The organism is [Haemophilus] ducreyi (assembly GCF_900109315.1).
In the GTDB taxonomy this organism is placed as follows: Bacteria; Pseudomonadota; Gammaproteobacteria; order Enterobacterales; family Pasteurellaceae; genus Haemophilus_B; species Haemophilus_B ducreyi.
Window position 1 is genome coordinate 1 of sequence record NZ_FOJC01000010.1, and the last position, 57,671, is coordinate 57,671.

The 57,671-nt window shown below is 39.1% G+C and carries 50 protein-coding genes, 4 tRNA genes and 9 pseudogenes (1 of these 63 running past the window's edge); 37 read left to right on the forward strand and 26 right to left on the reverse strand.

Translation table 11 applies throughout. From position 1 onward, the window contains the following. The 13 genes and pseudogenes from BMX01_RS07020 to ansB form a co-directional block, all read left to right on the forward strand. Positions 1–705, forward strand: a 705-nt coding sequence (locus BMX01_RS07020) for a phage tail tube protein (protein WP_074648007.1), incomplete at its 5' end; no start/stop codon positions are given. A 47-nt stretch (positions 706–752) separates the two neighbouring features. Beyond that, positions 753–1,157, forward strand: coding sequence for a DUF6631 family protein (locus tag BMX01_RS07025; protein WP_064082117.1), 405 nt, complete (start codon positions 753–755; stop codon positions 1,155–1,157). Positions 1,158–1,180: 23 nt separating this feature from the next. Continuing rightward, the gene (locus BMX01_RS07030) at positions 1,181–1,366 is read left to right on the forward strand and encodes a hypothetical protein (RefSeq protein WP_126497614.1); all 186 of its coding nucleotides are present in this window, start codon (positions 1,181–1,183) and stop codon (positions 1,364–1,366) included. 115 nt (positions 1,367–1,481) lie between these two features. Beyond that, complete coding sequence (locus BMX01_RS07035; protein WP_234946419.1) at positions 1,482–4,709, forward strand: tape measure protein; 3,228 nt, start codon at positions 1,482–1,484, stop codon at positions 4,707–4,709. After that, complete coding sequence (locus BMX01_RS07040; protein ID WP_064083346.1) at positions 4,709–5,707, forward strand: hypothetical protein; 999 nt, start codon at positions 4,709–4,711, stop codon at positions 5,705–5,707. Before BMX01_RS07035 ends, BMX01_RS07040 begins: the two co-directional genes overlap by 1 nt. Before the next feature lie 2 nt (positions 5,708–5,709). After that, positions 5,710–6,676, forward strand: a pseudogene (locus BMX01_RS07045) (hypothetical protein). Further along, complete coding sequence (locus BMX01_RS07050; RefSeq protein WP_064082114.1) at positions 6,676–8,358, forward strand: hypothetical protein; 1,683 nt, start codon at positions 6,676–6,678, stop codon at positions 8,356–8,358. Before BMX01_RS07045 ends, BMX01_RS07050 begins: the two are co-directional and overlap by 1 nt. Positions 8,359–8,402: 44 nt before the next feature. Then, positions 8,403–9,211: pseudogene (locus BMX01_RS07055) on the forward strand (phage BR0599 family protein). A 17-nt stretch (positions 9,212–9,228) separates the two neighbouring features. After that, positions 9,229–9,480 (forward strand): hypothetical protein, encoded by a 252-nt coding sequence (locus BMX01_RS07060; protein WP_064082113.1) that lies wholly within the window; start codon positions 9,229–9,231, stop codon positions 9,478–9,480. A gap of 4 nt (positions 9,481–9,484) precedes the next feature. Beyond that, positions 9,485–9,688 (forward strand): hypothetical protein, encoded by a 204-nt coding sequence (locus BMX01_RS07065; protein ID WP_064082112.1) that lies wholly within the window; start codon positions 9,485–9,487, stop codon positions 9,686–9,688. After that, a pseudogene (locus BMX01_RS07070) lies at positions 9,688–12,470 on the forward strand (phage tail protein). The gene BMX01_RS07065 and the pseudogene BMX01_RS07070 overlap by 1 nt, the downstream one beginning before the upstream one ends. 182 nt (positions 12,471–12,652) lie before the next feature. After that, positions 12,653–13,500, forward strand: a pseudogene (locus BMX01_RS07075) (DNA adenine methylase). A 199-nt stretch (positions 13,501–13,699) separates the two neighbouring features. After that, positions 13,700–14,749, forward strand: a complete 1,050-nt coding sequence (gene ansB / locus BMX01_RS07080; RefSeq protein ID WP_064082551.1) for an L-asparaginase 2 — start codon at positions 13,700–13,702, stop codon at positions 14,747–14,749. 86 nt (positions 14,750–14,835) lie between these two features. Here the strand turns inward: ansB and BMX01_RS07085 are convergent, their stop codons facing one another. From BMX01_RS07085 to ybaK, 7 genes and pseudogenes are all read right to left on the reverse strand, one after another. After that, on the reverse strand, positions 14,836–16,458 hold the full coding sequence (locus BMX01_RS07085) for a phosphoethanolamine transferase (protein ID WP_074648010.1): 1,623 nt from the start codon (positions 16,456–16,458) through the stop codon (positions 14,836–14,838). Positions 16,459–16,524: 66 nt separating this feature from the next. Then, entirely contained in the window at positions 16,525–17,034 is a 510-nt protein-coding gene (gene luxS, locus BMX01_RS07090) for an S-ribosylhomocysteine lyase (protein ID WP_064083421.1), read from the reverse strand. Between the two features lie 29 nt (positions 17,035–17,063). After that, positions 17,064–19,718 carry a PqiB family protein gene (locus tag BMX01_RS07095; RefSeq protein WP_064082548.1) on the reverse strand — a complete coding sequence of 885 codons (2,655 nt, stop codon included), beginning with the start codon at positions 19,716–19,718 and terminating at the stop codon, positions 17,064–17,066. 211 nt (positions 19,719–19,929) lie between these two features. Then, a complete protein-coding gene (gene fur / locus BMX01_RS07100) occupies positions 19,930–20,379 on the reverse strand; it encodes a ferric iron uptake transcriptional regulator (RefSeq protein WP_064082547.1) in 450 nt (149 codons plus the stop codon). A 29-nt stretch (positions 20,380–20,408) separates the two neighbouring features. Further along, a complete protein-coding gene (fldA, locus tag BMX01_RS07105; RefSeq protein ID WP_064083420.1) occupies positions 20,409–20,933 on the reverse strand; it encodes a flavodoxin FldA in 525 nt (174 codons plus the stop codon). 10 nt (positions 20,934–20,943) lie between these two features. Continuing rightward, positions 20,944–21,240 (reverse strand): LexA regulated protein, encoded by a 297-nt coding sequence (ybfE, locus tag BMX01_RS07110; protein WP_010944389.1) that lies wholly within the window; start codon positions 21,238–21,240, stop codon positions 20,944–20,946. Between the two features lie 225 nt (positions 21,241–21,465). Continuing rightward, a pseudogene (ybaK, locus tag BMX01_RS07115) lies at positions 21,466–21,940 on the reverse strand (Cys-tRNA(Pro) deacylase). Positions 21,941–22,021: 81 nt separating this feature from the next. Between ybaK and BMX01_RS07120 the strand changes: the two are divergent. Together BMX01_RS07120 and BMX01_RS07125 are read left to right on the forward strand one after the other, a co-directional pair. Continuing rightward, positions 22,022–23,008, forward strand: coding sequence for an oxidoreductase (locus BMX01_RS07120; protein ID WP_064082545.1), 987 nt, complete (start codon positions 22,022–22,024; stop codon positions 23,006–23,008). Positions 23,009–23,038: 30 nt separating this feature from the next. Then, entirely contained in the window at positions 23,039–24,229 is a 1,191-nt protein-coding gene (locus BMX01_RS07125) for a BaiN/RdsA family NAD(P)/FAD-dependent oxidoreductase (protein WP_064083419.1), read from the forward strand. Between the two features lie 70 nt (positions 24,230–24,299). Here the strand turns inward: BMX01_RS07125 and infA are convergent, their stop codons facing one another. Further along, positions 24,300–24,518 carry a translation initiation factor IF-1 gene (infA, locus tag BMX01_RS07130; RefSeq protein ID WP_005705342.1) on the reverse strand — a complete coding sequence of 73 codons (219 nt, stop codon included), beginning with the start codon at positions 24,516–24,518 and terminating at the stop codon, positions 24,300–24,302. Positions 24,519–24,604: 86 nt separating this feature from the next. Continuing rightward, on the reverse strand, positions 24,605–25,267 hold the full coding sequence (locus tag BMX01_RS07135) for a YtjB family periplasmic protein (protein ID WP_064082543.1): 663 nt from the start codon (positions 25,265–25,267) through the stop codon (positions 24,605–24,607). A gap of 273 nt (positions 25,268–25,540) precedes the next feature. Between BMX01_RS07135 and BMX01_RS07140 the strand changes: the two genes are divergently transcribed. From BMX01_RS07140 to BMX01_RS07150, 3 genes and pseudogenes are all read left to right on the forward strand, one after another. Further along, positions 25,541–26,032: a YajQ family cyclic di-GMP-binding protein gene (locus tag BMX01_RS07140; RefSeq protein WP_064082542.1), complete on the forward strand. Its 492-nt coding sequence runs from the start codon at positions 25,541–25,543 to the stop codon at positions 26,030–26,032. 376 nt (positions 26,033–26,408) lie between these two features. Further along, positions 26,409–27,995 (forward strand): carbon starvation CstA family protein, encoded by a 1,587-nt coding sequence (locus tag BMX01_RS07145; RefSeq protein ID WP_064082541.1) that lies wholly within the window; start codon positions 26,409–26,411, stop codon positions 27,993–27,995. 61 nt (positions 27,996–28,056) lie between these two features. Then, positions 28,057–28,751: pseudogene (locus tag BMX01_RS07150) on the forward strand (TatD family hydrolase). A 64-nt stretch (positions 28,752–28,815) separates the two neighbouring features. Here the strand turns inward: BMX01_RS07150 and gorA are convergent. The 7 genes from gorA to nrfA all read right to left on the reverse strand — a co-directional run bounded on the left by gorA (position 28,816) and on the right by nrfA (position 37,055). Further along, the gene (gene gorA / locus BMX01_RS07155) at positions 28,816–30,186 is read right to left on the reverse strand and encodes a glutathione-disulfide reductase (RefSeq protein WP_064082540.1); all 1,371 of its coding nucleotides are present in this window, start codon (positions 30,184–30,186) and stop codon (positions 28,816–28,818) included. A 168-nt stretch (positions 30,187–30,354) separates the two neighbouring features. Continuing rightward, positions 30,355–31,224 carry a protease HtpX gene (gene htpX / locus BMX01_RS07160; RefSeq protein ID WP_064082539.1) on the reverse strand — a complete coding sequence of 290 codons (870 nt, stop codon included), beginning with the start codon at positions 31,222–31,224 and terminating at the stop codon, positions 30,355–30,357. A gap of 216 nt (positions 31,225–31,440) precedes the next feature. Next, positions 31,441–33,021, reverse strand: coding sequence for a peptide chain release factor 3 (gene prfC, locus BMX01_RS07165; RefSeq protein WP_064082538.1), 1,581 nt, complete (start codon positions 33,019–33,021; stop codon positions 31,441–31,443). Between the two features lie 218 nt (positions 33,022–33,239). Beyond that, on the reverse strand, positions 33,240–34,205 hold the full coding sequence (gene nrfD, locus BMX01_RS07170; RefSeq protein ID WP_064082537.1) for a cytochrome c nitrite reductase subunit NrfD: 966 nt from the start codon (positions 34,203–34,205) through the stop codon (positions 33,240–33,242). After that, positions 34,205–34,882: a cytochrome c nitrite reductase Fe-S protein gene (nrfC, locus tag BMX01_RS07175; RefSeq protein ID WP_064082536.1), complete on the reverse strand. Its 678-nt coding sequence runs from the start codon at positions 34,880–34,882 to the stop codon at positions 34,205–34,207. The genes nrfD and nrfC overlap by 1 nt, the downstream gene beginning before the upstream one ends. Beyond that, on the reverse strand, positions 34,882–35,526 hold the full coding sequence (nrfB, locus tag BMX01_RS07180) for a cytochrome c nitrite reductase pentaheme subunit (protein ID WP_064082535.1): 645 nt from the start codon (positions 35,524–35,526) through the stop codon (positions 34,882–34,884). Before nrfB ends, nrfC begins: the two co-directional genes overlap by 1 nt. A gap of 20 nt (positions 35,527–35,546) precedes the next feature. After that, on the reverse strand, positions 35,547–37,055 hold the full coding sequence (nrfA, locus tag BMX01_RS07185; RefSeq protein ID WP_074648012.1) for an ammonia-forming nitrite reductase cytochrome c552 subunit: 1,509 nt from the start codon (positions 37,053–37,055) through the stop codon (positions 35,547–35,549). Between the two features lie 383 nt (positions 37,056–37,438). Here nrfA and BMX01_RS07190 point away from each other — a divergent pair. The 3 genes and pseudogenes from BMX01_RS07190 (at position 37,439) to rraB (ending at position 38,937) form a co-directional block, all read left to right on the forward strand. After that, a pseudogene (locus BMX01_RS07190) lies at positions 37,439–37,811 on the forward strand (DUF805 domain-containing protein). 60 nt (positions 37,812–37,871) lie between these two features. Continuing rightward, complete coding sequence (yihA, locus tag BMX01_RS07195; RefSeq protein WP_064082533.1) at positions 37,872–38,504, forward strand: ribosome biogenesis GTP-binding protein YihA/YsxC; 633 nt, start codon at positions 37,872–37,874, stop codon at positions 38,502–38,504. Position 38,505: 1 nt separating this feature from the next. Then, positions 38,506–38,937 (forward strand): annotated as a pseudogene (gene rraB, locus BMX01_RS07200) (ribonuclease E inhibitor RraB). A 114-nt stretch (positions 38,938–39,051) separates the two neighbouring features. Here the strand turns inward: rraB and tusA are convergent. Beyond that, positions 39,052–39,291, reverse strand: coding sequence for a sulfurtransferase TusA (gene tusA, locus BMX01_RS07205; RefSeq protein ID WP_010944368.1), 240 nt, complete (start codon positions 39,289–39,291; stop codon positions 39,052–39,054). A 180-nt stretch (positions 39,292–39,471) separates the two neighbouring features. Here tusA and BMX01_RS07210 point away from each other — a divergent pair, with 180 nt between their 5' ends. Then, positions 39,472–39,942 carry an FxsA family protein gene (locus tag BMX01_RS07210; protein WP_064083418.1) on the forward strand — a complete coding sequence of 157 codons (471 nt, stop codon included), beginning with the start codon at positions 39,472–39,474 and terminating at the stop codon, positions 39,940–39,942. Between the two features lie 3 nt (positions 39,943–39,945). Then, complete coding sequence (locus BMX01_RS07215) at positions 39,946–40,635, forward strand: pseudouridine synthase (protein ID WP_064082531.1); 690 nt, start codon at positions 39,946–39,948, stop codon at positions 40,633–40,635. Between the two features lie 84 nt (positions 40,636–40,719). On the opposite strand, the gene kdsB is transcribed toward BMX01_RS07215, so the two are convergent. The 4 genes and pseudogenes from kdsB to BMX01_RS07235 form a co-directional block, all read right to left on the reverse strand. Continuing rightward, positions 40,720–41,481 carry a 3-deoxy-manno-octulosonate cytidylyltransferase gene (gene kdsB, locus BMX01_RS07220; protein ID WP_064082530.1) on the reverse strand — a complete coding sequence of 254 codons (762 nt, stop codon included), beginning with the start codon at positions 41,479–41,481 and terminating at the stop codon, positions 40,720–40,722. 16 nt (positions 41,482–41,497) lie between these two features. Beyond that, positions 41,498–42,451: a thioredoxin-disulfide reductase gene (gene trxB, locus BMX01_RS07225; RefSeq protein WP_064082529.1), complete on the reverse strand. Its 954-nt coding sequence runs from the start codon at positions 42,449–42,451 to the stop codon at positions 41,498–41,500. A 99-nt stretch (positions 42,452–42,550) separates the two neighbouring features. Further along, positions 42,551–43,396, reverse strand: coding sequence for a co-chaperone YbbN (locus tag BMX01_RS07230; RefSeq protein WP_064082528.1), 846 nt, complete (start codon positions 43,394–43,396; stop codon positions 42,551–42,553). Between the two features lie 15 nt (positions 43,397–43,411). After that, positions 43,412–43,733, reverse strand: a pseudogene (locus BMX01_RS07235) (rhodanese-like domain-containing protein). A 195-nt stretch (positions 43,734–43,928) separates the two neighbouring features. Here BMX01_RS07235 and exbB point away from each other — a divergent pair. The 8 genes from exbB to sodA all read left to right on the forward strand — a co-directional run bounded on the left by exbB (position 43,929) and on the right by sodA (position 48,469). After that, positions 43,929–44,381: a TonB-system energizer ExbB gene (gene exbB / locus BMX01_RS07240; protein WP_010944359.1), complete on the forward strand. Its 453-nt coding sequence runs from the start codon at positions 43,929–43,931 to the stop codon at positions 44,379–44,381. A 44-nt stretch (positions 44,382–44,425) separates the two neighbouring features. Further along, positions 44,426–44,815, forward strand: coding sequence for a TonB system transport protein ExbD (gene exbD, locus BMX01_RS07245; protein ID WP_064082527.1), 390 nt, complete (start codon positions 44,426–44,428; stop codon positions 44,813–44,815). A 9-nt stretch (positions 44,816–44,824) separates the two neighbouring features. Beyond that, complete coding sequence (locus BMX01_RS07250; RefSeq protein WP_064082526.1) at positions 44,825–45,664, forward strand: energy transducer TonB family protein; 840 nt, start codon at positions 44,825–44,827, stop codon at positions 45,662–45,664. 152 nt (positions 45,665–45,816) lie between these two features. Beyond that, on the forward strand, positions 45,817–46,146 hold the full coding sequence (locus BMX01_RS07255; RefSeq protein ID WP_064082525.1) for a YbaB/EbfC family nucleoid-associated protein: 330 nt from the start codon (positions 45,817–45,819) through the stop codon (positions 46,144–46,146). 60 nt (positions 46,147–46,206) lie between these two features. Beyond that, positions 46,207–46,812 carry a recombination mediator RecR gene (recR, locus tag BMX01_RS07260; RefSeq protein WP_010944355.1) on the forward strand — a complete coding sequence of 202 codons (606 nt, stop codon included), beginning with the start codon at positions 46,207–46,209 and terminating at the stop codon, positions 46,810–46,812. 71 nt (positions 46,813–46,883) lie between these two features. Continuing rightward, a complete protein-coding gene (gene grxD / locus BMX01_RS07265) occupies positions 46,884–47,207 on the forward strand; it encodes a Grx4 family monothiol glutaredoxin (protein ID WP_064082524.1) in 324 nt (107 codons plus the stop codon). A 127-nt stretch (positions 47,208–47,334) separates the two neighbouring features. Next, positions 47,335–47,688: a RidA family protein gene (locus BMX01_RS07270; RefSeq protein WP_064082523.1), complete on the forward strand. Its 354-nt coding sequence runs from the start codon at positions 47,335–47,337 to the stop codon at positions 47,686–47,688. Positions 47,689–47,827: 139 nt separating this feature from the next. Beyond that, complete coding sequence (gene sodA, locus BMX01_RS07275; RefSeq protein WP_010944351.1) at positions 47,828–48,469, forward strand: superoxide dismutase [Mn]; 642 nt, start codon at positions 47,828–47,830, stop codon at positions 48,467–48,469. Between the two features lie 133 nt (positions 48,470–48,602). Here the strand turns inward: sodA and BMX01_RS07280 are convergent. After that, positions 48,603–48,678: transfer RNA gene (locus BMX01_RS07280), tRNA-Ala, on the reverse strand. 44 nt (positions 48,679–48,722) lie between these two features. After that, entirely contained in the window at positions 48,723–50,162 is a 1,440-nt protein-coding gene (gene gltX, locus BMX01_RS07285; RefSeq protein ID WP_064082522.1) for a glutamate--tRNA ligase, read from the reverse strand. Between the two features lie 180 nt (positions 50,163–50,342). Between gltX and BMX01_RS07290 the strand changes: the two genes are divergently transcribed. The 6 genes from BMX01_RS07290 to BMX01_RS07315 all read left to right on the forward strand — a co-directional run bounded on the left by BMX01_RS07290 (position 50,343) and on the right by BMX01_RS07315 (position 55,090). Beyond that, positions 50,343–50,418: transfer RNA gene (locus BMX01_RS07290), tRNA-Val, on the forward strand. Positions 50,419–50,474: 56 nt separating this feature from the next. Next, a tRNA-Val gene (locus BMX01_RS07295) sits at positions 50,475–50,550 on the forward strand. A 53-nt stretch (positions 50,551–50,603) separates the two neighbouring features. After that, positions 50,604–50,679, forward strand: a tRNA-Val gene (locus BMX01_RS07300). Between the two features lie 256 nt (positions 50,680–50,935). Then, positions 50,936–52,117: a dual-specificity RNA methyltransferase RlmN gene (gene rlmN / locus BMX01_RS07305; RefSeq protein WP_064082521.1), complete on the forward strand. Its 1,182-nt coding sequence runs from the start codon at positions 50,936–50,938 to the stop codon at positions 52,115–52,117. 38 nt (positions 52,118–52,155) lie between these two features. Beyond that, the gene (gene pilW / locus BMX01_RS07310) at positions 52,156–52,701 is read left to right on the forward strand and encodes a type IV pilus biogenesis/stability protein PilW (protein WP_064082520.1); all 546 of its coding nucleotides are present in this window, start codon (positions 52,156–52,158) and stop codon (positions 52,699–52,701) included. Between the two features lie 70 nt (positions 52,702–52,771). Beyond that, entirely contained in the window at positions 52,772–55,090 is a 2,319-nt protein-coding gene (locus BMX01_RS07315; RefSeq protein ID WP_074648014.1) for a Tex family protein, read from the forward strand. A gap of 56 nt (positions 55,091–55,146) precedes the next feature. Here BMX01_RS07315 and BMX01_RS07320 read toward each other — a convergent pair whose 3' ends face one another. The 3 genes in view from BMX01_RS07320 to BMX01_RS07330 are tightly spaced (at most 11 nt apart) and all read right to left on the reverse strand, a layout consistent with a single transcriptional unit that may run on beyond the window. Then, the gene (locus BMX01_RS07320; RefSeq protein WP_010944346.1) at positions 55,147–56,151 is read right to left on the reverse strand and encodes a peptide ABC transporter ATP-binding protein; all 1,005 of its coding nucleotides are present in this window, start codon (positions 56,149–56,151) and stop codon (positions 55,147–55,149) included. Then, on the reverse strand, positions 56,129–57,133 hold the full coding sequence (dppD, locus tag BMX01_RS07325) for a dipeptide ABC transporter ATP-binding protein (RefSeq protein ID WP_074648016.1): 1,005 nt from the start codon (positions 57,131–57,133) through the stop codon (positions 56,129–56,131). The genes BMX01_RS07320 and dppD overlap by 23 nt, the downstream gene beginning before the upstream one ends. 11 nt (positions 57,134–57,144) lie before the next feature. Beyond that, positions 57,145–57,671: the 3' portion of an ABC transporter permease subunit gene (locus BMX01_RS07330; RefSeq protein ID WP_064082517.1), read on the reverse strand. 361 nt of this gene lie beyond the right edge of the window; only the last 527 of its 888 coding nucleotides appear in the window; its start codon lies beyond the right edge, outside the window — the gene reads right to left on this strand; it ends in the stop codon at positions 57,145–57,147.

A 57,671-nucleotide genomic window follows, 5' to 3' on the forward strand; every position in this document is an offset into this window, starting at 1 on the left:
TATCTTGCAGAACGTTTACCAAACGGGCAAGCTGGCGCATTTCGCTGGGTCGGTGATGTATCAGAGTTAAATGTCTCACTGACCGTCGAGGATTTTACCCATAAAGAATCATACTCGGGCAATCGCCAAGAAGTGCGCAAAATTATCACCGGCAAATCCGGCGAAGTTTCCGTTAAATTCCACGAGATGAGCAAAGAGAATTTGAGCTTAATGCTCTTAGGCGAAGCCAGCACAATCAAAGCGGGTAATGTGGCAAAAGAAGCATTGCCTGACGATATTAAAGTTGGTGATCGTATTGCGTGGGCACATCAAAATGTGAGCGATGTAAAAATTGCTGAATTAAAAGAAAACACGGATTTTGTTGTTGATGCGATTTTCGGGACGATTGAGTTTTTAAAAGAACAAAAAAGCAAGAAATTAACCGTTGCCTATAACTACGGTGATGTTGATGTGATTGCACTTTTAACCACCAATCCGAAAGACTTATTCCTGCGTTTCGAGGGAATCAACCTTGCTGAAGAGAATGAATGGAGCTTAGTTGAGTTGTACAAAATCAACTTCAACCCAACGGAAGCATTAAATTTAATCAACAACGAAAATGCGCTTGATGCGTTAAGTGCGAAAGCCAAAGTGTTAGCCGATACGACTAAAACGGGCGATAGCACGCTTGGTCGATTCGGGCGCGTTGTTAAAATTAAAAAATAACGCTTTTTCTGCCCCTAGTATTTAGGGGCTTTCTCTAGGTTTCAGTCATGCAAAAAGAAAAAGATGAATTAAATGTACTCTTCCCGCACCAAAAATTGACTATTGCCGGTGAAGAAATCGAAGTTAAAGAATACTCTTTAATCCAACAGTTACAACACCGAGCCTTGTTTATGCCGTTTGTGACGGATTTGCGCACTACGCTTTCACAAGCTGACACGCAATTCGGACTTGACCCATTGATGAGTTTGCTCGCAGAACATTATCAAGATGTTTTAACCATGGTGAGCTTATCTATCAATAAGCCGCTGGAATGGGTGCAAAACTTAACCGGCGAGAATGCGGAAACGGTATTGATGATGTGGTGGACGGTCAATAGTGATTTTTTTACCCGTCAGGCGCTGCAACCGATGTTAGAAAAAGCGGTACTGCAACAAGCGCAGAAGCAGAAATAAACTGGGCAGAGCTTATTGAACAATTGATTGCAAGCGGACATGATTTTAACCAAATTCAGTATTACACGGCACGCCAGATAACGCTGTTTTATCAGCAATCGATTTTGCGTGAGCGACGTTTAAGAGCTGCGCGCACGGTAGATGTAGCTTATGGGGTAAATGGTGGTAAAGAGGTGACCGGTTATCTAAACGATTTAACCTCGACATAGTGCGAGGTTAAATTTTAGGAGCAAATATTAAGCTTAATAAGAATGCAAAAGGCGATCTAAAAATTGCAATGATAAAAGCAATCAACGGATAAGTCAATGTGCCTAATCCGAGTGCTTGCCCGATGGTCGCTTGCCCGAAAAGCACGCACAACAAGCCGATAAGGCAGCATCAAAGCTTGGCAAAACCCGTGCTGGTGTTGAATCTATCAGTAAGCAATTAGCCGAATTAAAAAAACAAGCCATTGGCTTAACTTTGGGTAATGTGGCGATTGGCAATTTAGTGCAAACCAGTGACGAATTTAAAAGCCTTGAAGCACGCATTAAATTAGTTTCTCGCTCAAATCTTGAAGCTAAAGGCACTTTTCATGGCTTGATGACTGTAGCACAAGAAACGGGGACAGCATTTTCTGCTACGGCGGAGCTTTACACGCGCGTTTTTCGTTCATTAGGCGACTCGGCAAACTCGGCAGAAATCTTGCGCTTTACGAAAACCGTTTCACAGGCGATGACAGTCAGCGGTGCTGGTGCACAAGAAGCGCAAGCAGCAATCATTCAGTTATCACAAGGTATGGCAGCCGGTGCATTACGTGGCGAAGAATTTAACTCGGTGTCTGAACAAGCCCCGATTATTTTAGAACTCTTGCAAAAATCCCTCGGCAAAACCCGAGGCGAGTTGCGCAAAATGGCGGAAGAAGGTCAATTAACCACGCAAGTGATTATGACTGCCGTGGCTGAAGGTGCAGACAGTATTCAAAAACAATATGAGCAAATGCCATTGACGATTGGCAAAGCGGTCACGCAACTCTCTAACGCTTGGCTTGAATTTGTCGGCAATACCGATAAAACGCTGAGCGCATCTACCCTTGTTTCGACGGCGATTTCGACGTTGGCAAATCATCTCGAGGGTTTAGCCGGCATTGCCATTTTAGTCGGCACGGCATACACCGCGCGCTATTTATCAGCCATGTACACTAGCATTAGCTTAAAAAGTAAAGCAGTGATCGCGGAAAGTGCGCACATGGCAGCGATTAACGCTAGTGCAACGGCTTCTGTTCGTCAAGCACAAGCGACTGTAGTTTTAATGCAAGCGGTCAATGGCGAGACGGTATCGGTCGGGCGCGCAACAAAAGCCTATGGTGCGCTTGCTGTTGCCAAAGCCCGAGCTGCTGCCGTCAATGTAGGCTCGGGATTATTTGCGGCAATCGGCGGACCAGTTGGGCTGGCGATTACGGCTATTGCAGGGCTGAGTGCAGCGTATCTGTATTTAAAAAGCCAAGAGGAAGAAGTTGAACGTCAATTTGCCCAATCTCTCACTACGCTTGATGCCAATATTGAGAAAACTAACGCCTTAGTCGAAGCACGTACCAAATTGGGCGAAATGGGCGGTTTTAGTGATCGCCTTGAACAGCTCAAAGTTAATACGGCGTCATTAGATGAAGCGAAACAAAAACTTGAAGCACTCATTGCCGAGCGCGATAAATTGCTAAATCAAAGCCGTACTAGCGTCATGGGCGGATTAATTAATGCCGATGAAGTAAATGCGCTTAATGCGCAAATTGATGAGCTACAGCAAAAAATTGACTCAATGAGTACGGCTAGCAGCGAATTAGCCAATATTACGCAAACGCAATTAGCAGTGGCTTGGGACGCAGCCATCGAAGCCGGCGGTACATTAGCAGAAAAATTAACGGAAATTGGCGACCCGCAACATCCTGAAGCAGTGAAATTGCTCACAGAAGCAATCAAAGCAAGTGAAACCGAAGCCCTTGCGATGAAAACGGAAGTGGAAGAACTCACTCAAAAGCTCAAAAAAGATTTGAGCCAAGCCTCCACGACGGCAATCGAACGCTTAGAAGCGATGCGTACAAAATTTGAAGGCATTGCCGCACAAGCAGGGATGTCGGGCAATGCAGTGCAAGGTTTTATCAACAAAATCAATGAAGCCATTGGCTTGCAAACTCAACTTGAGCAAAAGCAAGCAGAGAAAAAAGGCGGCGATGAGCTAGAAAAACTGCGTACCCGCGCACGTCAATCGGGAATGAGTGAGCTTGAAAAGAACCTTGATAATGCACGTAACAATAGCAATTGGACGGATGAGCAGAAAAAAGAGGCAGAAGCACTCTATCAAACGATTGAAGCAAATCAGAAAAAACTGCGTGAACAGGCGGAAGCGGACAGAAAAGCAAAAGTGGAAGTGAATAAAGCGCAACGTAAAGCGGAAAGTGATGCGAAAAAAGCGGCACAAGATACAAAACGTACGGCAGAAGAAGCCACAAATAAGCTACGCGAACTCAATAGTGATTACTTGCGCTTAACCGGACAAACGGCAAAAGCGGATCTGCTTGATGTACAAAGTAAATACAACCAGTTACTCGCTTTATTTAGCAAAGCCAATAACCAAGACGGCATTAATTTGGTTAAGCAAATGTTACCGCTGGAAGAAGCCAAGGTTCAGTTAAATGGCATTGAGGCAGAAATTAACAAAGTGATGCAGGCACAAAGTGCCAAAGAACAGCAGATTCAAGCGCAAGTACAAACCGGGCTTATTTCACACTTTGAAGGACAGCAACGCTTAAAAGATATGTATGCGCAAACGGTAGCAGAAATTGAAAAACAATTACCGCTCCTGGAAAGATTAGCACAAATGCCCGGTGCGCAAGGCGAAGCAGCCGGCGCAATGCTTGAACAAATGAAAGTAAAAATTCAAGAGCTTAAACAGACAGGAAACGAACTTGAAAATGCGTTTAAACAGGGTTTAACACAAGGTATCCAAAGCGCATTGATGGGACTTGCTGAAGGCACAATGAGCTTGGGTGATGCGGTAAAACAATTAGCCCTGACCGTGATAAACAGCATGGCGCAGATTGCCGCACAACAACTGGCAATGCAAGCGACCAGTGCCATTAGTGGCTTTTTCGGCGGTGCGGGTGCAGCCGTGACGGCAGCCACCGGTGGTTTTATTTCCGGACCGGGAACAGGCACTTCGGACTCCATCCCGGCACGGTTATCCAATGGTGAGTTTGTGGTGCGTGCGGCAAGTGTGCAGAAATATGGCGTGGGCTTTTTACATGCAATTAATCGTGGTCATTTACGTAAATATGCCACCGGTGGATTGATCTCTGCACCATCAATGCCGTCATACAACGAGCTAACATTGACCCAAGAAATGCAAAACGGCACGGCAGGACAACAGGCGGTAGCAAGCCCTGTAACTATCCAACAAACGTTAGCGGTGGATAGTGCGGAATTATTCACGGCAGGCATTAATACGGTCGCGGGTGAACGTGCGGTAATGACCGTGATTAGGGCGAATAAACAGACATTAAAACAGGAGTTAGGCTAATGGCATACACAACAGGCACAGCAGAAAACGAGCGTGATTTATTAGACAAAATCAATAAGTTTCTAACACAAGATGAAACACTCAAGCGCGACGGACAAGCGTGGACAGTATTACTTGACCGTAAATTGACCGAAACCGCAACACAAAAAGAAATCCGTCAAATTGCGTGGAAATCAACCGGTACCGGCGTTGAACAAGATATTTATCTTGTGGCTTCAACCGATAACTTAATTTCAGCTGATACTTACAATCTTAACTTTTGGGGCGGCACGTTTTTCAATGAAAAAGCGGTTACGCCAGCTGAAATTGACAAAGGCTTAATTAATGCCTCCCCTGGCGTTGTTTTGTTTGCGGATAACCGTCCAATCGAATATCACATTGTCGCAAGTGGACGTTGTTGCAAAATTATCACACGCATTTCGCAAGTGTGTTCAAGTGCTTATCTCGGTTTTATTTTACCGACCGTGCCGCCGACAGAATACCCCTATCCGCTTTGTGTTGCCGGTAGCGCACCGATTGTGGATGAAAACAACCGTGCGGTACGAGTACGCTACTCACAAACAGGTGAATTGCATTCATCAATCATAGACGCTAAATATGGTAATTGTTGGCTTTTTACACCTGACCAAAGCTGGCGTGACTTTTACGGCAGCAGTTACAAAAACTTGCGTACCGATTCACGCAGACAATCGCTATTCCCGTTGTGTAATTATGAGCTTTTCAGTTCATATCAACAGCCACGCAGTATTGATTCAATGGGCGAAAGCCAAGGCGGTGCTTATCCATTGATACCTGTTGAATTTATCAGTCTCAAGGATTCTAGCCAAGGACGTAACCGTTGGGGCACATTTGATGGCGTGTATTGGATTCCGGGTATTCAGCGAGCAGCAGGCGATCAAGTCACTATTACTGAAGGACGAAAAGGGCTGGTGTTTAACGGTGGCTATCGTGTAGCAACCAAGGATTATTTTGTGATTGAGACAACAACGGAGTATTAAGCATGGCATATCAAACGGGTAACGCAAAAGACGTTAAGGAACTACTTAAAAAATTAAGTGAGTTTGCTCAAGGCTTAAAGTGGGTAGTAGATAAGTCGGAAGATAATTTGCTGTGCTTACACAACGAGCAAGGCTACTGGTCGCTTATGTTTAAGCCTGAAGTTAATCAGTTGTTTACTTATGTGAATACCGGCTTCGATACCAGTAAAAAAGGCCATGAACAGCCCGGTTCATCAAGAGCGCACGCTTATCGTGAAATCGACACGGCAACCTCTCAGTTAGAAAAAGGCAATTATGCGTCTTATGACTTTTTCGGCACGGCGCAATATTTACACGTTGTCGTGCAAATTGAAGCGGAAAAATTTCGGCATTTTGGCATTGGCACGTTAAACAAAGAAGGCACTTATACCGGCGGTCAATATACCTATGGCACTTATATCACAAAGAACTACGCGCATTATCAAAATAGCGACCACGCTTACGGCTTTTCTAACGGGGCGCGTGGCAATCAAGCGGTTGTCCGTGCCGACGGTATCAGTGGCGATAAACGGACACCTTGGTATTTCGCTCCCGTAAATGTTTCAGATTATAAAGATTTGAGTAATGCGGATAAAGGCAAATACCTGCTTACACTCGGCAGAGCGGCGATGACAACAGACGAAAATACTTATCATCCTGATGCCTTACTTGTCTATTACAGTCAATCTAAGTTCGGGCAATCGTTAATACCGTGTCCACACAGCTTAATTGCACATGGTATTGATGGTATTTTTCGCCGTTTAGGTATTCTTGCAGATCGCTATGAATGCACAATGGTTGTGTCTCTCGCCCCGTCAAATTCTGACCATCAATAGCGAGAAATGGATGATTATTCCGAGTGCGCAATATGACGTGCGTAATGAAAGTTATATTGAAAAAGGGAAAAACAACTCAGGGATTCAAGGCGTGGCTTATCGGATGGTTGAATAATGGCAAATATCAATGGCTATATTGTAACAAGTGGTAAAAGCCTCGCGTCTAAAGATACCGCCTATTTAGACCGCTTGCCGATTTATCGTGGCAAAGCACGTATTGCTGCAAGCCTTATGCCGACAATGTCAGGCAAACTCCGGCAAGGCAAGTTATTAGATTTAGCTCAGTCGTTACAGGCTTATATTGCGCCGAACTACTACAGCGATTTATACAGCCGTGTGCTTGTGATTCCGCATACAGTTAATCTAGGCTCAATTTCAACTGAACAAGTGTTTGATGTGCACTTGTGGAATGCGAACCGACACACGGTCAATTTAACCAAGGTAGATATACAAGATGGCGAAGGCATTACGCTAACCGGCAATCAAACACCACTCACGCTACGCGCACTGGCACTTAAGAAGTGGACGGTTAAAGTCAGTATGAACGGTCCGGCGGAAATTGATTGCACAGTAACTTTTACGATTGCGGGCAAAAATCCGGTTACGTTGCGCATTATTGGCTCGCGCTCTACCGACTGGGAATTTTTCCCCGATTGGTCTGAAGACGTGACTGAAAAACTAGAGTTTTTAACGACCGTGCATCAATCAATTACCGGAGCGGAACAGCGTATTGCAAAACGTTTATCACCCCGTCGAACCTTTGAATTTAAAGTCTCTACCGTTGGAACAGAACGTCAGCGTTTAGAAAATATGCTCTATGCTTACGGCGCAAGAGTGTGGGCGTTGCCGATTTTCACGCATCGAGTTTATTTGGCTAAGCCAACCAAACAAGGCGATAGAACCCTTTCACTCGCCACAACAGGCTTTGACTTTTATGTCGGAGGACGTGCGGTTTTGATGAACGGGAACAAACGTGAAATGGTGGATATTACTGGCATTGAGCCTGATAAGCTTGAAATAAAGCGCCCGTTATTGCATCGCTTTGATACTCACACACAGATCTATCCGTTGCGCTCCGCCGTGCTGACCGATATGCCACAACTTACTCGTTTAAGTGATGGCGTGGCAACCGCACAAATTCGCCTGCAAATTCACGAGCACAATGGCTATGCTGCCGATATTCGTCACTTGCCGACTTATCGTGGGCATCCCGTGTTAGAGCCAACCAGCGAATGGTCAGAAGATATTACCGCACAATACTTGCGTTTGATTAAACAACTGGATAACGACACCGCCTTACCACATTACTTAGATACGGCGAAAAATGCGTTTCAGCTCACAAACCATCGTTTCTTGTTAAATGGGATTGACGCACAACACCAACTGCGCCAACTGTTTTACTACTTACGTGGCAGACAAAAAGCGATTTGGGTAGCAAGTTCGACATCAGATTTAACACTAGCAAACGATATTGTCGGCAAAAATCTCGATATTGAGCTGGTTTATTACACGACTTGCTTATTGAAACAGGCGGGACGGCAAGACATTCGCATTGAGTGTACCGACGGCAGCGTGCATTACCGCCGGATTTTAGCCGCAACGGTAAGCAACAACCAAACCGAACGGCTTGCACTGGATGGTGAAGTGTTAAATTTAAAGCGTGAACAAGTGGCTAAGATTTCTTTTCTGACACTCTCACGCTTAGAGAGCGACACGATTGACTGGAAGCACCACACTGATACGGTGGCAAGTGTGATGGTTAGCTTCCGAGGCTTACATGATGAACTCGAAGTTTAATGATTTAAACGACATTTAAACGATATTTAAAAAGGATTTAAAACGTGAATTATTTAGATAAAACCCATTCTGTTGCCGATGGTCAGCCCGTTACGCTTTATCAATTTACCCGCGGCGATGATGAAAAGATTTGGCGTTTTTGTGATGCTGACCAAGACATTGTCGTAAACAATGAAAAATGGCTGGCAACCGCAATCAGTGATAGCGGTCGTCGCACGGGCGAGAATATCAATATTGTGCTACCGAGCAATAACCCTGTGGCATTGCTGTATCGTGGTATGCCACCGAGCCAAACCGTTAAGGTGATGATTATGCGCTTGCATTATCAAGAACAAGAATTACGGGTAGTTTGGATTGGTACGATTATTGAAGCAAAACGCCCTGATGTACATAAGACGGAATTAGTTTCTGCGGGGCTATCTTCCACAATGCAAAGTGCGGGCTTGCGCTTAACTTGGGGACGTAACTTCCCTTATACGCTCTACGATTACGATTGCAGAGTTAATCCGAAAAATTTTGCGGTTGCAGGTTTGGTGATTAAAGCGTTAAACGGGACAACACTCACCGTAGATGTGCCTGAAAATTTACCTGAAGGCTGGTTTAACACCAGCTTTATTGAGTGGACGGATAGTGACGGCGTGCGCGAAGTACGGGCGGTAACGGTACATAAAAATAACCAAATTACCCTAATGGGTGGTACACAAAAGCTGTCTGTTGGCACAACGATTAAGGTGTACCCCGGCTGTGACGGACGGGCAACTACTTGCCTAAAAAATTTAACAATATGCTGAATTTCGGTGGTATTCCGCACATGCCGAATAAATCGCCTTATGATGGGTCACGGGTATTTTAATTTAAAAGGAGAACGTTATGTTTGCAGCCATTGGTTGGGCGGTCGTTAAATATGTTGCAGTGCTTGCGGTCAGTTATTTATTAAATCAAGCGCTTGCGCCAAAACAACGTAGCGGACAAGGACCGGAAGCGGTTTCAAGCGACGAATGGAATTTCCCGCAAGCGAATGAAGGGACACCACAATGTGTGTTTTTCGGCGATTGCTGGACAGAAGATTGGCAAGTATTAGCGCACGGTAACTATCGTACCACTGAAATTAAAAAAGGATAAGTAAATGGTCATCACGATACAAGATATGCGCCGTGTGCATTTTTGCGCGGCAGGTGTACAAGCGTTCTTTGAGCGCGAGGGGTGGGATTTCAACGACTTTTTGCAAAATGGAATTGATTCTGAAAAATTCTTAGCCACCGGTAGCGTGTTTGCACGCAAATGCGTGACTGCCGCAAAACAAGCACAACAAACGAAAGGGGAAAAATAATGGGTGGCAAACGCAAAGGCGGTGCGGTAACGGTCGGTTATCGTTACTACTGGGATATTCATTCGGGGCTGGGACGCGGACCGGTAGATGAGATTGTGGAGTTACGCATTGATGATAAATCGGCGTATGTCGGTAAGCCAGGAGAGCTAACGCATTCACAAGCGACTTATATTGACAAGCCAAACTTGTTCGGGGGTGAAAACACTGGTGGCGAAGGCGGTATTCAAGGGCGGTTAGAGATTCTCATGGGTGAGCCTGACCAAAAACCAACGCAAATGCTAGTTAATCTGTTAAAGGGCAATCAAAACCCTGCTCCTGCCCAACCGAATAACTCCCGCTTACGTAAGGCAGGACAACGCAAAAAACAGCAAGCTCAGCAAGACTTTTTCTCTGCTGGCAATGTGACTGAAAGCAATCTTGCAAAAGATGATTTGATTCCCGGCTTCCGCAGTATTGTTTCCACGGTGTTTAGCGGGCTGATTAGTTGTTATAACGCGTACCCGAAAAAACATAGTTACCGTGTGCGACGGGCATTAAAAGGCTGGTTTAACGGTACGGTGTGGTATCCGGAAAAATGCAAAATTATGTTACGCAACGACACGTTAAAAATGTCAGGACTGACAAAAGAGCAAGAAGAAAATGCGCGTCAAATTCATGCTATGAACCCTGCGCATATCCTTGTTGAGTGTGCCACCAATAAAAGCTGGGGTGGCAAAAAGGACTTAAGTGATCTTGATTTAGACAGCTACAAAAAAGCTGCAGACACGCTCTATGAAGAAGGCTTCGGATTGTGCTTACGCTACAATCGCCAAGGCTCGATTAAAGAGTTTATGCAACAGGTTATCGACCATATTGGCGCGGTGCAATACGACAACGTGGAAACAGGTAAGCAAGCCATTCGTTTATTGCGTAACGATTATAACCCCGACGATTTGTCCACATTTCACTATGATAATGGGATTTTGATGGTGCAAGATGATGACAGCTCGGCAACCGATACAACAGCCAATCAAATTATCGTGAAATGGCGCGACCCGGTGACAAACCGTGAAGACCAAGCCATTGCGAATAATATTGCGTCTGTGCAAATGCACGGTGTTATCGCAAAAACCGTTGAATATAAAGGCGTGCCGACTTTTGATTTAGCCGCTCACCTTGCACAACGTGATTTAGAGATGGTCGCCAGCAGTTTAACATGAAGATTGTGTTTGATATGCGTGCCAGCGAATTGAAACACGGCGATGTGTTTAAAGTACATTTACCGGAACGTGGAATTGAAAGTGCGGTTTTTCGTGTCGGTGCTATTGAAAATGGTAATGAAAGCGAGCTTATAGTGACTTGTATGCAAGATGTGTTCGGTTTACCGGCTGCAAATTACTCAACACAAAAAAGCGAGTCGCTTTATGTGCCGCCGGATTACACCGCCAAGCCGATTAATGAGGCGCGATTACTTGAGGTACCGTATCACGTGTTACCACTGGTGTTAAGTGAAGCGGAGTTTGCATTTGTTAAACCGACCGATTGTTTTGTGTGGAGCTTGGCAACTCAACCGAGCGCACTGTCGGTCGGTTATGAGATGTTAGTTGATGCGGGTGCCGGTTATACGCAAACGACGACCGGCTCATTTACACCGTATATCAAACTCGAAGAGCCTGCGACAGCGTACCAAACCACGTTTAAATTTAAGTTAGAGGGCGATTACGCAGCGTTACAGTACGCCGAAGCGGTTATGATTGACGATGAGATCATCAGAATTGATGCTGTGGATTTTAAAACTGGCACAATGACCGTAGGGCGCGGTTGTGCGGACACGATACCACAGGCGCATAAAGCTAACACTATTGTATGGTGCTATCTGCTTGCCGCCGGCACGGATGAAACAAAGTATACGGTAAACGAAATGCTCAAAGCCAAGTTATTAACCCGTACACAGATTGAAACGCTCTCTGAAGATGCAGCTAGTGTATTAACACTAACCACACAGCAACGACAAGCGCGCCCTTACCCACCGGCAAATGTAAAAATAGACGGTGCATTTGTCGATAAGATTGCAGACAGTTCAGCGTTTACGCTTACATGGGCGCATCGAGATAGAGATATTCAAGCAGACCAACTTATTGCGCATACGGATGACAGTACTGCACTTGGGAAAGGTGTTAGCTATAAAATTGATTTAATGGATGGCGATAACATAGTGCGGTCAATTACAACGAATGGGACAGAATTTGTTTATCCGGATGAAGGCAAAACAGAAGGAGAACAATTTAGCAAACTGGCGTTCTACGCAGTAAAAGATAAGCTGACAAGCCTGTATCGCTATGAGTTTACCGTGCAAGGTGCAATGCAATTATTAAGTGATTGGGATTATCAACGCGCATTTACACAAGGTAATGATTACTTCAATCGTTATGATGATAACGATATGCCGGAAGGTAAATACATCATGCTCTCTTCAAATGCAAGCGAGAATGTGATTTACCAATCTTATTCGATTGAAGCCAATAAATATAAACGCTTTGCGCTCTCATACAAAGTCGGTACATATAATCAGCGTAACGGGCTTTGTACTGTTACTGTACAACTTTATAAAGGTACTGAGTTACTTAAAGAATATGTTTCAGAGCAGTTTGACAACTGGCAAAAAAATGATTGGCATAGCCAACAGGTTGCTGAAGTTTTACCGGAAGAAGCGACTGAAATTAGATTTAAGATTAATGTGGTTGGCTCAATATCAAACAACGCGATTGCATTTAAAGATATTGTTTTACGAGTAGGAGGTTAATAGCAAGAAGTAACTTATTAGGAACAAAAGCACGGGTAGTCAGTATGCTTGGCAGAGCGTACTGACCTCATCACCCACAGACCTAACCTGTGAGCAATAACTATTGCTAGACCCGTGGTCTTAGCCAAGACAAACGTAAGTTTAGCATAATTTTTTCACTATATGAAAAGGTCTTACAAAATATGAAAAAAGATGTAACCATTTATAAAAACGCACCATTACCATTTATTGGACAAAAACGTCAATTCTTGACACATTATACGGAGATTCTCAATCAATATATTCCAGGTGATGTCAAGGTTGGACAATTATTGATGCATTTGGTGGTTCAGGATTACTTAGTCATGTAGCTAAACGTATAAAACCAGCTGCTCGAGTAATTTATAACGACTTTGATAACTATGCAGAACGCTTACTTCATATCAATGAAATAAACCAATTACGACAAAAAATTATTGATACTATAGGAGACACTATACCCAAAAATAAAAGACTTACATCAGATGTAAAATTAAACGTCATTAATGTAATCCAATCCTTTCAAGGATATAAAGATTTAAACTGCTTAGCGAGTTGGTTATTATTTAGTGGAAATCAAGTAGGTTCATTAGAAGATCTATTCAATAAGGATTTTTGGAATTGTGTTCGTCAGTCTAATTATCCTAATGCAGAGGGCTATTTAGACGGAATTGAAGTTATTCGAGAATCATTTCATCAACTATTACCTAAATTCAGAGATGAACCAAATACTCTCTTTGTTCTTGATCCTCCATACCTGTGTACTAGACAAGAGAGCTACAGACAAGCAAGCTATTTTGATTTGATTGACTTTTTACGATTGATTCATTTAACTCGACCGCCTTATATCTTTTTTAGTTCGAGTAAATCTGAGTTTGTCCGATTTATTGATGCCATGATAGAAGATAAATGGGATAACTGGCAGGCGTTTGAAAATTACGGCAAAGTTTCTATTAATACCTCGGCAAGTTATTCGGGTAAATATGAAGATAATATGGTGTTTAAGTTTTAAATGTAACGTCATTACACTATGAGTAAAAAAAGCGAGAAATACTTATCTCGCTTTTTTTGTTGCAGTTATGTTGAGCGGCTTTAAACCGCTCAACAAACGGCAAAATTTTGTTAATAAGATCAAAGAATTAATATAATATATTTTTCATCTTACGGATTAGTCCGCATAATTAACTACCCTTTTTACTGCAGGAGATTATATGAAATTGACTAAATTAGCGCTTTCCACTTTATTTGCATTAGGATTATCTACCGCCTATGCCAACAAGCTCCCGAATATCACGATCCTAGCCACCGGTGGCACGATTGCTGGTAGCGGTGAAAGTGCCGTCAGCTCTGCTTATCAAGCAGGACAACTGAATATTGACACGCTGATTGAAGCGGTTCCAGAAATGAAAAAATTAGCAAATATCAAAGGCGAACAAGTGGTTAAAATTGGCTCACAAGATATGAATGATCAAGTTTGGTTAACATTAGCCAACACGATCAACCAACAATGTGCCTCTACTGATGGCTTTGTGATCACACACGGCACAGATACGATGGAAGAAACCGCTTATTTCCTAGATATGACCGCTAAGTGCGAAAAACCGATTGTCTTAGTTGGCGCTATGCGCCCTGCAACCGAAAAAAGTGCTGATGGCCCACTTAATTTATATAACGCCATCGTAGTAGCACGAGAAGCTAAATCCGCCAAACGTGGCGTTTTAGTTGCAATGAATGATCAAGTACTTGGCGCACGAGATGTCACTAAAACAAGCACAACGGCTGTCCAAACCTTTCATTCACCAAACTTTGGCGCTTTAGGTTATATTCATAATAGTAAAGTCGATTATGAACGTAATCCTGAAAGCAAACATACAACCAACACACCATTTGATGTAACCAAATTAACTGATTTGCCTAAAGTCGGCATTATTTACGCCTATGCAAATATGCCAACTGAGCCATTAAAAGCATTATTAGACGCTGATTATCAAGGTATTGTGGTTGCGGGAGTTGGCAATGGTAATATGAATGCCGTAAACTTAGCACTACTCGAAACAGCAGCTAAAAAAGGCGTTGCCGTTATTCGCTCATCGCGTGTTCCAACCGGTTATACCACGCGCGATGCTGAAATTGATGATTCAAAATATGGCTTTGCTGCATCTGGTACACTTAATCCACAAAAAGCCCGCGTATTGTTACAATTAGCATTAACGAAAACAAAAGATATCCATACTATCCAACAATATTTTGAAGAATTTTAACCGCTGTCTAACCAAAAACCCCATCATAAATTATGATGGGGTTTATTTTCTGCTTGCATTAACACATAGTTATTAATGCTTTTTAATTAATTGCTGATTGTTGTGTTAAATTCAGGAATAACATCCTCTTTTAACTGTTCAAATTCAACATTTTCTTTAAAGTTAAACACTTTAATATGTTCATCATCTTTATTAGAAAAGAAATCATAATTTTGATCTAATTCTGCACTACGAATACCCAACCATTGACTAAAGCCATACATAAAATTAAAAGCACTACGTTTAGTATTGACCATTAGTCTTTCTGTATCATCACTGGAAATTTTAACAAAAGGTACTGCATAATTTGATTTAAACTCTTCGCCATAATCTAACGTTAATTTTTGTTTATCTGTCTTATCAATATGATGTAATCCATGATCAGAAAAATAAATGAGAGAATAACTTTGTCCGGTCGATTTTAATGCATCTACTACATTTTCAATCAACTTATCCGTTTTCAAAATACTATTAACATAACAACACATATCTTCATTCATAAAAGTTAACTGTTTCTCTTTTGCAGTAATCCGATCACAAAAAGGTGCATGGCTACCCATTAAATGAAGAACAAATAATCGCCCTCGTTTTTCTACTAATTTATTTAGCGCTAAACGCTGTTTTAACTGTTCAACCAATTTAAAATCATCTTCATTATTAGTATTAAAACCACCTACTTTAGTAAAATAAGAAAAATCAGAAGTTCGCCCCATACGACTAGCAATCGTATCATATTTACCAATGCTTCCTTGATTTGAAAACCAATTCGTTTCAAAATTTGCGCCTTTAGCAAGTGTAATAATATTATAAGCGTAATCCCTTTTACCGGTTTGTTTTAAATATAACGATTTTAATAATGAATGATATGTCGCCGGCGCACTAGCAATATAACCCGCATTAATATAACCGTTGGTCCTATCTAAAAATGGTGTCGTTGGTAATGTAAAACCATAAGTTGCTAAATAATCTCGTCTAGCACTTTCACCAATAATTAATACATAATTATCATAACGCGGTTCTACTTGAGTAATTTGCCACGGGCTAGGTTTGGTTGAAACAACCAGTAACTCCTGCTTCTCCTGATAATAATGAGTTATACTGTCATAAATATTGGCATAAAATGAAACAATATTGACCGGACTATTCGCCAACGTCCAATCTCGATCCTCTTCTGCAACGTATGAACCTAAATAAAATCTAGTAGGTTCAAAAAGAAGTGTAAAAATAAAAGTCGCAGAAAGAACAATATAAAGCTGCCGCTTACGCTTATCATATGGGCTAGGTTTATTATATTTCTTTAAACGAATCAAAATTACCGCAAATAAAATATAACATATAGGAAATAATAAATGCTCCAATCTAATTCTTTCTAGAAAACCCAACAATTCAGAAATATTCGTTTCTAGAAACGCAGCCACAATTCCAGAATTTAATGAACCATAGCGTAGATAAATAGGATAATATAACGAAAGCGTAATACTAAGAAAAATAATTACCCAGGTAAAAAGCCGTTGATTAAAAGCATAAATTAAATATAAAAGGATAAATACGCTTATAACAGAGTATTCTGTACTTTTCTCTGGTGATATCATTACAGACAAAAAAGAAAATAATAATAACCAAATATAAAATAAACGATAATGTAAATAAGCAAATAATTTTTTGATCATAATAATCTATAAAATAAGGTCAGCAGAAATAAAATAGACCCCTTGTTAAAACAAGCGGCCTAAAAATTATCGATTTAACCATTCTTCATCTAAGGTTAAATCTTCATTCAAATTGATACTAATACCTTTAGCCAATACATCACGTGCAATTTGATGAGCATCTTCTAGAGAATGTTCTGAAAATGTACCGCATTGATAAATATTCAGCTCAGGAATTTGTGTAACATCAGATACTTTGGTTAATATATCATGCATAGCATTTTTCCATGCATTTGCGACCGCTTGTGCGCTTGGCTCACCAATAAGCGACATATAAAACCCTGTTCGGCAACCCATCGGTGAAATATCAATAATTTCCACCTTATCGCTATTTAAATGATCACGCATAAACCCCGCATAAAGGTGTTCTAACGTATGAATACCTTTAGACGACATAATCTCCATATTAGGGCGACAAAAACGTAAATCAAACACAGTAATTAAATCGCCTTTCGGCGTAGTGATGGTTTTAGCAACTCTTACTGCTGGTGCATTCATACGAGTGTGATCAACTTTAAAACTATCTAATAAAGGCATATTTTACTCCAAATTATGCATAATCAAGACTATTCTGCGATTGCTTGATCCCAACTTAATGCTTTGGCTGGAATCTTGCGTTGTAATAAAAAACGGCGGTTTGGTTTGGCTTGTGGCTCAACGACTCTAGTCGATGGCGTTAAAAATTCAATACCGCCTTTCAACAATTGTGCCATTGTACCTGAATTCAGGCTAACGCCTTGTAAAGAAATATCCATCGTATAACCAGAAGCAGCCCAAAATTGCGTATTATTACGAATTAAATGCTGATATTGCTTTTCAATCGCTAAATGAATTTGGATACGGTCAGCTAACTCACTTAATTGTAACCGTTGCACAATCCCAACTTGTAAACCGCGATATAACACAGGCGCATTCACTTCAATTCCTCGTGCATCACTGGTCTCAACAATGATAGGGAAATTATTCGCATACGTGGTTTTATTTGTATCGGTATCAATCAAATTAAATTCTGTAGCTAATCCGCCATTTCCTGCTTCAACATCAATATAATTTTGTAATACTGCATCAATGTTTTTTACACCACTGGGCGTCACTTCAGGCGAAATAGCAGTAAAACGACTACCCTCTTTGGCAATAATGGAATAATACGGCGCTTCAATATAAGCGGTTAATTTTATCTGTTTTTTAGCATTTTGTAATGCTAGCGTTTCAATTTGACCAATGGTTAATCCGATATATTTAATGGCCATACCTTTGAATAATTTGCTTGCATCTTTGGCAATCAAACTGATACGCGTCTTATTAGCGGTCGCTTTTATACGATTTGCATATAAAGTTCGATCCATTTTATCACCGCCATTATCAATGCTAATAGCACCTCTTAATGTTCTCATTAATGGCGCTGATTGAATATTTAATCCTTTCGCAGATAATTCAGCCGCTATTGCGGATTCAACCCAAAAACGACTTTTGTTGCCGATGAGCTGACGATAAGCCGGTTCAATATATACTTCCACGTCAAATTTCTGTGATTGTGGTTTAACGTTTAATACTTCACCAATTTGATAATTACGATAAAGCACTACAGCGCCTTTATCAATGCCTTCTAATTCACTTGCTGAGAGTGTTAAAGTAGGCTGTTTTATATCGCTTAAAATCCCCGCTTGTGCATTATCAATATCTTTATAAAGTGGATATTGTTTTTTGGCAATCCCTTGCACTTTACCCTCTAATAAACGAATACCGCCTTGCAACCAATGGCTTGGTGAGCCGGCTTTGACACGTAAACCATCTAAACCAACCGCTACATCTAAATGTGCAATCGCCATAAATTTACTATTCTCACCCACTAAGTAGCGATAAGCAGGAAAAATAATGCCTTGCAAGGTAACACCATCAACGCTTAATGTTCGCTTAAGTAATTCACCAATTTTGACGTCGTTATAATAGATCCCTTGACCTTCTTCCACGCCGTAAGCTTTAGGTGCAAAAAAAGTCAGTGCCAACATATCTGGCCTAGAGAGTAAGTAATCACTTTCTTTCTCAACCGTAAATGTTCTCTTAGCTAAACCATTGCCGGCTTTCACTTCAAAATAAACGCCACGTAATAATTGACCTATGTTAGTCAACTGTTCCGCATTTAAATTAAACTTGGGTTCCTTAAGTAAAATTGTCGATTGTTCACGAAATAAATGTGTATAATTAGGATCAACCAACAACCTACCACGTAACATTGCATTTTCTTCTACTCGCTCAATCTCTTTATTATCAATTGGCATAGCTTCAATGAAAGATAAAACACCTACTTGTGTATTTTGATAAAACACCGGGGTTTCATTTACTTTTAAACTAGTAATAGCAGGCACAGTAATATTAACGTCCACACCGCGTTGGGCTGATTTTAAATCCGCGTAGAGATCAAACCTACTGGCTTGTTCAGCAAGCGTAGAATCTTCAGGTGAATCAAAAGACACCGCGCCTTGAATCACAGAGGCTAAACTATCCACATTGACTGCCAGCCCCGAAAAACTGATATTCGCATTAAGCCCACTAATATTCCAAAAACGGCTATTTTGCTTAACTAAATGCGCATATTTTTTATTAATGACAACATCAATTTCAACTTTTTGCTTATCTTCTGTAAAACGATAATTTGCAATATTTCCTACTGGCACTTTACGAAAGTAAACACTTGCACCAATGGTAATTGAACCTAAATCACTTGCAATTAAATGTACTAATAAATCGCCATCAGTTACCGTAGCCGCAGGCTGTTCATCTTGCGCAATAAAATGATTTGTAATCGCGCCATTACCCGGCGCTAGTGTAATATAATTGCCTGACACTAAGGCGTCTAAACCAGAAACACCGGCGATGGAAGCGCTCGGTTTTACTAACCAAAAGGTGGTACCTTCACGCAGTACTGATTTTGCTTCTGAATTAATTTGTGCCTGCACTTCCACTTTTTTTAGATCATCAACAAAATAGACCTTCTTCACTTGCCCAATTTGTAAACCTTGATAACGAACAATCGTCTTGCCAGCAACAATACCATCGCCAGCATTAAAGCGAATTTTAATCGTCTCACCTTGTTCTTTCAGAATTTGGAAAAAAAGTAACGCTCCGATAATGAAAGCAACAATCGGTAATAACCAAAAAGGTGAAATTTTACGTGGTTGTCTAATCATAGCGGCCACTGATTTTGGAATATTTTCTGTCATAATGTTAGCAATTATCTCATTTCATAAAGGCTGATTTAATAAAATTCTCTGAATAAGCGGTCAATTTTTATAAACAAATAATAAATATCCGCTCAATTTAACTCTTGATTTTTCATTGCTTTAAATAACATAAAACCGAAGGTTTAAGCAACCTTCGGTATTTCTACAAATAGCTAAATAAATGACGCCCTTGTCATCTAGCATAATTAATTTAATCTTTTTTATCTTTTGAATCACAGTGAGAAATATCATTACATTTTGCATATAAATATAAACTATGAGTAGCTAATTTCATTCCGTGCTGTTCGCTAATCTCGCGCTGACGACGTTCAATATCAGGATCTTTAAATTCAAACACTTTGCCACAATCCATACAAATAATATGATCATGTTCGTGATCCACATTCAATTCAAATACGGCTTTGTTTGAATCAAAGTTATGGCGAAGTAAAATGCCCACTTCTTCAAATTGATTTAAGACACGGTAAACCGTTGCTAAACCGATATCAGAAGACTGCTCTAATAACAGTTTATAAATATCTTCCGCAGAAAAGTGTTGCATTTCTTCGCGGTATTGTTGCATTAATGCAAGGATAGTTAAACGAGGCTCAGTGACTTTCAAGCCTACACTTTTAAGCAGTTTTGTATTTTCTTCAGACATAACTGTCACCTTTTGCTGAATTTTATTAATTATGCTAGTTGATCTAAGCACATTTCTTCAAAGATTTGCTTAGACCAACGGCTGACACGCTCGCTTGTTAACTCTGGTTGACGGTCTTCGTCAACACATAAACCAACAAAGGTATGTTCATCAACAAGCGCTTGAGAAACCTCAAAGTTATAGCCCTCTGTTGACCAATGACCTACAATTACACCACCATTCTGCTCGACTACATCACGAATCGTTCCCATTGCATCACAGAAATATTCGGCGTAGTCTTCCTGGTCTCCACAACCAAAAATACCCACGACTTTACCACCGAAGTCAATTTGTTTTAAGGTCGGCATAAAGTCATCCCAATCTGCTTGAGATTCACCATAATACCAAGTTGGAATACCTAATAGTAAGAAATCATACCCTTCAATATCTTCTTTAGAACTCTTAGCGATATCACGAACATCAATCAGATTCGCACCGATTTCTTTTTGGATCATTTTTGAAATATTTTCAGTGTTCCCAGTATCACTACCGTAGAATAAACCTACTACTGCCATGTTAATTTACCTATTTGCGCTCTGAATCAATAGTATTGCTATTGATATAATTATTTAAAATCATTTCGATTAACTGCCCTCGTGTCATTCCGAGTTGGGAAGCCTCTTTTTCCAAAGATAACACCAGATCTGAATGCAGTTTTAATTCAACGCGTTTAAGCCCTGACGACCGATCTCGTTTTAGCTGATTACGTTTATTAATTCTGACTTGTTGTTCTCGGCTAAGAGGATTAGTGCGTGGTCGCCCAACTTTTGGCATGCTTGCGAACAAATCTAAAGTTATACAATCTGCGTCTTGTTTTGCCATTTGTTTCACATGATGGGCTTTGCCTATCGTCCTAATAGAAAAAGCTAATTGAGAATGAGAAGCTACTACTTTCTAATAAAGTCAAACTATATCACACTAATTCAGTCTTGAAAATTCTACTCGTTAAATTTCCAACTGATTTTGTAAACTTTTATTCCGTCAATTTACATCTATATCTTTGATTTGCATAAATTGCACCATAACATAAAATTTAGCCCGCTTACACTATTCCTTAATATCAGCAAATGCGGCTTGTAAAACTGTTGCTAGATCTTGGGGCGCAATTTCCACGTCTAAGCCGCGTTTGCCCCCTGACACAAATATCGTAGCAAAATCTTTGGCTGACTGATCGATTATTGTCATTAATTTATTTTTCTGACCAAAGCGGGCTGATGCCTCCTAATAAATAACCGGTCACTTTTTGGGCTATATCTTTATCCGCCATTGTTACTTTTTTGACCGCTAATGCCTGTGCTGCACGTTTCAAATTCAAATTATTTGCCACTGGCACAACCATTACTGCTAGTTTTTTCTGATCGCCATTTTCAGCGACTAACAATGTTTTAAAGACTTGTGCAGCCGATAAATCTAATTTTTCGACCGCTTCTTGTCCAAAATTATGATTTTGCGGATCGTGTGGATAAGGATGAAGTTGATAAGCAATTTTTTGTTTGTTAAGCAGATTGATTGCTGGAGTCATTGTTTTTTTCCTATAAGTTATGATTAAAAATCAGTTACAATTACTCTCTTCTATGCATGCATATAAAAAGGAGTAAACATAATGTCAGAGATCCATTTAGCCATTGCAACAGATTTTAGCTTAGCTTCAAAGTTACTTGAAGCATTAGAAAAGAGTGATTTGCCTTTAAAACATATTTCTGCTGTAGAAATTGAACCCTTTGGCGAAGAACAATCGCTTTATAGCGGAAGCAAAGCAATTGAACAAATTCCGTTAGCCGAAGTGAATTGGGCTAAATTTAGCCATGTATTTTTTGCAGGAAATATGTCACAAGCAGAAGTGCTTGCAGAAGCAGTAAAAGCGGACTGTATTGTACTTGATTTATACGGCATTACTGCTTTAATCGATAATATTCCGGTTATTGTGCCAAGTGTTAATGATGAGGCGATGACTCAATTACGTGAACATAATATTGTTGCCTTAGCCAACCCGCAAATTTCACAATTAGCATTGGCATTAAAACCGTTACTCAATCAACCTATTAGCCATGTTTTAGTCAGTTCATTACTCCCTGCCGCTTATTTTGGCGATGAAAAAGTTAAACAATTAGCCGGTCAAACTGCCCGCTTATTAAATGGCATTCCATTTGATGAAAATGCAGAACGGATTGCCTTTGATGCCGTGCCCGCAAATATTCAAGCAGAGGAGAAAAAATTACCTTTCTCACGTGTTTTTGAATTACAACTTGCCAAAATATTGCCTAATTTGAGCGCTTGTACAACATTCCACGCCATTCAAATACCCATATTTTATGGGGTAGCACAAATGGTTACCGTGCATTCTGAATATCCATTAGCAATCGAAGCGATCAGCGATCAGTGGCAACAACAAGCTTGGTTAAACTTCCACGAACAACAGGTGATCACACCGGTTAAAAACGGTGAAAATGAAGAAGAAAATAACTTACAAATCAGCCAGTTACTCTCTAAATCAGACCACACGGCACAATTCTGGTCCGTCGCCGATGAACAAAAATTTAGCTTAGCATTCCTTACGGCGCAATTATTTAGATTAGTGCTAGATTATTGATCGCTTTATTATATAAGGTATCTATTTTTAATGAAAACGTTTGATGTTGTAATTATTGGTGCAGGAGCTTCTGGCTTATTTTGTGCGTCACAATTAAGCCAAGCAGGTAAACGTGTGGCAATACTTGATGCTGGCAAAAAAATAGGTCGTAAAATTTTGATGTCTGGCGGTGGATATTGTAATTTTACCAACCTTGAAGTAACGGCAAACCACTACATCAGTCAGAATCCGCATTTTGTCAAATCAGCATTAGCGCGTTATACCAATTGGGATTTTATTAGCTTAGTGGCAACATATGGCATTAACTATCACGAAAAAGAATGCGGTCAGCTATTTTGCGATGATGGCTCCCAACAAATTGTCGATTTATTAGCTACAGAATGTGCTAAAGGCCAAACGACCATTTTGCTCAAACAAGCTGTATTGAATGTGACGAAAGAAGCAGAAAATTTCACTATTTCGACCGCTTCTGATACCTTTCAAGCACCACATTTAGTCATAGCTACAGGTGGCTTATCAATGCCCGCCTTGGGTGCAACGCCTTTTGGTTACAAAATTGCAGAACAATTTGCCATTCCTATTATTGCGCCACGCGCGAGTTTAGTGCCGTTAACCTGGAAAGAAAGCGATCAGCATTTTGCGGTATTATCAGGTATTTCTTTACCGGTTAGCGTGACTAATCGAGGAAAAACATTTAGCAACCAAATGTTATTTACTCATCGAGGTTTATCTGGGCCCGCTATTTTGCAGATCTCAAACTATTGGGATCTAGGTGAAATGATTACAATTAATTTATTGCCGGCAGATAACATTCAGACTATTTTAACCACACTACGCCAATCTTCGCCAAAATTGCAGTTAAAAACCGTTTTATCACGCTATTTACCGAAAAAATTAGTCGATCTCTGGTTTGAACAACAAATAATGAAAGATAAAGTGATTGCACAATTGAATAAAACAGAATTAGCATTTCTCTTTCAATTTATTCATCAGTGGCAATTTTTACCGAATGGCACTGAGGGCTATCGCACCGCAGAAGTGACGATGGGAGGGGTAGACACCGCCTTTATTTCTTCAAAAACAATGCAAGCAAATAAAGTAAAAGGCCTATATTTTATCGGTGAAGTATTAGACGTAACCGGTTGGTTAGGTGGCTATAATTTCCAATGGGCGTGGTCATCTGCTTTTGCTTGCGCAGAAGGCATTTTAAGTGAATATTAGGCAACACGATAAAATGAAAAAAGGCTGTTGTAATGACTACAACTGCTTTTTCTCATTTACGTTTTAAAAATTAACGAGCACGGAAAATGATACGTGCTTTACTTAAATCGTATGGCGTCATCTCAACGGTTACTTTATCGCCCGTTAAAATACGTATATAGTTTTTACGCATTTTACCAGAAATATGCGCTGTCACTATGTGGCCATTCTCCAACTCAACACGGAACATCGTGTTTGGTAATGTTTCTAAAATTGTACCTTGCATTTCAATGCAATCTTCTTTAGCCATTGATTCCTCTTTAAATTAGGGTTTAATATAAACAAAAAAACGGCAGTCATTATACTCTGATAAGCTTAAATTACAATCATTTCTAATTACTTACGATTGAAACGGCGCCGTTGTGAATGAAAACGTTGAGCTTGTTTTTTGGTTGAAAAAGTCGGCAGTTTAACAATTGAATGAAGTGAGTGCGCTCTTGGGCGTAAGAAATAATGAATACTACTCGCAAATAAAGCGCCCGCTACTAATAAAATAATCAGTTGTGCATACAGTTGATGAAACAATTGTTCAATTTTACTTTGCGTGGTCTGACCGTATTGTGAATCAAACATAACACGCAAAAAACCTATTAGATTTTGCTGAGTAAGAATAGGCTCAACAATTTGCTGAGTTAGCGGTTGACTCCCTTCTTCTAACAATATTTTTTTAAACTGTAACGCATTGTGGCTTTGAGCAATTAAACTGCCATTCGCTGCATATAAGTTCGCATCAATCACAAATTCTTCTTTAGCAAAGGCATCTAATGCTTCAATTAATTCATCATTATTGACATTTTTAACTAACATTAATGAAAATAACTTGGCTTGCTGGCGCACCAATAAATGCGACAAGTTAGATACTTGATTAACACTCGCAAGTTGTGATCCTAATTTAAATTGATTCACACCATTTAAGATAACACTCACAATCATTACACAAACGACAATGATGCCAGCCAACAACGTTGTTTTAATTACTTTTTCACGGGTTAAATACATCGGTTAATTGATCGGGAAGAATTGATAATAGATAATTAAACGAGCATTATCTATGCTCTATCTACAATTGTCCATTAAAAAGAGCACATTATGCACGGTGAAAATGACTTAATGATGTGAAAAACTACCGCTTTTGGCGGGGGATTACTCACTAAACCAATAGTTCAAGCACAAGCTAAAATTGTGGTAAACTTGGACGAATTAACTGCATTATGATGTATTTTAGTTAATGCAAATGATTTGTTTAATAATAAAGCATAAGGAAATTAAAAAATGCCATCTTTTGATATTGTCTCAGAAATCACCTTGCACGAAGTTAGCAATGCGGTCGAAAATGCCAATCGAGTATTAACAACGCGTTATGACTTTCGTGGTGTAGAAGCCATCATTGAACTCAATGAAAAAAACGAAAGCATCAAATTAACCACTGAATCAGAATTTCAATTAGAACAATTAATTGAAATGTTAATCAGCGCTTGTGTCAAACGAGGTATTGAACATAGCTCATTAGATATTCCAACCGATGCAGAACATCACGGTAAACTTTATTCAAAAGAAATTAAGTTAAAGCAAGGTATTGAAACCGAAATTGCCAAAAAAATCACTAAGTTAATCAAAGATGCAAAAATCAAGGTACAGGCTCAAATCCAAGGCGATCAAGTACGTGTTACCGGTAAATCACGTGATGATTTACAAGCAACTATTCAGCTAATTAAAACCGCTGAACTGGGTCAGCCGTTTCAATTCAATAACTTTAGGGATTAGCTGTAATCTGTAGCCATAAACTTCAGCTTAATCCTAAATCTGATCATCTCTAGCTAATCTCTGCGTGAGATGATTTTTTATTCACTCTTTTCTGAATAATAATGCGGATTATCAGACCGCTTGAAAGGTTATTTTACCCCACATTCTTCGCATAAGTAACGAATATCAATCTCTATCGGAACCGCTATTTACTTAATATCACAAAGAGCAAAAGCAAAATTTTGAAGTCATTCACATTTCTTAAATAAATACCTATCAATGTGCATAAACTTAATTTACTTTATTGAACTATGTTACTAGAATGGCAATGCACTCTGGTGCTTTTATTTGAAGTTTTTACCTATTTATTTTTATTTTTTTATAAGGTTTTATCATTATGTTATGGTTTTTCTTTTGTGTAGCAATGCTTTTAGTTGGCTACTTTATTTACGGAAAAGTGGTTGAACGGATCTTTACGATCAATCCCCAAAAAATGACCCCTGCTCATGCAATGAGTGATGGTGTTGATTATATGCCAATGTCAAAAACCAAAATTTGGCTGATTCAATTATTAAATATCGCAGGCACCGGTCCTATTTTCGGGCCAATCTTAGGTGCATTATATGGTCCTGTTGCAATGCTTTGGATTGTTCTAGGTTGTATCTTCGCAGGTGCAGTACATGATTATTTCTCTGGTATGTTAAGCGTCCGTAACGGCGGTGCAACAATGCCTGTATTAGCCGGCAAATACTTAGGCCGTCCTGTCAAAGTCTTCATCAATGTAATGGCATTACTTTTATTATTACTCGTTGGTGTTGTATTCGTTGCTAGCCCTGCGCAATTAATGGCCACTATTACAATGGATGTATTAGGTGGTACTAGTGGTGCATTACAGTTAAATGATGCTGAAACAGTTCACCAATCATTACAAACGACAGGTTTAACGGTTTGGGGAATGGATAAAGCGACGATTATTTCCGTTTGGATACTCATCATCTTCTGTTACTACATTTTAGCGACATTATTGCCGGTAGATAAAATCATCGGTCGTATTTACCCGCTATTTGGTGCATTACTATTATTTATGTCTATCGGTATGGTATATGGCTTAGTGTCTGCACACTTTAGCGCACAAGATCCAATTGATTTCTTCCGGACTATTAATGCTGATGGTCAAGGATTAACGTGGGAAAAATTCACGCAGAATTTCCAAGTTAAAGGTGATGTTCCTATATGGCCTTTATTGTTCCTTACTATTTCTTGTGGTGCATTGTCAGGCTTCCACGCAACACAATCACCTTTAATGGCGCGTTGTGCTAACAACGAAAGTGATGGTCGTTTCATTTTCTACGGCGCAATGATTACTGAAGGCTTAATTGCATTAGTATGGTGTACTGTTGGGCTTTCATTCTATGAAAATCCACAAATGCTACAAGATGCTATTTCAGCAGGCTCACCATCTAAAGTTGTTTATGATAGTTCATTACATTTCTTAGGTTTTATTGGTGGTATTTTTGCAGTATTAGGTGTGGTGGTATTGCCAGTCACTTCGGGTGATACTGCATTCCGTGCAGCACGTTTACAATTAGCGGAAATCTTCAAAATTGAGCAACGTTCATTAACTAAACGCCTAATGATTGCAATCCCATTATTTACGCTTGGTTTTATCGTTTCAAAAATCGACTTTAGTGTATTATGGCGCTACTTCACGTGGGCGAACCAAACAACAGCAATGATTATGTTATGGACAGCAGCAGCCTACCTTTATCGTTATAAAAAATTCCATTGGATATGTTCAATTCCTGCTTGGTTTATTACTACCGTTTGTTCAACATATTTATTTTATAACAAAATCGGATTCGGCCTTGATTACCAACTTTCTGTTTATCTTGGCTTTGCTGCAACTATTATCTGTATTGTGATGTTCTTCAAATTACTCAAACCACTAGGTGATAATGATGAAGCAGCATATGTAGAAAACTAATTATTGATTGATAAATAAAAAGCGGGGACAATTTCCTTGCTTTTTATTTTAAATATTAATTATGTTATTTTTCGACACTCATACCCATTTAGACTATTTAGCTGATCAACTTGAGCTTCCTTTTAGCCAAATTGTTAACCAGGCAACAAAAGCTCAAGTTAAACGCTTAATGCTGGTCGCAGTATCTGCCAAAAATTTTGCAAAAATAACCGCTTATGCACAACTATACCCTCAGTATTTAGTTTACGGTTTAGGTTTACATCCACTCTATATTGCACAACATCAATATACTGATTTAGATTTACTCGCAAGCCACCTAACAAAACAAGACCAACAATGCACCGCGATTGCAGAAATTGGACTTGATAAAGGCATAGCAACAATTGCTACCACCGCAATGTGGTATAAACAATGTGAATTCTTAGAAGCACAGCTTGCGCTCGCCAAACAGGCAAACTTAGCGGTAAGTTTACATTCACGTAACACGCATGATCAGCTCGCTGTTTTACTCAAAAAAAATCCATTAACTAAAACAGGGGTAATTCATGCTTTTAGCGGTAGCTATCAACAAGCTAAACGCTTTATTGAATTAGGCTATAAATGCCCGTTTTTGGCTATCAAGGGCAAGCTAACCAACCTGAACGAATCAAACTGATTTTTGAGGCACTTTGTCAATTACGTTCTGAATCAGCTGAACAAATTAGCCAAACGATTTGGCAAACCAGTGAAAAACTTTTTTGGCCGAGCTTATCTTAATGATAAGCAACGGTAATCACACCCAAAATGGCGTAAGGTAAACTTACACCATTCTGATAAAAAATTATCGCATAGTTACAAACTCTTCTGAGCCGGTTGGATGAATAGCCACCGTATTATCAAAATCTGCCTTTACTGCACCCATTTTAATCGCCACCGCAAAGCCTTGTATCATTTCATCAACACCAAAGCCTATACCATGCAAGCCAACAATCTTTTCTTGTTCGCCTATACACACCAACTTCATTCGGCAAGGTTGACGATGTTGAGTAACTGCGGTGTACATTGCGGTAAATGATGAAGTATAAACTTTAACATTCTCTGCACCATACTGCTCAATTGCTTGTGGTTCAGTTAACCCAACAGTACCTATCGGAGGATGACTAAACACTACGGTTGGCACTAGAGAATAATCTAAATGCTCATTTGGTTTGTTATTGAATAAACGCTCTGCTAAACGGCGACCAGCCGCCACGGCTACTGGCGTTAGTTCAATGCCACCTTCAATAATATCGCCTACCGCATAAATGCCCGTGACGTTCGTATTTTGGAATTTATCTACTTTAATAAAACCACGGCTATTTGTTTCAACACCGGCGGCGGCTAGATTTATTACATCCGTTGTAGGCTCACGACCAATGGCCCACACTAAACAATCAACTTCAGTCTGACGCCCATCTTGTAACGTGAGCGTTAAAGATCCATCTGCATTTTTAACGACTTGTTTTGATATCGCTTGTGTATGCAATTTAATATTTTGCTGTGCTAATACGGCTAATAATGTATCAACAATTAATGGATCTTGAGTCCGTAACGGTGCGTGTTGGCGAACAAATAAATGTGTTTCAACCCCAAAACTGTTAAATACGCCCGCTAGCTCAACTGCAATATAGCCCGCGCCCACAATCGCAACACGCTTTGGTAATTCAGTTAAAGCAAATATACCATTCGAATCAATGCCATATTCTGCACCGATTACCTCAGGAATCGTTGGGCATCCACCCGTAGCAATTAAAATATGATCTGCAGTCAAGTTCTCGGTCGAGCCATCTGGGTAATGCACTTCAATTGTTTTAGGATCAACAAAACGTGCAAAACCATTGAATACATCAACATTATTTTTAGATAATACCTGTTGGTAAGAACTATGAATCCGCGAAATATAGGCTTGTCGGCTCGCCACTAGCTTTTTAAAATCAAATTGATTAAGGCTCACATCAAAGCCATAATCTTCAGCATAATGATTAATTGCATCGGCAATATGTGCACCATAAAACATTACTTTTTTAGGTACACACCCCACATTAACACAAGTACCACCTAACTGTTTTGCTTCAATAATTGCACATTTTTTACCATAACTTGCAGCACGGTTAATAGAAGCAATACCCCCACTTCCACCACCAATTGCAATATAGTCATAATGTTTACTCATAATTTTTTTCCTATTCTCAATATATTAAAAGCGGTCTAATTCTAACTGCTTTTTAGCTAAAAGTACTCAATTATTATAATAGGCTCAAAGTAGTTAATGACTACCTTATTGCCTAAGCATAAAAAATAAGCCCTTATCAATAAGGGCTTACTTTGTCAGGCTAATAACTTATGAATTTCTCAATGCTTCAATGCGCTTTTCAAGCGGTGGATGACTCATAAACAATTCTTTAGAGCGAATACCATTGATCATAAATGCAGATAATGAACCTTGTATTTCTTGTGGTTCGTGTACATGTCTTAGACGCTCTAAAGCGGCAATCATTTTCTCTTTGCCAACTAATTGTGCCGAACCCATATCTGCACGATATTCTCGATAACGTGAAAACCACATAGCGATCATTGTCGCTAATATGCCGAAAATCATTTGTAGTGCAATATCCACTACCCAAAACACTAATGTATTTTGAGTTGAATTGCCATTTTCATCACGTGAGCCTGAAACCGCCGTTGAAATCATTCTAGATAAAAAAATCACAAACGTATTTAGTACGCCTTGCAATAAAGTCATTGTAACCATATCACCATTAGCAATATGCGCAATTTCATGTGCTACGACCGCCTCAGCTTCATCTTCAGTCATATTGTCTAACAGGCCGGTACTCACCGCGACTAAAGAATTATTTTTAGTCGCACCCGTTGCAAACGCATTGACATCAGCAGAATGATAAATCGCAATATCTGGCATTGGAATACCTGCTTTTTGTGATTGGCGTTGCACCGTATTAAATAACCACTGTTCTGCTTGGTTTCTCGGTTGTTGAATCACTTCAGCGCCTACAGAACGTAATGCCATCGATTTTGACATAAATAGCGAAATTAACGATCCGGTAAAACCAAATAACAAAGACATCATTAAAATACCGGTCGTACTTGTGCCTTGAATACCTGTCACTTGAAAAATAATATTCAATACGATACCAAGTACAAAAGTAATGGCTAAATTAGTTAATAAAAATAAAATCACTCTTTTTGACATACAAAAACAAAGCTCCCATAATTAAAGGTAATCTTTCACTATGATTGGGTAAATTTTCTAAAAATTCAAGTTTTTTGCTGTTTTTTCGCCAAAGTTTTAACCATTTATTAACTTTTATGCTCAAAAAACAACTAGTTAAAATTAAATAAAATCAGTCAAATTAATCACTTTATCAAGCCGTTTTACCACGGTGGCTTGAATATTTATGCGGCTAACTTAATGTTCACGTGTTTTGAAAAATACCACATCAGGACAACGTTCAATTGCTAAATTCAAGTTAACCATCGTTGACGCAATATAGGTTAAATTATCACCGCCATCTAATGCTAAATTTTGCTCATTTTTACGCTTAAATTCCTCAAATTTTTTCGCATCAGTACATTCCACCCAACGTGCTGTAGCGACATTAACCGTTTCATAAATCGCTTCCACGTTATATTCAGACTTCAGGCGTGAAACCACCACATCAAACTGTAAAACACCGACTGCCCCCACAATTAAATCATTATTTATTAATGGGCGGAATACTTGCACAGCCCCTTCTTCTGAAAGTTGTATCAAACCTTTTAATAATTGTTTTTGCTTAAGCGGATCTTTTAATCTGATACGGCGAAATAACTCAGGTGCAAAGTTTGGAATACCTATAAATTTAAGATTTTCCCCTTGAGTGAAAGTATCGCCAATCTGAATCGTGCCATGATTATGCAAGCCTATAATATCACCCGCATAAGCTTGTTCAGCTTGACTGCGATCACCTGCCATAAATGTTAAAGCATCATAAATTACGACCTCTTTGCCAAGACGTACGTGTTTAAGCTTCATACCTTTTTCGTACTTACCAGAAACAACACGCATAAAAGCCACACGATCGCGATGCTTTGGATCCATATTCGCTTGGATTTTAAACACAAAACCAGAAAATTTTTGTTCTGCACTTTCAACCGTACGCATATCGGCTACCCGCGCTTGTGGCTTCGGTGCCCATTCGGTTAAACCATCTAAGAAATGATCAACACCAAAATTACCTAATGCCGTACCAAAAAAGACCGGTGTTAATTCACCATTGATAAAGGCTTGGTGATCAAATTCATTGGAAGCACCTTGAACCAACTCTAGCTCTTCACGTAATTGGTTAGCTAAATCATCACCTACCATCACATCTAATTCGGGATTGTCTAATCCTTTTACCACCTGAATCTCTTGAATCGTAGATCCTTGTCCAGATTTATACAAATACGTTTCATCTTTAGCGAGGTGATAGACGCCTTTAAATAATTTGCCACACCCAATAGGCCAAGTAATAGGTGCACAACGAATTTTTAAAATGCTTTCCACTTCATCTAATAATTCCATTGGATCACGAATATCGCGATCTAACTTATTCATAAAAGTTAAAATCGGGGTATCACGTAAGCGAGTCACTTCCATTAATTTAATGGTACGTTCCTCAACACCTTTAGCTGAATCAATTACCATTAAACAGCTATCTACCGCAGTTAAAGTGCGATAAGTGTCTTCCGAGAAGTCTTCATGCCCCGGTGTATCTAATAAATTCACTAAACAATTATTATACGGAAATTGCATTACCGAAGTAGTAATAGAAATACCACGTTGTTTTTCCATTTCCATCCAGTCTGATTTCGCGTGTTGACTTGAACCTTTACCTTTGACAGAACCTGCCGTTTGAATTGCATTGCCGTATAAAAGCACTTTCTCAGTAATCGTGGTTTTACCTGCATCAGGGTGCGAGATAATCGCAAAAGTACGACGTTTATTAACTTCTTGTGGATATGACATTTTTTCTCTTAATCACATAAATAAAAAAGGTGGATAAGCCACCATAAAAATGGCTTTATTTTCGCTGATTTAGCCGCTAATAACAACCTCGATTACAAAATTTCTGTCAGCCCAACCGATTTTTTGCTTGCGATTATTGGTTAACTACATACTAGAATGGTAAGTAAAAAGCCTTAAGAAAATCTTAAGGCTTTTTATATTATCTCAACTTAGCGAGATCAACTGACAACAGTTAATTGGCCTGCATACAGGATAAAATAACGTAAGCACAGTACACCGATTAGATCTAATACAGAAACCAAAACAATAAACTTAACATTATGTTTTAATTTATAATGTGCAAATAAATTAGCGACAAGCGGTATTAAAATACCAATAAAAATCACACCTATCCAAAATACCATTCCCCAAAATCCTGATAACGCATTTTGTAAGGCTAATGTCTTATCACCTCCTCCGAAATGTAACCCGACAAAGAAAGCAATGATTAAACCTAATTCAGTTACCATAATTGGCACTTCAAATTTATGCATAAAATGCACTTCTTGGCTTTCACCGGATAATTTACCCACTAATAAAATCATTAAAAACGTTGCTGCAATCCCTGATGATACGCCTGATGCTAAAAATAATGGCGGTAATACAGGATTATTCAGCATAGGATAACTGACTAAAGCAGACAGTAAAAAACCGGTATAAGCACCTAATACAGCAGCAAAAATGAATAAAATAAATTCTATTATTTTCAGTAAGCGTTTTTCAGCAACATTAAGCCAACATAATAAAAATTTAAAGATCGGCAAATAGCGATTAATTAACACCGCTACCGTGTCTTTAAACATAATGGCGATCCAAATGGTCAGCATAGCTATATAGAGTTGGAATAACATAACGCCCATTGACATTACTGAAGTACTGCTATAATTAAACATTAATTTCCAAAATGACCACGGCTTGGTTAAATGGAAAATTAATAATTTTAAACCAATTAAGGTTGGCACAGTACCCAAAATAGCGGCACTACGAATCACCCAGTTTTCACTTGGCTTTTCAATTTTGACACTATTTCTAAATGCAATCGCTAATTGTACTGCACCAGAAGAGATACCTAGCAAGAACAAATAAATTGCAATGGTACTATCCCAGACAAGATTTGGCGTTTGAAATGGCACGTATTCATTCATTATCTATGCTCCCCCTTACCAAATGGAATATGATATAAATTTGGTTCAGTGCCTAATGCGACTTTAGTACGATAAACCGGATTATTCTTCACTTTTTGAAAAACAGCGCTGTTCGAATCATTCATATCACCAAACGTTAATGCCTTAGTTGGACACGCCTCAACACAAGCGGGTTGTTTACCTTCCGCCAAATTAGTATCACGACAGAAATTACATTTATCTGCCGACTTTTTCTCAGGATGAATAAAACGTACTCGATATGGACAAACCGCAATACAATATTGACAACCAACACAGAGATCTGAATCTACATCAACAATACCTGTGTTAGGATCAACAAATGAAGCACCGGTTGGACATACCGCAACACAAGGTGCATTAGTACAATGTTGGCAAGATCGACGGAAAAATTCATACTCAACATTAGGAAACTCGCCATAGGGCTCACTCCGAATAATCTCTAAACGAGAAACACCTTCAGGCACCTTATTAGTGGTACGACACGCATCCATACACGCCGTACAACCAATGCAAGAGGTTTCATCATGAACCATAGCATAACGAATATTTTTTTCTTTCTTATCAGTCGCAAGAGTGACTGAGGTAGCAAGCGATGAGCTTGCTACAACAGCGATAGCACCTACTCCTGAGACAAAATCTCTACGGGTGCAATTCATTATTTCATTCCTTTTTCTTCAGTTGATGATCTTAGTTTCTGTTGGCGAGCATGAACGTCAGCATGGCAATCTACACAAAGTTTAATATGTTGTTTTGCTTCAATACGTTTCATCGGATCATTTTCTGGATGAAGTTTATGACAACTGGCACAAGATATTTTATTGGCATGCGTATCATGCGCCCAGAATTTCTCACGCAATTTTTCAGGTGAATGGCAAGCCATACACACTTGATTTTGTTCATCGACAGTCCGCTCAAGTGCAGGGTTTGCTGACTCACCAAAACCACTAAAACGCATCACATCTTTCACACCTTTGCGATGTTGCTCTGAAATATTACCGTGACAACTTACACAAGTAATTGGCTGACCATTGTTTAGGCTTAATGTATCTTTCTGGAAATGTTTACCACTATGATGAAAATCTTGACCGGTTGCATTAGCCGACGTATGGCATTGCACACAATATTTATTTGGATCGTGACGGAATTCATTATCTATTTTCACGCTACTCGTGTGTTCATTCCAAAGCGGTTTTGGTTGAGCGGGCATTTCAGCATTAGCCGTTAAAATCGCGAAAAAACTTGATAAAACTACCGCTTGGAGGGCAAAAACTTGCCCTACTTTTGAGATTATTTTTTTCATTGTTCACCTCAATCCAAGCGTTATTTAGCATCTACTTTAGGTGTCGTCACTGATTTTGGCGTAACTTCAGGTAATAACCCTCTTTCACGCGCTTGTCTTTCCCACTGTGGCACAACGGTACGTAAAAACGCATCTTTAGCCGCTTGATCTTTAGCAATATCAATACCAACCGCTTTTTGTGCCTTTTCTCTTGTTGAAATATCTGGCATCACAATAGGTGTCTCAACGCCGTGTTTGGTTAACACCACGCCAAGTTTCGCACGTGCATCAGCAACACGATCCAACCCGGTTGCGATAGTGTGCAACATAACATCTGGCGCATGGAAATGGTTACCATGTCCTGCGGCAGAATAATCCCAACGCCATTGAGCATGACGAATTGCCATTAAAATGTCTTGCATTTCTTCTGCTGTTGCCCCCGCATCCCAAGCTACTTTCGCCTCAAAATGCGCTTTAACAATTTGATCTTCTAAGCGAATCATTGCTTCTTTTACTTGGGCTTTATGTTCTTTCACACGATCTTGTAATGTTTGCTTACTCTGTTCATGGCATGTTTTACACGTTGCATCAAAGCGATCAAATGGATTGCCAATTTTGTGTTCCGTATAAACTTTACCGTCTTTATCTTTAACTTTTGGCATATGGCAATCAATACACGTAACACCATTTTTACCGTGTACCCCTTGTGACCAAACCTCAAAATCTGGATGCTGAGTTTTTAACATAGGCGCTTTAGATAATGCGTGAGTCCAATCCGTAAATTGAGATTCATCGTAATATTTCTCAATACTATCTACATCAACACCTTTCGCCCATGGGAAAGTAACATCTTTTTTATCTTTGAAATAATATTCAACGTGACAATTACTACACACTGCCACACGCTTATCATGTTTATCTAAATCTTCAAATCTCCATCCTACAGATTCTAATGCACGCAATACATGAGGACGCGCAACACGTAACGCCGGTTTCCCTTCTTCAAACGCTTTTGAAGTTGTTTCGTGACAGTCAGCACAACCAATGGAATTAACAATTTCTGCACCATATTTTGCCCATTTAGGATCAAAATAACCCCGCTCACCTTTTTCTTCAATTAAGCGAGGTACATCAGGGCCTTTACATGTCCAACAAGCCATTGGTTGCGGACCATCATTTTCATCTTTAGGGGCACCTGTACGTAAAATTTCACGCACATCAGTGACTGCATAATAATGGCCACGTGGTTTATTATATTCTTTTGCAAATGCATAACCTGCCCATAACACGACAAGACGAGGATCAGCCTCTAATGCGCTACTACGATCAGTCGATTCAGCAGTCGCTTTCCAAGAGTCGTATTGCAATCGATATTTTTCAGCAAACTTATGATTAGCTGATTCTACTACCACGCCTAATTTTTCATGTTTTAAGGCTTTATCTGTTAACGACTCAGGTTGATTAGTTGGTGTTTCAGCCCAAGCAGATACCGATAAACAGCCTAGCATTGCAATGGTTGCCATTACTCTGCTTTTAGTTAAATATTTCACGTTAGGTCCCCCACAAAAACTTTATCGGAAATGAGAATGTTTCTTATTAAAAACAACAAGATAAACAATAAAATTGCAGATGGAGCATAAAATAAAATCAACTTGCTTTACTACCGGTAATTTTACTTTTATTGAAATAAATCAATAAAAAATCAGAAACAACGGTTTGAAGACACCCCATTTTTACACTAAATAAAAATAACTTTTATTTACCCAAATCATTTTTCTGTTTTCATCCAGCTTCTCGCTATATACGCCCCGTTCAATCATCTAGATTAAGAAAAATAAACGCGTAACCAACAGTAAGATGATGGCATTCCTGCTCGCTTTAAGTTAAGCTAGCGTCAATTCAACATATATCACTATAAATACTGAGAATGGTTATGATTTGGTATAAAGCGCTTTTCTCCTTTTAATGGCAGACTCAATCGCCAAGGATTTTGGATTGGATTTGGCATTAACTTTATCTTCTTATTTATAATTGCTAATTTCGGGCCAAAAGTGACCGCTCTCAGCCTGACAATGGTATTACCTTTGCTATTAGCAAGTTACAGTTGCGTGGCAGTAATCATTAAACGGTTACATGATCGCAATCGTTCCGCCCGTGCTATTTTGATGATGTTTATACCGCTAATATGCTATGGTGTTTCACTTGCTACACAAGGCACAATGCTATTACTAGAATGGGGCGTTTTCAAAAGCTATCCTCAAGCTAACCAATATGGCGAAAAAGGGGAAACTTTTTGTTTCACGTAAATTTACCTCACAAACAACACGCTTAGCCAACCGCTAAGTCACTATTAGAAATAAAACGTTATGACAGAACCAACAATCAAACTCAATTATCACAAAACACGCTTTCTTACTTCGGCACCTGACATTCGCCATTTACCTGAAGATAACGGCATTGAAATTGCTTTTGCGGGGCGTTCAAATGCGGGAAAATCGACCGCTTTAAATGCGCTCACCAATCAAAAAAGCCTAGCACGTACGTCAAAAACACCAGGACGAACACAACTGATTAACTTATTCGAAGTAGAACCACAATGTAAATTGGTCGATTTACCAGGTTACGGATATGCTGCCGTACCAGAACAAATGAAATTACAATGGCAAAAAGCATTAGGTGAATATTTACAAGAACGCGACTGCTTAGCCGGCATCGTGATCCTAATGGATATCCGCCATCCACTAAAAGATCTTGACCAACAGATGATTGAATGGGCCGTTTCGGCGCAATTACCGGTCTTATTATTGCTCACAAAAGCCGATAAGCTGAGCCAAGTGGCACGAAATAAAACCGCGAAAATGGTGAATGAAGCCATTTTACCATTCCAAGGTGATATTCAGGTCGAAATCTATTCCGCCTTAAACAAAATTGGCGTGGATAAACTCTCAAATAAATTAGATAGCTGGTTTGCCCCCATATTCCAACAAGAAGGAAAATAATATGTACGATTTAACCGCATTACGCCAACAAACCGATGAAATTATTGACAATTTATTAAAAGATGGTTCTGATCCGGAAGCGCTTTACATAATTGAACACCACATAGCACATCACGATTTTGATAAACTAGAAAAATTAGTGGTCGATGCTTATAAACTTGGTTATGAAATTTCAGAAGCAGAAGAAATAGAAGACGACCAAGGTAACGTGTTATTTGTTTGCGATATTGTCAGCGAAGTAAAACTGGACGGCGATATTATCACTGCACAATAACAAGAATTATTACCCTTAATTGAAAAAGCAGCTGCCGAATATGAAGGTTGGGGCACGTACTTTGAAGACCCCAATGCCGAAGAAGATGAATATGGCGATGATGGCGAGTTTTTTGATGATGAAGATGAAGCGGACTTTAACAATGCCAAAGTCCACTAATAATGCTAATTTTTATCGCTAAATCATTAAGTTAGAAGAAAAATCACGCGATCCTTTCCGCCACAATAAAAATGGTCTAATTAGCGATTTTTTCGCTAATTAGACCGCTATTAACTATATTCCCTTCTTAATCCAATACTCGTAAGGCGGTGTATCCGTTTTACTTTTTAATAGTTGGTGATCCATAAACTCACAAAAACTAGGAATATCTCGAGTAGTAGCAGGATCATCTGCCAAAATAAATAATATTTCACCCTGTTGCATATGCCGAATGGTTTTACGTGTTAACATCACAGGCTCAGGGCAACGTAAGCCAAGCGTGTCTAATATTTTATCCACAGGTAAATCTGTCATTTTATTTTTTTCTCTAAAATTATTTTTCTAATGCTATCTTATTGTTTTGCCACACATAGGCAAAATCTGATCGGTTACTATTTTACACTATATCTTAGTTTAGTTTATTGATATATCACCAAATTAATGGAACAATGCTCGGTACTCTAGTTTTTTCATTGCTGGATAAAAGGAATTCATATGCCATTTTTATTCATTTTCTTCACCATTATCTTTTACATTTACTGTGAAATTTCGCTACTCGTCAGTATTAGCTCAATGTTTGGCATATTGCCAACCATGTCACTACTCATCAGTCTTTCATTAATTGGCCTTTGGTTGGTAAGGTTAAGAGGGCTACATCTTCTCTATAGCATTCAACAACAGTTGAGCCGTGGTGAACTCCCCGCTGAAGCTGTTTTTCGTTCACTATTTTTTATGTTAGCTGGTATTTTGTTAATCATTCCCGGTTTTTTAAGCGATATTTTAGCTATTTTTTGCCTATTGCCCATCACTCGCCACCTCATCAAAGGCTGGTTAATTAGTTGGCTTAAGCATAAAATACAGCGCAAACAGGCTAATGAAGCTAACTATCATCACACAACGCAAGATGATACAACCTTTGACGCTCAATTTGAACGTCAGCAAGATCCAGATAAATGGATAAAATAGCCCATGTTTAACCCTTCTCCTTCCCGTTTTAGGCCCAAAAGCAGGCAAGCTAATGCTTGGCAAAAAAAGGCTAAAACAAGACCGCCTAAGCCGAAAGTTTCTTTTTCCGAAACGATTGTATTGCTATTTAATAAACCTTACAACGTCCTCTCACAGTTTAGCGATCAACAAGGCCGTGCAACATTAAAAGATTTTATTCCAATTGAAGATGTGTATCCGGTCGGGCGATTAGATCGAGATAGTGAAGGCTTGTTATTGCTGACGAATAATGGTGAAATTCAGCACCGTTTAGCACACCCCAAATTTGAGAAAGTGAAAACTTACTTAGCTCAATTAGAAGGGCAACCACAAGCGGTCGATTTAGCCAAGTTAACCTGTGGTGTTGAGCTTAAAGATGGGTTAACCCGACCGGCTAAAGTAAGTGTAATCACTCCACCTAATTATAATTGGCACACAGTGCCAAACATTCGTGAACGAAAAACCATTCCAACTAGTTGGCTTGAACTGAAAATTTATGAAGGTAAAAATCGACAAGTAAGGAGAATGACTGCTCACATTGGTTTTCCAACATTACGCTTAATTCGCGTCGCATTAAGTGGCTTTGAATTGGGTAATTTAGCCACCGGTGAATATCGTTTACCTACAGAAATAGAAAAACGACAATTATTTGCCCAATTAAAACTTGCCATCTAACACCGCTTTTGACGTTAACCTTAACGCGGCCTATTTTGCTCAATTTTCAGCAAAATAGACCGCATAGCCAATGCAAAAAGAATATTAAACGGTTTGGCTTAACATTTGCCGTACTCGCGCTAAATCTTGTGCAGTATCCACGCCCAAGGCTGGAGCTTGCTTAGCTAGCTCAACGTGAATTTGCTCGCCATACCATAAAGCACGCAGTTGCTCTAACGATTCTAATTGTTCTAACATCGTCGGCTGCCAAGCAACATATTGTTTAATAAAGCCCGCTCGATAAGCATAAATACCAATATGGCGCAAATAACATTGGCTTGCGACAAAAGTATCATCACATTCAGCAAAATGATCTCGTGCAAATGGCACTGCGGCTCGAGAAAAGTAAAGCGCCATTCCTTTGTCGTTAATCACCGTTTTCACAACATTCGGATTAAATAGCTCTTCACGAGTAGTTAATTTAACCGCTAGCGTTGCCATATTTACACCGTTTTTATCCAAATTAGTTGCGACTTGTTGCACAATAATCGGTGGAATTAACGGTTCATCGCCTTGTACATTAACAATAATTTCCTGATCTGCAATCGCCATTTTCGCTACCACTTCCGCCAAACGTTCAGTGCCAGATTGATGTTGATCAGAAGTCATACAAACTTCTGCCCCAAAAGCTTTAGCCACCGTTTCGATTTGTGGATGATCAGTGGCAATAATGACACGATTTGCTACCGCTTGTTGTGCTTTCTGCCAAACATATTGAATCATAGGATAGCCATTAATATCTAATAATGGCTTACCCGGCAAACGGCCTGAAGCATAGCGGGCAGGAATAATTACTGTAAATTTCATTATAATTCCTATTCAGTTAGCGCGCTTGCGCATCTAAAAAGCGCTCAGCATCTAACGCGGCCATACAGCCTGTGCCGGCAGAAGTGATGGCTTGGCGATAAATATGATCCATTACATCACCTGCTGCAAAAACACCCGCTACTGAGGTTGCAGTAGCATTCCCTTCCAAACCTGAATTGACTTTAATATAGCCATTTTCTAATGCTAACTGCCCTTCAAAAATAGCAGTATTAGGCGCATGCCCAATGGCAATAAAACAACCTGCTACCGCAATTTCTTCTGATAAATTTTGTTGCGTGGAGGATAAACGAACGCCGGTAACACCCAAATCATCACCTAATATTTCATCTACTACCCGATCAGTATACAGAATAATCTTGCCTTGTTCGACGCGTTTTGCCAATCGCCCTAATAAAATTTTTTCAGCACGGAAACTATCACGCCTATGAACTAAATGGACCTCACTAGCAATATTTGCAAGATAGAGCGCTTCTTCAACCGCTGTATTACCGCCACCCACGACAGCAACAGGCTTATCGCGGTAAAAAAAACCATCACAAGTAGCGCAAGCTGACACGCCCTTGCCTTTAAACGCTTCTTCAGAAGCTAATCCAAGGTATTTAGCTGATGCGCCTGTTGCAATAATCAAAGCATCGCAAGTAAAAGTATGATTATCTCCGGTTAACACAAATGGGCGGACCGATAAATCAACATGATGAATATGATCAAACACAATCTCTGTTTCAAATTTTTCAGCGTGTTTTAACATTTTATCCATTAATGCTGTGCCTGTTGTCTGTTCATATTCACCGGGCCAGTTTTCAATTTCATCGGTTGTGGTTAATTGTCCACCTTGTTGCATTCCGGTAACTAAAACCGGCGATAAATTTGCCCGTGCAGCATAAACTGCCGCAGTATAACCCGCTGGTCCGGAGCCTAAAATCAATATTTTGGTATGTTTGGTTGCCATATACTTAATCCTTGTTACTTTTAACGTTCTGAAATGCTTCATTGACAATTTACATCAATGAGCAGTGATTCTCTAATACGCCCAATGCAATAATTAATGCTAATAAAGCAATGAGTAAAGTTGTCGTCTAAATTTGGGTACAATAGGATCCGTTCCTAATGCCGCTAAAATAGCAAGGTATTGGTTTTTAACTTCACCATTTGCCACCGCTAAATCGCTCTTCAACCAATCAAATAATAAAGTGAGTGCCTCAGTATTTTTATGCGCTTGATGTAGTTGATTGGCTAAGCGAATTGCAATTTCAGGTGTTTTCTGTTGAGCATAATCCGCTTGCAATTGTTGTAATTCCGGCGAATCCGATGCTTGTTCAAGTAATTCAATTTGCGCTTGTAAACCGTACCAACGACTATCACGATCTTGTAACGGAATCTGTTTTAAAATCTCTCGTGCTTCTTCTGCATTTTTCATCACAATAAACGTTTCTGCATATAATAATGCAAAATCACTGTTTTTCTTATCACTCTTTTCCCAAGCTGATTTAAGTAAAGGTAATGCCTCCGCATAACGATGATCTTGCAACAATTCTAACGCTTGTTTAAATTTCAAATCCGCTTCTTTAGGTAAAATATTAGCTAATTTTAACCGCATTTCTTGTTCACTAATCGCACCTTGAATCAGATCTACAGGTTGTCCATCTGCAAATAAATAGACAGTAGGCGTTGCTTGAATACGAAATTGCATTGCGATTGTTTGTTGCTCATCACAATTGACTGTCGCCAATAAAAACTGATTCGCATATTCATCAGCTAAACGATGTAATAACGCATCCATTTCTAAAGAAGCTATTTGATCGCTAGCAATAAAATTAAACACGACCGGCATATGTGCTGCGGTTTGCCATATTTCATTAAAATTATTTTCGGTTACGTTCACAATATAATCCATTTGCTTTTATCCCCCTTATTGATCACAACCTTTAGTTACCGGTAAAGCTAATTTCTGCCAGGCTTCAAAACCTCCCGTAACACTATAGACAGTTTCAAACCCTTGCTCGACCAAGAATTGTGCTACATATCCCGTGATAACAAACAACAATAACCGCTTGTTCATCAGATACCAAATCCAAAAATTCAGCATAACTATCATTGGTTAAATGAAAAGCACCCAATGGGTGATCATCAAGATAATGCGCTAATGCACGAATATCTGCTAGAAAAGCATTTTCATGTTTCACTAACTGCCACGCTGTTGTTGGACTAATCTCTGTAAATATTGCTGCCATACTCTGCTCGACCTTATCCACCAATAAATTAAAAAATATCGGTAATATAACACAATTACCTTGCTAAAAAGAAAATAACAATTATTGTCCGTTGAAATTTCTAAGCCAATTAGTATAATTAAGAACTATTTTCATACGCAACAATGTTGCTTTATTATTATTTTTTAACTTATTAAATTAGCTTCCGAGGACGTTATGGAACGAATGCTTGAATTGTTACAAGGCCACGTTGATTATATCATTTTAGGTATTTTGACACTGATGAGTATTATCTTAATGTGGAAAATCATTGAACGAATTCTATTTTATAAACAACTTAATGTTACAAGTTATGAAACCATTCAAGAACTAGAAATCGATCTTACGCGTAATTTAACGACTATTTCAACTATCGGTGCCAATGCGCCATATGTTGGCTTATTAGGCACTGTATTGGGTATTTTATTGACCTTCTATCATTTAGGCCATTCTGGCGGAGAAATCGACGCTGCCTCAATTATGGTGCATTTATCACTTGCATTAAAAGCCACCGCTGCGGGTATTTTAGTCGCAATTCCGGCGATGATGTTCTATAGTGGCTTTAACCGTAAAGTAGAAGAAAACAAACTTAAATGGCAAGCCATTGAAGTACGTAAAGCGAAACAATAAGCGGTCAAATTTAGCTAAATTTTGCAGATAAATAGGGCAATCATATGAAAAAGTTTGACGAAATTAATATTATTCCATTCATCGATATCATGCTGGTATTACTCGCGATTGTGTTAGTGACCGCTTCTTTTATTTTACAAGGTAAAATTCAGGTTAATGTACCCAAAGCAACCACCACTCAAGCAATGAAAGCAGATGAATTAGCCAAATTATTAACGATCACTGAAAATAATGAATTTTATTTCAATGATAAACTAATCACAAAAGAAGATCTGAGCACGGAAATTGCAAGTTGGGACAAAACACAAAAAGTTACGTTAAAAGTAGATAGTGCGGTTGCTTTTGAAAAATTTGTTGAATTAACGGATCTCCTTTCTGCAAATGAAATTAAAAATGTCGCTATCGTAACCAAAAAAGACACCAGCAAAAAATAGGATTCGAGTATGAAACAAAAGCATTCTCGTATTGGCTTAATTAGTTCTGTCTTCATTCACATTGTACTATTTGCTAGCTTTATTTCGCTGGTTGAGGTTTCCCATTCGGATCTTTCAGACGGTGACTCACCACTCTCAATAGAATTAGTTGCGGCGTTACTGGAACAACCTCAAGTTGCCGTAGCGCCTGAAGAAGTTACATCAACCGAACCTGAAACATTCGATGAAGAGCCGGAACCAGAACAGGATGCTATTCCAGAACCAATCACTAAACTTATTGAAAAGCCGAAAGAAAAACCTAAAGAGAAACCCAAAAAGCCTGAAAAACCCAAAGAAAAACTGAAGAAAGAAAAGCCAAAAGAAAAAGCCAAACAAATTGAAGCATTAGAAAAAGGCCCTGAGGCTAAACAAGGTATTGTGGCTCAAGCGGTACCCGGTGCGTTACAAGGGAAAAAAGAACAAGTCGGCATATCAAATGGCAATCCGAACGGTAATTCTGCAAGCAGTTCTGATACAGGTTTAGTAAATGGGATGCTTGGTGGAAATGGTAATGGTGCATCAAGTAACGAAATCAATGCTTACAAAGCAGCATTACAAAGAGATTTACAACATCGAGCAAACAATGCTTACCCCGCACGTGAAAAAATGATGCGCAAGACCGGTGTTGTCACACTTGGCTTTACTATTTCACCATCAGGGAAATTAATTGATGTTACTGTTTTAAACAGCTCAGGGAATCAAAATTTGGATGCTGCCGCGGTACAAGCAGCCGAAGCAACCAAAGTTGCACCACCGCCTATTGGCTTCCCACCAAATGTAACTGTTCCTATCAAATTTTCTATTCAATAAACCACTAAGCTCCTTTTCAAGGGGCTTATTTTTCGCCCTTTTTCTCTGCTTTTTATCAATTAGTTAGGTAATTTAACCGCTTGCCTAAAATGAAACGGTTCAGTAAAATGAACCGTTTTATTTTTAATCTCTATAGGTTCGAGGACAACATCATGTTTGGAAAAGGTGGCTTAGGCAACTTAATGAAACAAGCTCAGCAAATGCAAGAGCGTATGCAAAAAATGCAAGAAGAGATTACACAATTAGAAGTTACGGGTGAATCTGGTGCTGGCTTAGTAAAAGTAACGATCAACGGAGCACATAACTGTCGCCGTATAGAAATTGATGCTTCATTAATGGAAGATGATAAAGAAATGGTAGAAGATTTAGTCGCTGCGGCATTTAATGATGCAGTACGCCGTGCGGAAGATCTTCAAAAAGAAAAAATGGCTAGCGTCACCTCTGGCATGCAATTACCACCAGGTATGAAATTACCATTCTAACCTCTTTCAAATAACGGGTAATAACACTTGTTGCCCGTTCCAACCACTTATTCTCAAACTATGCAAACTAGCCCTTTACTCGAGAATCTAATAGATGCGTTACGTGCTTTACCTGGCATAGGCCCAAAATCTGCACAACGTATGGCTTATCATTTATTACAACGAAATAGAAATGGTGGCTTGAATCTAGCCAAAGCATTAAATGAAGCAATGACGCATATTGGTCATTGCAATGCTTGTCGTACATTCACCGAAGAAGAAGAATGTACAATTTGTAAAAATCCACGTCGCCAGATAAGCGGTCAACTTTGCATAGTAGAAATGCCAGAAGATATCCAAGCAATCGAACAAACCGGTCAATTTTCTGGCCGTTATTTTGTATTAATGGGCCATTTATCGCCATTAGATGGCATTGGTCCACGTGAAATCGGCTTAGATTTATTACAACAACGGCTAGAACAAGAATCCTTTCACGAAATTATCTTAGCAACCAATCCTACTATTGAAGGAGATGCAACCGCCAATTATATTGCAGAAATATGCCATTTATATAATGTAAAAGTGACTCGTATTGCACACGGTATCCCTGTAGGCGGTTCATTAGAAATGGTAGATGGAACAACACTCTCACACTCTTTTGCTGGTCGCAGAGACTTTCTGCTCTAAATCTAACGAGTTATTTTGGCTATACATCAATATCTGATACAATTAATCAAGAATTAATTAACGAGGTTATCATGGAAACTATCGACAAAATCAAACAACAAATTAACGAAAACCCTATTCTGCTTTATATGAAAGGTTCACCTAAATTCCCATCTTGTGGATTCTCAGCGCGTGCTGTAGAAGCGATCATTCAATGTCAAGTGCATTTTGGTTATGTTGATATTTTAACCAATCCTGATATCCGTTCAGAATTACCTAAATTTGCTAATTGGCCAACATTCCCACAATTATGGGTCGAAGGGGAATTAATAGGAGGTTGTGATATCATTTTAGAAATGTTCCAAAAAGGTGAATTACACACTTTATTAAAAGAAACTGCCACCAAACACGGTTAATTTTACGATCAAAAATAAAAGCTCAAATAGTTTGGGCTTTTTCCTATAGTAAGCCGTGTTACTTGTAGCGCAAGCGGTTAAATTGAGCAAATTTATTGTAAAATATGACCGCTTTTAAGGATAAAAAATGATTACACGTATCGATGTGACTAACCGATTTTCAGAAGTCGCCATTTACAATGGTATCGCTTATTTTGCCGGCCAAGTGCCGACAGATGAAAGCAAAGATGCTTATCAACAAACACAGCAAGTATTAAGCGAAATTGATAAATATCTTGCAAAATCAAACACAGATAAAAGTCGCATCTTAATGGCAACCGTTTACCTTGCAAACATGGCAGATTACACTGAAATGAATCGAGCTTGGGATGAATGGGTAGCGCCAAACAATGCACCACCTCGAGCTGCAATTGAAGCCTGCTTAGCCAATCCAAATTGGAAAGTTGAAATAGTCATTACCGCAGCAATAAATCATCAATAATCCCTTTAATTAAGCTAATTACCGCCAAAACCAAGTGCCCGATTTTTTGATTTATATTAAAAAATAATGATTTTATCAACTATTTTTGCTATATTTAGCATGATTTTACTTACCTTAACGAACAAAAAAGGACCCTAAAATGACATATCAATTACCTGAATTAGGCTATGCTTATGATGCATTAGAGCCATATTTCGATAAAGAAACGATGGAAATCCATCATTCAAAACATCACCAAGCTTATGTAAATAATTCAAATGCATTATTAGAAAAGCATCCTGAACTATTAGAAAAATGTCCTGGTGCATTATTAAAAGATTTAACTCAAGTGCCTGCTGAAAAACGTACTGCTGTACGTAATAACTTAGGTGGTCACGTAAACCACACATTATTTTGGAAAGGCTTAAAAACAGGTACCACGTTACAAGGTGCATTAAAAGATGCAATTATCCGTGATTTTGGTTCCGTAGAAGCATTCCAAGCCGAGTTTGAACAAGCCGCAGCGACTCGTTTTGGTTCTGGATGGGCTTGGCTGGTCTTAGAAGAAGGCAAACTAGCGGTTGTTTCAACTGCTAACCAAGATTCGCCTATTATGGGCAAAGATGTAGCAGGTGTTTCAGGCTACCCTATTTTCACTTTAGATGTTTGGGAACACGCCTACTATTTACATTATCAAAATCGCCGTCCAGACTACATTAAGGCTTTCTGGAATGTGGTGAATTGGGATGAAGCATCACGCCGTTTTGAAGAAAAACAAGCTGGTTGCGGATGCACCAAATAATTGCTTAAACATATAAGCGAAAAGAGTTATTGAGATTTACTCAATAACTCTTTTTTATTTATACAAAATTATCGTGTATTATGAAAAAAGCCTTGGAAATGAGAGAATCTAAGGCTTTTCATACTACATTATTTGGTGGAGATAATCGGGATCGAACCGACGACCTCTTGAATGCCATTCAAGCGCTCTCCCAACTGAGCTATATCCCCAAAATCTCGTGAATGATAAACTCCGCCAGTTAATCTGTCAATAGCTAAGATTGTGCTTGAATAAATTTAATCGCTTTTTGTAAACGTGCTAAAGTACGTTCACGCCCAACTAATTTAGCAGTAATATCCATTGACGGTGATTGAGCAGAACCTGTTACCGCTAAACGGAATGGCATGCCAACTTTGCCCATACCGATGCCTAATTCCGTTGCCGTAGCATTCATTGCTTGATGAATATTTTCTACATTCCAATCAACTAAAGCGGTTAATTTTTCCCATAACATTGTCAATGGCTGTTCTGCTTCCAGTTTAAACGTTTTCGCTACTGCTTTTTCATCATACGCATCAAACTCTTGATAAAAATAGTGACTTGCTGTTGCTAACTCTTTTAAGGTTTTAGCTCGCTCACTTAACACAGGAATAAGCTCAGTTAAAGTAGGCCCATTCGCAATATCAATAGCTTGATCGTGCATATGCCATTCAAGATATTTAGCAACATACTCAGCTGGCAAAGTACGCATATAATGTTGATTGAGCCATTGCAATTTCTCTGTATTAAATGCACTTGCCGAACGGCTTACCGAATGAAGATCAAATAATTCAATCATCTCTTCACGACTAAAAATCTCTTGATCGCCATGTCCCCAACCTAAACGAACTAAATAGTTAATCAATGCTTCAGGTAAATAGCCATCATCGCGGTATTGCATCACGCTCACCGCGCCATGACGCTTTGAAAGTTTTTGCCCATCGTCACCATTAATCATTGAAACGTGTGCATAAGTTGGAATGGGTGCACCTAATGCCTTTAAAATATTGATTTGACGCGGTGTATTATTAATATGATCTTCACCACGAACAACATGTGTAATCCCCATATCCCAATCATCTACGACCACACAGAAATTATAGGTGGGCGAACCGTCTGTACGCCGAATAATTAAATCATCTAATTCGCTATTACTGATTTCAATACGACCGCGTACCGCATCATCAAACACAATAGAGCCTTGTTGTGGGTTCTTAAAACGTACTACATGCGGTTCATTAATTGAACGATCTTGATGGTTTAAACAATGACGATCATAACGCGGTTTTTCTTTACTTGCTTCCTGCTCATTTCTTAATTGCTCTAAGCGATCTTTAGAACAATAACAACGATATGCTAAACCTTGTTCAATCATTTGACCAATCACTTGATTATAACGATCAAATCGCTTTGTTTGAAAATATGGCCCATGTTCCCAAGTAAGGTTTAACCATTCCATTCCCTCTAAAATCGCCGCGGTCGCTTCTGGCGTAGAACGTTCAAGGTCAGTATCTTCAATACGTAATACAAATTCACCATCAAAATGTTTCGCATATAACCAAGAATAAAGCGCTGTACGCGCGCCCCCTACGTGTAAATAACCTGTTGGACTTGGCGCAAAACGCGTGCGTACTTTCACATTAGGATCTAAAGGAAAAAGAGTTTCAATATTCATTATATTTGCCTACTGTTATATTCAAAAAATAATGTCTATTTTACTATGTTTTTCAACATTTTTGCGGATAAAGAATAGAAAAAAGAAATGTTTTGGATCAAAAAAACAACATCCTAACCAAAAAAGAAAAAAAGCATTTGACGAATTTATAAAAATCTCTATAATACAACCTCACCAAGCGGGCGATTAGCTCAGTTGGGAGAGCACCTCCCTTACAAGGAGGGGGTCACTGGTTCGAGACCGGTATCGCCCACCACTTTTCTATTTATAAAGAAAGTACCATTTTCAATATCCCTTTGATGAGTCTCAAGTGGGCGATTAGCTCAGTTGGGAGAGCACCTCCCTTACAAGGAGGGGGTCACTGGTTCGAGACCGGTATCGCCCACCACTTAAGGCTGTCATCATAAACCTCATACATATAGCAAAATGTTATATTAAGAAGGGCGATTAGCTCAGTTGGGAGAGCACCTCCCTTACAAGGAGGGGGTCACTGGTTCAAGACCGGTATCGCCCACCATAAACCTAAAGCTTATCTTTTAATATCCTTGGCAATTAAGCATATCTTGATTATTATGCTTTTTCCATTTCTATCTTGTTTTATACCTAAATTTTGCGACATTAATCACAAAACTTTCAATAAAAACTTCCTTTTTAACTTATAAATTACTAGCCTTAATCTTGATACCCGAGTAAACTTGCCAATCTTTTTATTTTTATGACAAAAATGAATGCTTTAACCAAAAATAAAGTGCAATAACGGGGCTTTTACTCTAATGTCACAACAAAATATACCTTTTACGAATAATGTTCAAACTGCCGATTTTTCTGTGCAACATTCTAAATCAGAAAAAGTTAATCTAATGAATATGACTCGCCAAGAAATGCGAGAATTCTTAGCCAATCTGGGCGAAAAACCATTTCGAGCAGATCAGTTAATGAAATGGATTTACCATTTTGGTGAAGATGAATTTGACAATATGAGTAATATTAACAAAGTATTACGTGAAAAATTAAAAAAAGTAGCAGAAATTAAGGCTCCCGCAATTGCTATCGAACAACGTTCTTCGGATGGCACAATAAAATGGGCAATGCAAGTTGGTAACCAACAGATTGAAACGGTATATATTCCCGAAGGCGATCGAGCCACGCTTTGCGTTTCATCACAAGTGGGATGTGCTCTTGAATGTAAATTCTGCTCAACTGCACAACAAGGTTTTAATCGCAATTTAACTGTATCTGAAATTATCGGTCAGGTGTGGCGAGCATCAAAAATTATCGGCAATTTCGGTATTACTGGCGTTAGGCCTATTACTAATGTGGTAATGATGGGAATGGGTGAGCCATTATTAAATATGAATAATGTCATTCCTGCTATGCAAATTATGCTCGATGATTTTGCCTATGGTTTATCCAAACGGCGAGTAACATTATCAACCGCTGGCGTTGTACCTGCTCTTGATTTAATGCGTGAGAAAATTGATGTCGCGCTTGCGATTTCATTACATGCTCCCAATGATGAACTACGAAATGAAATTATGCCGATCAACAAAAAATATAATATAAAAATGCTGATGGATTCTGTAGCTAAGTATTTAGCGGTTTCGAATGCAAATCACGGCAAAGTTACCATTGAATATGTCCTTTTAGATCATGTAAATGATGGCACAGAACACGGGCATCAATTAGCTGAGGTACTAAAAAATACCCCTTGTAAAATTAATTTGATCCCGTGGAATCCTTTTCCTGAGGCGCCTTATGGAAAAAGCTCAAACTCTCGTGTTGATCGTTTCCAAAAAACCTTAATGGAATATGGGTTTACGGTGATTGTACGTAAAACACGTGGTGATGATATTGATGCCGCTTGTGGTCAATTAGCAGGTGAGGTGATCGATAGAACTAAACGGACCCTTGAAAAGCGTAAATTTGGCAAATCGATTATGGTGAATAATCATTAAGTCAATTTTTACTATTATGTGATGAAGGAGCAACGAAAATGGCAAAAATTTTAAAAAATATAACCGCTTGTTTCACTATTGTTATGCTGTTAGGTTGTTCCTCTTCTTATACTAGCTCATCAGTATCCACATTTAACCGAAATAAAATAGTCCAAGCACGCATTAATTTAGCATTAGCTTATCTAGAACAACACCATTTTGCTAAAGCAAAAGAAAATATTGATAAAGCACTCCAACATGACGCTCAAGATTATTTACCTTATTCAGCACAGGCTTACTATTATCAACAAATAGGTGATTTAACTCAAGCCGCCAACGCCTACCAAACAGCACTAACTCTAGGAAATAATACACCTGATGTATTAAATAATTACGGTACTTTTTTATGCCATCAAGGTAAATTTGACCTCGCTTATCAGCAATTTGAACAAGCGATAAAGAGTCAACAATCTTACTATCATCAAGCAGATAGCTTAGAGAATATTATTCTTTGTGCAAAACAAGAGAAAAATACCGCTAAAATAACTATTGCATTACAACAATTAACAGCACTAGACAAAACACGCGCAGATGCACTACGGTAACAACTTTTCATTTTGGGTATTGCCTTTTTTACTGTTAGAATAAAGATTATTTATTCGTTAGGAAAAAGCAATGACTGCGCTTAATCATCAAATTAGTCAAATTATTGCCACAGAATTGTCTGTGGGCACACATCAAATCCTCGCTGCAATTAAATTATTAGATGAAGGTAATACTATTCCTTTTATTGCACGTTACCGAAAAGAATGCACCGGTGCGTTGGACGATACGCAATTACGCTATTTTGAAACACGACTAATTTACTTACGTGAATTAGATGACCGCCGTCAAACCATTCTAAAATCTGTCGAAGAACAAGGAAAACTAACCGCCGAACTACGCCTAAAAATAGAGCAAACCGCCAGTAAAACCGAACTAGAAGATATCTATTTACCTTATAAACCGAAGCGTCGCACACGTGGACAAATTGCGATTGAAGCCGGTTTAACACCATTAGCGGAAACACTTTGGGCTGATCCAACTCAGATACCTGAGGAATTAGCAAAAACATTTATTAATGCTGAAAAAGGCATTACAGATAGTAAAAGTGCATTAGATGGCGCACGCTATATTTTAATGGAACGCTTCGCTGAGGATGCAACATTATTGGCGAAATTACGCCAATATTTAACCGCTTATGCGACCTTGCAATCCTGCATGATAGAAGGAAAAGCTGAAGAAGGTGAAAAATTTAGAGATTATTTTGCTCACAGTGAACCATTTAAAACGGTACCATCACATAGGGCTCTGGCAATGTTCCGGGGGCGCAATGAGGGCATATTGTCTTTGAGTTTAAATGCAGATCCTGAGCAAGATACTCACGTAACAGTCAGCCAATGCGAGATCATTATTCAAGACCATTTAGGCATTATCTTCAATAATCAGCCGGCGGATAAATGGCGAGAACAAGTAATCGCGTGGGCGTGGAAAATCAAAATTGCATTACATTTAGAAACAGAATTAATGGCATCACTACGTGAAAAAGCTGAAGAAGAAGCCATTAATGTATTTGCACGTAATTTATCTGCTTTATTAATCGCTGCCCCCGCAGGAGCCCATAATACCATGGGATTAGATCCAGGTTTACGTACCGGTGTAAAAGTTGCGATTGTTGATAATACCGGTAAACTATTAGCAACAGATACGCTTTACCCTCATACCACAGGCAAAGCTGCTGCTGAAGTTCGTTTATATCAACTCATTCAACAATATAATGTTGAATTAATCGCCATCGGTAATGGCACTGCTTCGCGTGAAACAGAACGTTTTACGAAAGAAGTGTTACAACAAGTCAAAGCAAGTAAACCAATTATGCTTATTCCTCAAACTGTTGTTGTCAGTGAGGCAGGTGCTTCTGTTTATTCCGCGTCTGAATTAGCGGCTAATGAATTTCCGGAATTAGATGTCTCATTACGTGGTGCGGTCTCGATTGCTCGTCGCTTGCAAGATCCATTAGCAGAATTAGTTAAAATAGAGCCTAAGGCGATTGGCGTTGGACAATATCAACATGATGTCAACCAATCGCAATTAGCCCGTAAGTTAGATGCCGTTATTGAGGATTGCGTAAACGCTGTCGGGGTTGATTTGAATACTGCTTCCGCGCCATTATTAGCACGTGTAGCAGGAATGACAAAAACGCTGGCACAGAATATCGTTACTTTTCGCGATGAAAATGGCCGCTTTAATAGCCGTTCAGACCTAAAAAAAGTCGCTCGCTTAGGCCCCAAAGCCTTTGAGCAATGTGTAGGTTTTATGCGGATCATTGATGGGAAAAATGCGTTAGATAGCTCTAGTGTGCACCCTGAAGCCTATCCTGTTGTCGAAAAAATCCTACAAGCAACAAATTGTACATTAGCCGAATTAATGGGTAATACGAAAGCGATCCAACATTTAGATGCTCAGCGCTTTGTTGATGAACAATTTGGTTTATTGACTGTTAATGATATTTTAAAAGAGTTAGAAAAACCGGGACGCGATCCTCGTGGCGAATTTAAAACCGCTCACTTTATGGATGGCGTAGAAGAAATTAAAGATCTAAAAGTGGGTATGCTATTAGAAGGTACCGTAACTAACGTGGCAAATTTTGGTGCTTTTGTTGATATTGGTGTATACCAAGATGGTTTAGTTCATATTTCTATGCTTTCAAATAGTTTTGTCGATGACCCGCATAAAGTGATTAAAGTAGGGGATGTCGTCAAAGTAAAAGTCTTAGAAGTGGATATCGCACGCAAACGCATTGCTTTAACGATGCGCTTAGATGAACAACCGTCAACGACCGAAAAGCCCAAAACAAGCGGTCAAATTAATATTAAAAATCGCAAAAATGACCGTAATCAATTTAGCAATAATGCATTTGCAGACGCATTAAAAAGCTGGAAAAATAACCGCTAAATTGCATAATAAAATGAAAGAAGGGCAATAACATGCCCTTCTTATTAAACTATTAATTATTCCACCATAAAACACGCAATTTTGGTATTATTCCGATAGTTTTTTAATTCTGGCTGTTCAACCTTACATTGCGCTGTCGCAAAGCGACAACGCGCATGGAAAGCACAACCTTTCGGTGGGTTTAATGGACTAGGAAGTTCACCGGTTAATTTAATTCTTTCACGACGATGTTCAACATTCAAACGTGGTGTAGCTGAAAGCAGTGCTTGTGTATAAGGGTGACGCGGGTCGGAAAAAATACTGGCGGTCTTACCTTGCTCAACGCAACGGCCTAAATACATTACAATGACTTCATCTGCAATATGCTCTACTACCGATAAATCATGCGAAATAAATACATACGATAACCCCATTTCAGCTTGTAAATCCATCATTAAATTTAACACTTGTGCGCGTACAGAAACATCTAACGCAGAAACAGGCTCATCTGCTACCACAATATCGGGGTGTAACATTAATCCACGTGCAATTGCGATCCTTTGGCGCTGACCACCTGAAAACATATGTGGATAGCGGTCATAAAATTCTGGTTTTAATCCCACTTTCTCCATCATTTCCAATACTTTCACTTTACGTTCTTTTGCTGAAAGCTGAGTGTTAATCAATAATGATTCTTCTAAAATAGCACCCACTTTTTTACGCGGATTTAACGAACTATATGGATTTTGAAATACAATTTGGATTTTCTGCCGTCTCAGTGCTGCAGTCTCTCTATCATTAACCAAAAAGTTTTGCCCATTATAAAATAACTCACCTTCCGTAGGGCATTCAATCATCGTTAACATCCGGCCAAGCGTCGATTTACCACAACCTGATTCTCCCACAATGGCCAGTGTTTTCCCTCTTTCTAAAGTAAATGATATCCCATCAACCGCTTTTACAAACTGTGTTTGGCTAAATATACCTTTTTTAACTGGATAATATTTTTTCAGATTAATCGCATCAAGAAGTGGTCTATTTTGTTTATTTTCGTGCAAATTACTCACCCTCGCCACTCTCATTGTTTAATATCGGCTGACCATTTTTATCTAAAGGATAATGGCATTTCACTTGACGCCCCTTAATCGCATGCAAAGCAGGTTCAGTTTGACGACAATATTCCGTTGCATATGGACAACGTGTATTTAACAAGCAACCAGACGGGCGATCATATTTACCCGGTACCACACCAGGCAAAGACTGTAAACGAGACTTCCCTTCTGCAAACTCCGGTAATGCCCTCAATAATGCCTGTGTGTAAGGATGAAGCGGAAATTTAAATATATGTTCTGCGGCGCCTTCTTCAACTATTTGCCCGGCATACATCACGATTATACGGTGAGCTGACTCTGCAACCAATGCTAAATCGTGAGTAATCAAAATCAACGCCATATTTTCTTTACGCTGTAATTCAAGCAATAAATCAATAATTTGTGCTTGAATAGTCACATCTAACGCAGTAGTCGGTTCATCAGCAATCAATAGCTTTGGATTACAAGCGATTGCCATAGCAATCATGACACGCTGGCTCATTCCTCCCGAAAGTTGATGAGGATAAACCTTTAAACGTGAGATAGGATCGGGAATACCCACCATCGTAAGTAATTCAATAGTACGTTGCCGACGAGTCGCTTTTGAGCCACCTTGATGCACCTTAAGTGCTTCCATAATCTGAAAACCAACTGTGTAGCTTGGATTAAGGCTAGTCATTGCATCTTGGAAAATCATAGATACATCAGCACCAATGATTTTCTGCTTCTCTTTTGCTTTTAAGGCTAATAAATTATTACCATCAAAAGCCAATTGCTCAGCAATAACTTTCCCTGGAAAATCAATTAGTCCCATAATCGCAAGAGAACTGACTGATTTACCTGATCCAGATTCTCCAACGATACCTAATACTTCGCCTTCATTAACGGTATAACTAATTCGATCTACCGCTTTGAAAGGTACTTTCTCATCACCAAAATGAACAGAAAGCTGATTTACTGTCAATAATGCCATCTTGACTCCCATTATTTAAGTTTTGGATCAAGTGCATCACGTAAACCATCGCCCATTAAATTAAATGCCAATACAAGCAATAAAATAGCAATACCAGGAATAGTCACTAACCAATTAGTTGATTGCATAAATCCGCGTGATTCTGCCAACATTGTGCCTAGCTCTGGAGTAGGGGGCTGAGCACCAATACCTAAAAAGCCAAGTGCTGCCAATTCGAGAATAGCATTTGAAATACCCATCGTCATCTGAACAATAAGAGGCGCTAAACAATTAGGTAGCATCACAACAAACATTAAACGTAATACTCCCGCCCCAGCCACTCTACTTGCAACAACATAATCACGATCTTTTTCATTCATAATAGAGGAACGTGTTAAACGAACATAACTTGGAATAGAAACGACCGCTATCGCAATTGCCGCATTCACTAGCGAAGGCCCTAAAATCGTCACTACACCAATGGTTAAAAGCAAACTTGGAATAGCCAACATAATATCGACAAAACGCATGATTAAAATATCAATTAAACCACCATAAT

Coding starts and splice junctions, on each gene's coding strand:
- BMX01_RS07025 (WP_064082117.1), top strand. CDS start 753: ATGCAAAAAGAAAAAGATGAATTAAATGTACTCTTCCCGCACCAAAAA.
- BMX01_RS07040 (WP_064083346.1), top strand. CDS start 4,709: ATGGCATACACAACAGGCACAGCAGAAAACGAGCGTGATTTATTAGAC.
- BMX01_RS07050 (WP_064082114.1), top strand. CDS start 6,676: ATGGCAAATATCAATGGCTATATTGTAACAAGTGGTAAAAGCCTCGCG.
- BMX01_RS07060 (WP_064082113.1), top strand. CDS start 9,229: ATGTTTGCAGCCATTGGTTGGGCGGTCGTTAAATATGTTGCAGTGCTT.
- BMX01_RS07065 (WP_064082112.1), top strand. CDS start 9,485: ATGGTCATCACGATACAAGATATGCGCCGTGTGCATTTTTGCGCGGCA.
- ansB (WP_064082551.1), top strand. CDS start 13,700: ATGAAATTGACTAAATTAGCGCTTTCCACTTTATTTGCATTAGGATTA.
- BMX01_RS07085 (WP_074648010.1), bottom strand. CDS start 16,458: ATGATCAAAAAATTATTTGCTTATTTACATTATCGTTTATTTTATATT.
- luxS (WP_064083421.1), bottom strand. CDS start 17,034: ATGCCTTTATTAGATAGTTTTAAAGTTGATCACACTCGTATGAATGCA.
- BMX01_RS07095 (WP_064082548.1), bottom strand. CDS start 19,718: ATGACAGAAAATATTCCAAAATCAGTGGCCGCTATGATTAGACAACCA.
- fur (WP_064082547.1), bottom strand. CDS start 20,379: ATGTCTGAAGAAAATACAAAACTGCTTAAAAGTGTAGGCTTGAAAGTC.
- fldA (WP_064083420.1), bottom strand. CDS start 20,933: ATGGCAGTAGTAGGTTTATTCTACGGTAGTGATACTGGGAACACTGAA.
- ybfE (WP_010944389.1), bottom strand. CDS start 21,240: ATGGCAAAACAAGACGCAGATTGTATAACTTTAGATTTGTTCGCAAGC.
- BMX01_RS07120 (WP_064082545.1), top strand. CDS start 22,022: ATGTCAGAGATCCATTTAGCCATTGCAACAGATTTTAGCTTAGCTTCA.
- BMX01_RS07125 (WP_064083419.1), top strand. CDS start 23,039: ATGAAAACGTTTGATGTTGTAATTATTGGTGCAGGAGCTTCTGGCTTA.
- infA (WP_005705342.1), bottom strand. CDS start 24,518: ATGGCTAAAGAAGATTGCATTGAAATGCAAGGTACAATTTTAGAAACA.
- BMX01_RS07135 (WP_064082543.1), bottom strand. CDS start 25,267: ATGTATTTAACCCGTGAAAAAGTAATTAAAACAACGTTGTTGGCTGGC.
- BMX01_RS07140 (WP_064082542.1), top strand. CDS start 25,541: ATGCCATCTTTTGATATTGTCTCAGAAATCACCTTGCACGAAGTTAGC.
- BMX01_RS07145 (WP_064082541.1), top strand. CDS start 26,409: ATGTTATGGTTTTTCTTTTGTGTAGCAATGCTTTTAGTTGGCTACTTT.
- gorA (WP_064082540.1), bottom strand. CDS start 30,186: ATGAGTAAACATTATGACTATATTGCAATTGGTGGTGGAAGTGGGGGT.
- htpX (WP_064082539.1), bottom strand. CDS start 31,224: ATGTCAAAAAGAGTGATTTTATTTTTATTAACTAATTTAGCCATTACT.
- prfC (WP_064082538.1), bottom strand. CDS start 33,021: ATGTCATATCCACAAGAAGTTAATAAACGTCGTACTTTTGCGATTATC.
- nrfD (WP_064082537.1), bottom strand. CDS start 34,205: ATGAATGAATACGTGCCATTTCAAACGCCAAATCTTGTCTGGGATAGT.
- nrfC (WP_064082536.1), bottom strand. CDS start 34,882: ATGAATTGCACCCGTAGAGATTTTGTCTCAGGAGTAGGTGCTATCGCT.
- nrfB (WP_064082535.1), bottom strand. CDS start 35,526: ATGAAAAAAATAATCTCAAAAGTAGGGCAAGTTTTTGCCCTCCAAGCG.
- yihA (WP_064082533.1), top strand. CDS start 37,872: ATGACAGAACCAACAATCAAACTCAATTATCACAAAACACGCTTTCTT.
- tusA (WP_010944368.1), bottom strand. CDS start 39,291: ATGACAGATTTACCTGTGGATAAAATATTAGACACGCTTGGCTTACGT.
- BMX01_RS07210 (WP_064083418.1), top strand. CDS start 39,472: ATGCCATTTTTATTCATTTTCTTCACCATTATCTTTTACATTTACTGT.
- BMX01_RS07215 (WP_064082531.1), top strand. CDS start 39,946: ATGTTTAACCCTTCTCCTTCCCGTTTTAGGCCCAAAAGCAGGCAAGCT.
- kdsB (WP_064082530.1), bottom strand. CDS start 41,481: ATGAAATTTACAGTAATTATTCCTGCCCGCTATGCTTCAGGCCGTTTG.
- trxB (WP_064082529.1), bottom strand. CDS start 42,451: ATGGCAACCAAACATACCAAAATATTGATTTTAGGCTCCGGACCAGCG.
- BMX01_RS07230 (WP_064082528.1), bottom strand. CDS start 43,396: ATGGATTATATTGTGAACGTAACCGAAAATAATTTTAATGAAATATGG.
- exbB (WP_010944359.1), top strand. CDS start 43,929: ATGGAACGAATGCTTGAATTGTTACAAGGCCACGTTGATTATATCATT.
- exbD (WP_064082527.1), top strand. CDS start 44,426: ATGAAAAAGTTTGACGAAATTAATATTATTCCATTCATCGATATCATG.
- BMX01_RS07250 (WP_064082526.1), top strand. CDS start 44,825: ATGAAACAAAAGCATTCTCGTATTGGCTTAATTAGTTCTGTCTTCATT.
- BMX01_RS07255 (WP_064082525.1), top strand. CDS start 45,817: ATGTTTGGAAAAGGTGGCTTAGGCAACTTAATGAAACAAGCTCAGCAA.
- recR (WP_010944355.1), top strand. CDS start 46,207: ATGCAAACTAGCCCTTTACTCGAGAATCTAATAGATGCGTTACGTGCT.
- grxD (WP_064082524.1), top strand. CDS start 46,884: ATGGAAACTATCGACAAAATCAAACAACAAATTAACGAAAACCCTATT.
- BMX01_RS07270 (WP_064082523.1), top strand. CDS start 47,335: ATGATTACACGTATCGATGTGACTAACCGATTTTCAGAAGTCGCCATT.
- sodA (WP_010944351.1), top strand. CDS start 47,828: ATGACATATCAATTACCTGAATTAGGCTATGCTTATGATGCATTAGAG.
- gltX (WP_064082522.1), bottom strand. CDS start 50,162: ATGAATATTGAAACTCTTTTTCCTTTAGATCCTAATGTGAAAGTACGC.
- rlmN (WP_064082521.1), top strand. CDS start 50,936: ATGTCACAACAAAATATACCTTTTACGAATAATGTTCAAACTGCCGAT.
- pilW (WP_064082520.1), top strand. CDS start 52,156: ATGGCAAAAATTTTAAAAAATATAACCGCTTGTTTCACTATTGTTATG.
- BMX01_RS07315 (WP_074648014.1), top strand. CDS start 52,772: ATGACTGCGCTTAATCATCAAATTAGTCAAATTATTGCCACAGAATTG.
- BMX01_RS07320 (WP_010944346.1), bottom strand. CDS start 56,151: ATGAGAGTGGCGAGGGTGAGTAATTTGCACGAAAATAAACAAAATAGA.
- dppD (WP_074648016.1), bottom strand. CDS start 57,133: ATGGCATTATTGACAGTAAATCAGCTTTCTGTTCATTTTGGTGATGAG.